General features: G+C 45.3%; 58 protein-coding genes and 1 other annotated feature (2 of these 59 running past the window's edge). Of the genes, 33 read left to right on the top strand and 25 right to left on the bottom strand.

From position 1 onward, the window contains the following. Nucleotides 1-730 carry the 3' portion of an ABC transporter permease gene (locus tag KXZ66_RS20380; RefSeq protein WP_021480961.1) on the top strand. Its footprint begins 47 nt before the window's first position, so 730 of the gene's 777 nt are visible here — the last part of the coding sequence; its start codon lies beyond the left edge, outside the window; it ends in the stop codon at nt 728-730. Here KXZ66_RS20380 and KXZ66_RS20375 read toward each other — a convergent pair. Further along, complete coding sequence (locus tag KXZ66_RS20375; protein ID WP_038829105.1) at nt 727-1,929, bottom strand: MFS transporter; 1,203 nt, start codon at nt 1,927-1,929, stop codon at nt 727-729. The two genes, KXZ66_RS20380 and KXZ66_RS20375, sit on opposite strands and share 4 nt — an antisense overlap. Nucleotides 1,930-2,033: 104 nt before the next feature. Continuing rightward, on the bottom strand, nt 2,034-3,677 hold the full coding sequence (katX, locus tag KXZ66_RS20370) for a catalase KatX (protein WP_014478383.1): 1,644 nt from the start codon (nt 3,675-3,677) through the stop codon (nt 2,034-2,036). A 128-nt stretch (nt 3,678-3,805) separates the two neighbouring features. On the opposite strand from katX, the gene KXZ66_RS20365 reads away from it, so the two are divergent. The 7 genes from KXZ66_RS20365 to licH all read left to right on the top strand — a co-directional run bounded on the left by KXZ66_RS20365 (nt 3,806) and on the right by licH (nt 10,158). Then, nucleotides 3,806-4,396: a DNA-3-methyladenine glycosylase gene (locus KXZ66_RS20365; RefSeq protein ID WP_003227303.1), complete on the top strand. Its 591-nt coding sequence runs from the start codon at nt 3,806-3,808 to the stop codon at nt 4,394-4,396. 28 nt (nt 4,397-4,424) lie between these two features. Continuing rightward, nucleotides 4,425-4,583, top strand: coding sequence for a hypothetical protein (locus KXZ66_RS20360; protein WP_009968374.1), 159 nt, complete (start codon nt 4,425-4,427; stop codon nt 4,581-4,583). 162 nt (nt 4,584-4,745) lie between these two features. Continuing rightward, nucleotides 4,746-6,671, top strand: a complete 1,926-nt coding sequence (licR, locus tag KXZ66_RS20355; RefSeq protein ID WP_049140907.1) for a transcriptional regulator LicR — start codon at nt 4,746-4,748, stop codon at nt 6,669-6,671. Nucleotides 6,672-6,799: 128 nt separating this feature from the next. Next, a complete protein-coding gene (gene licB / locus KXZ66_RS20350; RefSeq protein WP_003218755.1) occupies nt 6,800-7,108 on the top strand; it encodes a PTS lichenan transporter subunit IIB in 309 nt (102 codons plus the stop codon). Nucleotides 7,109-7,123: 15 nt separating this feature from the next. Next, nucleotides 7,124-8,482 (top strand): PTS lichenan transporter subunit IIC, encoded by a 1,359-nt coding sequence (gene licC / locus KXZ66_RS20345; protein WP_003227311.1) that lies wholly within the window; start codon nt 7,124-7,126, stop codon nt 8,480-8,482. An 18-nt stretch (nt 8,483-8,500) separates the two neighbouring features. After that, nucleotides 8,501-8,833, top strand: a complete 333-nt coding sequence (gene licA / locus KXZ66_RS20340; RefSeq protein WP_003227313.1) for a PTS lichenan transporter subunit IIA — start codon at nt 8,501-8,503, stop codon at nt 8,831-8,833. Then, entirely contained in the window at nt 8,830-10,158 is a 1,329-nt protein-coding gene (gene licH, locus KXZ66_RS20335; RefSeq protein ID WP_032725115.1) for a 6-phospho-beta-glucosidase LicH, read from the top strand. The genes licA and licH overlap by 4 nt, the downstream gene beginning before the upstream one ends. A gap of 33 nt (nt 10,159-10,191) precedes the next feature. On the opposite strand, the gene KXZ66_RS20330 is transcribed toward licH, so the two are convergent. The 7 genes from KXZ66_RS20330 to KXZ66_RS20300 form a co-directional block, all read right to left on the bottom strand. Continuing rightward, entirely contained in the window at nt 10,192-11,283 is a 1,092-nt protein-coding gene (locus KXZ66_RS20330; protein WP_003244231.1) for a branched-chain amino acid aminotransferase, read from the bottom strand. Between the two features lie 141 nt (nt 11,284-11,424). Continuing rightward, nucleotides 11,425-12,183, bottom strand: a complete 759-nt coding sequence (locus tag KXZ66_RS20325) for an SDR family oxidoreductase (RefSeq protein ID WP_049140908.1) — start codon at nt 12,181-12,183, stop codon at nt 11,425-11,427. A gap of 90 nt (nt 12,184-12,273) precedes the next feature. After that, nucleotides 12,274-13,452, bottom strand: a complete 1,179-nt coding sequence (gene dltD, locus KXZ66_RS20320; protein ID WP_003227323.1) for a D-alanyl-lipoteichoic acid biosynthesis protein DltD — start codon at nt 13,450-13,452, stop codon at nt 12,274-12,276. Then, nucleotides 13,452-13,688 (bottom strand): D-alanine--poly(phosphoribitol) ligase subunit 2, encoded by a 237-nt coding sequence (gene dltC, locus KXZ66_RS20315; protein ID WP_003227325.1) that lies wholly within the window; start codon nt 13,686-13,688, stop codon nt 13,452-13,454. The genes dltD and dltC overlap by 1 nt, the downstream gene beginning before the upstream one ends. Nucleotides 13,689-13,704: 16 nt before the next feature. Continuing rightward, nucleotides 13,705-14,892 carry a D-alanyl-lipoteichoic acid biosynthesis protein DltB gene (dltB, locus tag KXZ66_RS20310; protein ID WP_049140909.1) on the bottom strand — a complete coding sequence of 396 codons (1,188 nt, stop codon included), beginning with the start codon at nt 14,890-14,892 and terminating at the stop codon, nt 13,705-13,707. Beyond that, nucleotides 14,889-16,400, bottom strand: a complete 1,512-nt coding sequence (gene dltA / locus KXZ66_RS20305) for a D-alanine--poly(phosphoribitol) ligase subunit DltA (RefSeq protein ID WP_072175345.1) — start codon at nt 16,398-16,400, stop codon at nt 14,889-14,891. The genes dltB and dltA overlap by 4 nt, the downstream gene beginning before the upstream one ends. A gap of 17 nt (nt 16,401-16,417) precedes the next feature. Then, the gene (locus tag KXZ66_RS20300) at nt 16,418-16,567 is read right to left on the bottom strand and encodes a teichoic acid D-Ala incorporation-associated protein DltX (RefSeq protein ID WP_003227330.1); all 150 of its coding nucleotides are present in this window, start codon (nt 16,565-16,567) and stop codon (nt 16,418-16,420) included. 149 nt (nt 16,568-16,716) lie between these two features. On the opposite strand from KXZ66_RS20300, the gene KXZ66_RS20295 reads away from it, so the two are divergent. The 3 genes from KXZ66_RS20295 (at nt 16,717) to ywaC (ending at nt 18,723) form a co-directional block, all read left to right on the top strand. Beyond that, a complete protein-coding gene (locus tag KXZ66_RS20295) occupies nt 16,717-16,851 on the top strand; it encodes a hypothetical protein (protein WP_021480955.1) in 135 nt (44 codons plus the stop codon). 162 nt (nt 16,852-17,013) lie between these two features. Beyond that, entirely contained in the window at nt 17,014-17,949 is a 936-nt protein-coding gene (locus KXZ66_RS20290) for a 1,4-dihydroxy-2-naphthoate polyprenyltransferase (protein ID WP_009968370.1), read from the top strand. Nucleotides 17,950-18,090: 141 nt separating this feature from the next. Beyond that, nucleotides 18,091-18,723, top strand: a complete 633-nt coding sequence (ywaC, locus tag KXZ66_RS20285; RefSeq protein ID WP_003244564.1) for a GTP pyrophosphokinase YwaC — start codon at nt 18,091-18,093, stop codon at nt 18,721-18,723. Nucleotides 18,724-18,752: 29 nt separating this feature from the next. On the opposite strand, the gene ywaD is transcribed toward ywaC, so the two are convergent. The 3 genes from ywaD to ywaE form a co-directional block, all read right to left on the bottom strand. Further along, nucleotides 18,753-20,120: an aminopeptidase YwaD gene (ywaD, locus tag KXZ66_RS20280; protein ID WP_172850196.1), complete on the bottom strand. Its 1,368-nt coding sequence runs from the start codon at nt 20,118-20,120 to the stop codon at nt 18,753-18,755. 155 nt (nt 20,121-20,275) lie between these two features. Next, the gene (gene tyrS / locus KXZ66_RS20275; protein ID WP_219144709.1) at nt 20,276-21,517 is read right to left on the bottom strand and encodes a tyrosine--tRNA ligase; all 1,242 of its coding nucleotides are present in this window, start codon (nt 21,515-21,517) and stop codon (nt 20,276-20,278) included. Between the two features lie 41 nt (nt 21,518-21,558). Continuing rightward, nucleotides 21,559-21,773: a binding site (T-box leader), on the bottom strand. Beyond that, complete coding sequence (ywaE, locus tag KXZ66_RS20270) at nt 21,768-22,283, bottom strand: tyrZ transcriptional regulator YwaE (protein ID WP_064671790.1); 516 nt, start codon at nt 22,281-22,283, stop codon at nt 21,768-21,770. It overlaps the preceding feature by 6 nt. 149 nt (nt 22,284-22,432) lie before the next feature. Between ywaE and KXZ66_RS20265 the strand changes: the two genes are divergently transcribed. Both KXZ66_RS20265 and KXZ66_RS20260 read left to right on the top strand, forming a co-directional pair. Further along, the gene (locus KXZ66_RS20265) at nt 22,433-23,146 is read left to right on the top strand and encodes a YwaF family protein (RefSeq protein WP_064671791.1); all 714 of its coding nucleotides are present in this window, start codon (nt 22,433-22,435) and stop codon (nt 23,144-23,146) included. A gap of 109 nt (nt 23,147-23,255) precedes the next feature. Next, nucleotides 23,256-24,116, top strand: coding sequence for a glycosyltransferase family 8 protein (locus KXZ66_RS20260; protein WP_103803644.1), 861 nt, complete (start codon nt 23,256-23,258; stop codon nt 24,114-24,116). Between the two features lie 48 nt (nt 24,117-24,164). Here KXZ66_RS20260 and sacY read toward each other — a convergent pair whose 3' ends face one another. The 3 genes from sacY to epr all read right to left on the bottom strand — a co-directional run bounded on the left by sacY (nt 24,165) and on the right by epr (nt 28,804). Next, entirely contained in the window at nt 24,165-25,007 is an 843-nt protein-coding gene (gene sacY / locus KXZ66_RS20255) for a transcription antiterminator SacY (RefSeq protein ID WP_003227349.1), read from the bottom strand. 53 nt (nt 25,008-25,060) lie between these two features. After that, on the bottom strand, nt 25,061-26,440 hold the full coding sequence (gene sacX / locus KXZ66_RS20250) for a SacY negative regulator SacX (RefSeq protein ID WP_046381426.1): 1,380 nt from the start codon (nt 26,438-26,440) through the stop codon (nt 25,061-25,063). A 426-nt stretch (nt 26,441-26,866) separates the two neighbouring features. After that, a complete protein-coding gene (gene epr, locus KXZ66_RS20245; protein ID WP_219144708.1) occupies nt 26,867-28,804 on the bottom strand; it encodes a minor protease Epr in 1,938 nt (645 codons plus the stop codon). A gap of 227 nt (nt 28,805-29,031) precedes the next feature. On the opposite strand from epr, the gene celB reads away from it, so the two are divergent. Both celB and KXZ66_RS20235 read left to right on the top strand, forming a co-directional pair. Beyond that, nucleotides 29,032-30,366, top strand: coding sequence for a PTS cellobiose transporter subunit IIC (celB, locus tag KXZ66_RS20240; protein ID WP_219144707.1), 1,335 nt, complete (start codon nt 29,032-29,034; stop codon nt 30,364-30,366). Between the two features lie 77 nt (nt 30,367-30,443). Continuing rightward, nucleotides 30,444-31,121 carry a DUF2711 domain-containing protein gene (locus KXZ66_RS20235; RefSeq protein WP_219144706.1) on the top strand — a complete coding sequence of 226 codons (678 nt, stop codon included), beginning with the start codon at nt 30,444-30,446 and terminating at the stop codon, nt 31,119-31,121. 37 nt (nt 31,122-31,158) lie between these two features. On the opposite strand, the gene glxA is transcribed toward KXZ66_RS20235, so the two are convergent. Then, complete coding sequence (gene glxA, locus KXZ66_RS20230; protein WP_003243380.1) at nt 31,159-31,539, bottom strand: glyoxalase GlxA; 381 nt, start codon at nt 31,537-31,539, stop codon at nt 31,159-31,161. A 120-nt stretch (nt 31,540-31,659) separates the two neighbouring features. On the opposite strand from glxA, the gene KXZ66_RS20225 reads away from it, so the two are divergent. After that, the gene (locus tag KXZ66_RS20225; RefSeq protein ID WP_046160987.1) at nt 31,660-32,850 is read left to right on the top strand and encodes a class I SAM-dependent rRNA methyltransferase; all 1,191 of its coding nucleotides are present in this window, start codon (nt 31,660-31,662) and stop codon (nt 32,848-32,850) included. A 34-nt stretch (nt 32,851-32,884) separates the two neighbouring features. On the opposite strand, the gene KXZ66_RS20220 is transcribed toward KXZ66_RS20225, so the two are convergent. From KXZ66_RS20220 to KXZ66_RS20205, 4 genes are all read right to left on the bottom strand, one after another. Continuing rightward, entirely contained in the window at nt 32,885-33,082 is a 198-nt protein-coding gene (locus KXZ66_RS20220) for a YwbE family protein (RefSeq protein ID WP_032725123.1), read from the bottom strand. 33 nt (nt 33,083-33,115) lie between these two features. Further along, nucleotides 33,116-34,315: an MFS transporter gene (locus tag KXZ66_RS20215; protein ID WP_077670929.1), complete on the bottom strand. Its 1,200-nt coding sequence runs from the start codon at nt 34,313-34,315 to the stop codon at nt 33,116-33,118. A gap of 103 nt (nt 34,316-34,418) precedes the next feature. Continuing rightward, complete coding sequence (locus tag KXZ66_RS20210) at nt 34,419-35,096, bottom strand: CidB/LrgB family autolysis modulator (RefSeq protein WP_003227371.1); 678 nt, start codon at nt 35,094-35,096, stop codon at nt 34,419-34,421. Then, on the bottom strand, nt 35,078-35,464 hold the full coding sequence (locus KXZ66_RS20205) for a CidA/LrgA family holin-like protein (RefSeq protein WP_003227375.1): 387 nt from the start codon (nt 35,462-35,464) through the stop codon (nt 35,078-35,080). The genes KXZ66_RS20210 and KXZ66_RS20205 overlap by 19 nt, the downstream gene beginning before the upstream one ends. 105 nt (nt 35,465-35,569) lie before the next feature. On the opposite strand from KXZ66_RS20205, the gene KXZ66_RS20200 reads away from it, so the two are divergent. The 7 genes from KXZ66_RS20200 to KXZ66_RS20170 all read left to right on the top strand — a co-directional run bounded on the left by KXZ66_RS20200 (nt 35,570) and on the right by KXZ66_RS20170 (nt 42,895). After that, nucleotides 35,570-36,475: a cidABC operon transcriptional activator CidR gene (locus KXZ66_RS20200; protein ID WP_003227377.1), complete on the top strand. Its 906-nt coding sequence runs from the start codon at nt 35,570-35,572 to the stop codon at nt 36,473-36,475. Between the two features lie 7 nt (nt 36,476-36,482). Then, nucleotides 36,483-37,301, top strand: coding sequence for a hydroxyethylthiazole kinase (thiM, locus tag KXZ66_RS20195; RefSeq protein WP_003244274.1), 819 nt, complete (start codon nt 36,483-36,485; stop codon nt 37,299-37,301). Beyond that, a complete protein-coding gene (thiE, locus tag KXZ66_RS20190) occupies nt 37,298-37,966 on the top strand; it encodes a thiamine phosphate synthase (protein ID WP_003244128.1) in 669 nt (222 codons plus the stop codon). Before thiM ends, thiE begins: the two co-directional genes overlap by 4 nt. Nucleotides 37,967-38,122: 156 nt before the next feature. Next, the gene (efeU, locus tag KXZ66_RS20185) at nt 38,123-39,568 is read left to right on the top strand and encodes a ferrous ion permease EfeU (RefSeq protein WP_003243918.1); all 1,446 of its coding nucleotides are present in this window, start codon (nt 38,123-38,125) and stop codon (nt 39,566-39,568) included. After that, entirely contained in the window at nt 39,565-40,722 is a 1,158-nt protein-coding gene (gene efeM / locus KXZ66_RS20180; protein ID WP_003243208.1) for an iron uptake system protein EfeO, read from the top strand. Before efeU ends, efeM begins: the two co-directional genes overlap by 4 nt. Before the next feature lie 18 nt (nt 40,723-40,740). After that, nucleotides 40,741-41,991: an iron uptake transporter deferrochelatase/peroxidase subunit gene (efeB, locus tag KXZ66_RS20175; RefSeq protein WP_151869980.1), complete on the top strand. Its 1,251-nt coding sequence runs from the start codon at nt 40,741-40,743 to the stop codon at nt 41,989-41,991. Between the two features lie 283 nt (nt 41,992-42,274). Beyond that, nucleotides 42,275-42,895 (top strand): DsbA family oxidoreductase, encoded by a 621-nt coding sequence (locus tag KXZ66_RS20170; protein WP_151869981.1) that lies wholly within the window; start codon nt 42,275-42,277, stop codon nt 42,893-42,895. A gap of 12 nt (nt 42,896-42,907) precedes the next feature. Here KXZ66_RS20170 and KXZ66_RS20165 read toward each other — a convergent pair whose 3' ends face one another. From KXZ66_RS20165 to slrA, 3 genes are all read right to left on the bottom strand, one after another. After that, entirely contained in the window at nt 42,908-44,449 is a 1,542-nt protein-coding gene (locus tag KXZ66_RS20165) for a solute symporter family protein (RefSeq protein WP_003227390.1), read from the bottom strand. After that, nucleotides 44,446-44,754, bottom strand: a complete 309-nt coding sequence (locus tag KXZ66_RS20160; protein ID WP_003222190.1) for a DUF485 domain-containing protein — start codon at nt 44,752-44,754, stop codon at nt 44,446-44,448. The genes KXZ66_RS20165 and KXZ66_RS20160 overlap by 4 nt, the downstream gene beginning before the upstream one ends. 442 nt (nt 44,755-45,196) lie before the next feature. Next, nucleotides 45,197-45,355, bottom strand: a complete 159-nt coding sequence (gene slrA, locus KXZ66_RS20155; RefSeq protein ID WP_003243648.1) for a transcriptional regulator SlrA — start codon at nt 45,353-45,355, stop codon at nt 45,197-45,199. Between the two features lie 354 nt (nt 45,356-45,709). On the opposite strand from slrA, the gene slrC reads away from it, so the two are divergent. The 4 genes from slrC (at nt 45,710) to galT (ending at nt 49,580) form a co-directional block, all read left to right on the top strand. After that, nucleotides 45,710-46,381: a transcriptional regulator SlrC gene (gene slrC, locus KXZ66_RS20150; protein ID WP_151869982.1), complete on the top strand. Its 672-nt coding sequence runs from the start codon at nt 45,710-45,712 to the stop codon at nt 46,379-46,381. Nucleotides 46,382-46,398: 17 nt separating this feature from the next. After that, the gene (locus KXZ66_RS20145; protein WP_003227398.1) at nt 46,399-46,782 is read left to right on the top strand and encodes a GtrA family protein; all 384 of its coding nucleotides are present in this window, start codon (nt 46,399-46,401) and stop codon (nt 46,780-46,782) included. 80 nt (nt 46,783-46,862) lie between these two features. Continuing rightward, nucleotides 46,863-48,035 (top strand): galactokinase, encoded by a 1,173-nt coding sequence (locus tag KXZ66_RS20140; protein ID WP_003227400.1) that lies wholly within the window; start codon nt 46,863-46,865, stop codon nt 48,033-48,035. Between the two features lie 3 nt (nt 48,036-48,038). After that, nucleotides 48,039-49,580 (top strand): UDP-glucose--hexose-1-phosphate uridylyltransferase, encoded by a 1,542-nt coding sequence (gene galT, locus KXZ66_RS20135; protein ID WP_070548047.1) that lies wholly within the window; start codon nt 48,039-48,041, stop codon nt 49,578-49,580. A 70-nt stretch (nt 49,581-49,650) separates the two neighbouring features. Here galT and KXZ66_RS20130 read toward each other — a convergent pair whose 3' ends face one another. Next, nucleotides 49,651-49,896: a GlsB/YeaQ/YmgE family stress response membrane protein gene (locus KXZ66_RS20130; protein ID WP_009968363.1), complete on the bottom strand. Its 246-nt coding sequence runs from the start codon at nt 49,894-49,896 to the stop codon at nt 49,651-49,653. A gap of 515 nt (nt 49,897-50,411) precedes the next feature. Here KXZ66_RS20130 and qoxA point away from each other — a divergent pair. Genes qoxA through qoxD form a run of 4 tightly spaced genes read left to right on the top strand, consistent with a single transcriptional unit; the run spans nt 50,412 to nt 54,358 of the window. Continuing rightward, nucleotides 50,412-51,377 (top strand): cytochrome aa3 quinol oxidase subunit II, encoded by a 966-nt coding sequence (gene qoxA / locus KXZ66_RS20125; protein ID WP_010886637.1) that lies wholly within the window; start codon nt 50,412-50,414, stop codon nt 51,375-51,377. Nucleotides 51,378-51,404: 27 nt separating this feature from the next. After that, a complete protein-coding gene (qoxB, locus tag KXZ66_RS20120) occupies nt 51,405-53,354 on the top strand; it encodes a cytochrome aa3 quinol oxidase subunit I (protein ID WP_003227407.1) in 1,950 nt (649 codons plus the stop codon). Between the two features lie 13 nt (nt 53,355-53,367). After that, nucleotides 53,368-53,982: a cytochrome aa3 quinol oxidase subunit III gene (qoxC, locus tag KXZ66_RS20115; protein WP_003227409.1), complete on the top strand. Its 615-nt coding sequence runs from the start codon at nt 53,368-53,370 to the stop codon at nt 53,980-53,982. Between the two features lies 1 nt (nt 53,983). Beyond that, nucleotides 53,984-54,358 carry a cytochrome aa3 quinol oxidase subunit IV gene (gene qoxD / locus KXZ66_RS20110; RefSeq protein ID WP_003227410.1) on the top strand — a complete coding sequence of 125 codons (375 nt, stop codon included), beginning with the start codon at nt 53,984-53,986 and terminating at the stop codon, nt 54,356-54,358. Between the two features lie 41 nt (nt 54,359-54,399). On the opposite strand, the gene ywcE is transcribed toward qoxD, so the two are convergent. Further along, a complete protein-coding gene (gene ywcE / locus KXZ66_RS20105) occupies nt 54,400-54,663 on the bottom strand; it encodes a spore morphogenesis/germination protein YwcE (RefSeq protein WP_003227411.1) in 264 nt (87 codons plus the stop codon). Nucleotides 54,664-55,158: 495 nt separating this feature from the next. Here ywcE and rodA point away from each other — a divergent pair, with 495 nt between their 5' ends. Next, nucleotides 55,159-56,340, top strand: a complete 1,182-nt coding sequence (gene rodA, locus KXZ66_RS20100) for a cell shape-determining peptidoglycan glycosyltransferase RodA (protein ID WP_003227413.1) — start codon at nt 55,159-55,161, stop codon at nt 56,338-56,340. 105 nt (nt 56,341-56,445) lie between these two features. Then, nucleotides 56,446-56,731, top strand: the start of a protein-coding gene (gene nfsA, locus KXZ66_RS20095) for an oxygen-insensitive NADPH nitroreductase (protein ID WP_014478349.1). Its footprint extends 464 nt past the window's final position; 286 of the gene's 750 nt are visible here — the first part of the coding sequence; the start codon lies at nt 56,446-56,448; its stop codon lies beyond the right edge, outside the window.

Genomic DNA, 56,731 nt, shown 5'->3' with positions numbered 1-56,731 from the left:
GAAAAGCGGCAAGCTGATTTGGCTGCCGATTGCGATGATGATCGTCGGGCTGACACAGCCGCTGACCATTTATTATATGCCGGAAATCATCGCACATGGAGGGAACCTTCCTGACGGCATGAAAATTAGTTTTACGACGCCCTCCGGGTCTGAAGTGATGGTCAGCACGCTTTCTCAATTCAACACGCTTGGCATGGCTCTGGTCATCTTTAGCGTGATGGGCAGTGTAGCCAATGAAAGAAATCAAGGGGTAACAGCGCTGATTATGTCGCGGCCTGTGACGGCAGCCCATTATATCGTGAGTAAATGGCTCATCCAAAGCGTGATCGGCATTATGTCGTTTGCAGCTGGATACGGGCTTGCTTATTATTACGTTCGGCTACTGTTTGAGGACGCATCATTCAGCCGCTTTGCTGCAAGCCTTGGCCTTTACGCGCTTTGGGTGATATTTATTGTGACCGCCGGCCTTGCCGGAAGTACGATATTCCGGTCTGTCGGAGCAGCTGCGGCTTGCGGGATCGGGCTCACAGCAGCCGTTTCCTTTGCTGTTTCACTATTTCCAGATGGTGCGAAGTGGCTTCCGGCTGAGATTTGCAAGCAGGCGGAGCATATCCTTCTTCATGGAGAGCGGGCAGATTTTTTCGGATGGTCACTCACTTTCTCCATTCTGTGCATCATGCTTCTGGCCGTGTTTTCTGTGTGGCGCTTCCGGCGGTATGAAAGCTATTAATTGATCATGTTACGTTTTTGCGCGAGCATCACAAAAAAGGCGGCAAATGCCAGAGACCCGGCTCCATAAAAAACTCCCGCAAGCCCGATAAGCTGTGCGATTTTTCCGGCAAGAAGGGGCCCGAGGAAGATGCCTAGCGCATAAAATGATTGATAAAACCCCATCACTGACATTTTTAAACGGGCAGAACTGATTTCGACGACATGGCTTAGCAGCAGAGGAAAAACGAAGCCGAGCGCCAGTCCGATACAGGCGTGTGTGATGCAAACCGTGAACAATGCAGCTGAAAAAGGAACGTATAGCAGACAGACCCCGGTGACTGCGAAACTAATGAGCATCACGGAGTAAGCGATACGGCTTGTAAATCGCAGAAACACAAAGCTTAATGTGGCGGCTGCGTGTGGGAGGAAAAAGGCGCTCATCACCCAAAGCAGCTCCGCGTCGCCCATTCCGAGCTGATTCATGTAAAGCGGCGTAAAACCAAACACTGTGATAAATAATACGGCATGGGCCGTCATAGACAGGATGGTGAAAAGCTTCAGCTTTGGCAGCCGCAATGTATCTTTGATGTACTGATTGACACGAATGGTGTCACGGTTTGCGGGAGGAGCAGACGGATCCTTAATAAAGCAGCAGATCACCAGACCTGCGGCAGAGGCTGCCAGCGCCATCCAAAACGGGACCTGCCTGCCTAAATGGGCTGCCGCAAGCCCGCAGAACACAATGCTGGCAAACTGAGGCATGACGGTAAAAAACTGCATGATGCCCATTGCTTTTGATGCATTGCCATTGTTGAAATAATGTGCGTATAAAATGGTCGCCATCACCCACATAGAAGCAGTGATTCCCGCGAAAAGCCGGGCGGCCAGCACGAAGAAGAAAGAATCAAACATCAGAAAAAGCAGGCTGCTGAGGACGGAAAAGCCGAACCCGGCAATTAACAATTGCTTGCGCAAGGAAAACAGGATGTCTGACACAAGGCCGAGCGGGAATCGCAGAAGGATTTGCGTGACCCCGTAGCTGCCGAGAATGATGCCGATTGCGCCATATGAAAAGTGCAGATCCTCCAAATACAGACTGAATACAGGAACGTAAATATAGCCTGAAAACCAGAAACAAAATACCATGCATAAAAAAACGGCGTGATCTAAAGCGCCGATTGTTTTTTTCTGAGGAATCAAGTCCTGCTGTAATTCCATCGTATCTCTCCACCCCTTTCCTTCCAAGTACAACACAATTATTGAAAGCGTTTCAATAGAAAAATAAAAAAACAGGGCTTCTAAAAAAGCCCTGTTCGCTGTTGTTAATACGGATCAGACGGATGACTCTCCTGTTCAGCCTGCTTTGCAGCCTGTTCCGTTTCAGTTGTGCCGATCGGCCCGTTGCTGTTGTTTTCGGAAACCTTTTTTAGCCCTTCTGCTACGCGTTTTCCGTAGTCAGGATCAGCTTTTGTGAAATTCTCAATCATTTGATCCTGAATTTCTTTTCGGCACGTAGAAAGCGTATTCACCAAATTCGTAATCAATTCGTTCCGCTCAAATTCAGTAAATCTCCGGTACGTTTCTCCAGCCTGTCCGAAGTTGTTTGTTCTGTCAATCGCTTCACGCTTTACATCACCTTCGATATGCGGCGTATGGTCTTTTCCGTCCTGCTTCGCTTCCTTCAGCCCGCCCATAATGGATGGCTCATAGTTGACGTGCGGATTTTGTCCTTCTGCTCTATCGACCCGATATTGCATTTGCCCGCCTTCCTGGTTGGTGGCGACATGCTTTTTCGGCGAGTTGATCGGAAGCTGCAGGTAATTTGCGCCTACACGGTAGCGCTGCGTATCAGAGTAGGCAAACGTACGCCCCTGGAGCAATTTGTCGTCTGAAAAATCAAGCCCGTCGACAAGCACTCCCGTTCCAAATGAAGCTTGCTCCACTTCCGCATGGTAGTTTTCCGGATTTTTGTTCAGCACCAATTTGCCGATCGGTTTCCATGGGAAATCGTCTTTATACCACAGTTTTGTTGGATCAAGAGGATCAAAGTCCAGTTCAGGATGCTCATCATCGCTCATAATTTGTGCATACACTTCCCACTCTGGATAATCGCCATTTTCAATCGCGTCATATAAATCCTGTGTGGCATGGTTAAAGTTTTTCCCTTGAATCTCTTCTGCTTCCTTCTGTGTCAGGTTGCGGATGCCCTGCTTCGGTTCAAAATGGTATTTCACGAGAACGGCCTTGCCCTCCTCATTCACCCATTTATAGGCATGTACGCCTGAACCCTGCATTTGCCGGTAGTTGGCCGGAATGCCCCAAGGCGAAAACAAGAAGGTGATCATGTGTGTCGCTTCAGGAGATTGAGAAATGAAATCGAAAATACGTTCACCATCCTGGATGTTGGTCACTGGATCAGGCTGAAATGCATGTACAAGATCCGGAAATTTCAGCGGGTCGCGGATAAAAAAGATTTTTAGGTTGTTCCCGACCAAATCCCAGTTTCCGTCTTCTGTATATAGCTTTACAGCAAAACCGCGCGGGTCTCTCAATGTTTCAGGCGAGTGTTTTCCATGATTCACAGTTGAAAAACGGACAAATGCCGGTGTTTTCTTGCCTTTTTCCTGAAAGAGCTTGGCCCGTGTGTATGTTGAAATCGGTTCGTCTCCGAAGCTTCCGTATGCTTCAAAATACCCGTGTGCACCTGCTCCCCTGGCATGAACAACCCGCTCTGGGATGCGTTCCCGGTCGAAGTGGCTGATCTTTTCGAGAAAATCATAGTTCTCAAGTGTTGTAGGCCCTCTATTCCCGACGGTTCTCACATTCTGGTTGTCAGTAACAGGATGCCCCTGCCTATTCGTTAAGGTATCCTCTGACTCGTTTTTCCCGGATGTCTTGTGGGAAAGCGCTTCCTCGCTCCCTTGGGCATTTGATTGGTGCTGCTTGTTTTGATGATCATCTTTCAATGGTTGGCCCTCCTTTTTTGAACGGTAACAATATTCCCTGAATGGAAAGATTTTAAAACAGCCGTTTTTTTTGATCTGCTTCGGGAATGGTACAATGTACAAAAATCGGTAAAAGGAGAGGTCGATTCGTGACGAGAGAAAAAAATCCGCTGCCCATCACGTTTTATCAAAAAACCGCTCTTGAGCTTGCCCCATCGCTTCTGGGCTGCCTTCTTGTAAAAGAAACAGACGAAGGCACAGCGTCAGGCTATATTGTGGAAACAGAGGCCTATATGGGTGCTGGAGACAGAGCGGCACACAGCTTTAACAACCGCCGGACGAAGCGGACTGAGATCATGTTTGCAGAAGCTGGGCGGGTATATACATACGTGATGCACACCCATACATTGCTGAATGTCGTTGCCGCGGAAGAGGATGTCCCGCAAGCGGTATTAATCAGGGCGATTGAGCCGCATGAAGGCCAGCTGTTAATGGAGGAGAGAAGGCCGGGCAGGAGTCCGAGGGAATGGACAAACGGACCAGGAAAGCTGACGAAAGCGCTTGGCGTCACGATGAATGACTACGGACGCTGGATCACGGAACAGCCGCTTTACATCGAAAGCGGGTACACACCGGAAGCAATTTCAACCGGCCCGCGCATCGGCATTGACAACAGCGGGGAGGCACGCGATTATCCATGGCGTTTCTGGGTGACGGGAAACAGGTACGTGTCGCGTTAGCATGTTTAAGGAAGAGGCAATCAGGGGAATGGTTGAGAAAAAAGAAGGGAGAATCGGAGCTTTGAAAAAGATGATCAAAACCGTTATCAAATGGGCGCCGGTCATTTACCCGATTGTTCGAAAAATCATGAAGGACCGCAAGGCGTCTAAACAAAAGAATATGTCCGCATCTAGAACAGCCGGCTGACCCCGGCTGTTTTTTTATAGGTCAGTTTTCCCTCTAGTCCTCCGGATGCTCATTGACTTGCCATTCTCTCCATTATAGAATTTATATACATTTCGCATCCCTTCATCATCCTTTCTGCCTATTCACTGAATCCCTGCATCTACTAGATAGGAGGTTTTTCTCATGCTTCATGGGCGACTTCGTGATATTCTGCGCTTGCTGATGGCGGCTGAAGCCCCGGTGACAAGTTCGTTTTTTGCCGCGCAATTAAACGTAACGACGCGGACAGTCCGCAATGATATAAAGGAACTGCAAGGTGTGCTAAGCGGTCACGGTGCCTTTGTACAATCTGTAAGAGGCTCCGGCTACAAGCTCCGCATTGATGACGAGCAAGTATTCAAAACACTGCTGCAAGATGTATTTCAGCAAAAAAAGGGCCTGCCGGTATTGCCGGAGGAGAGAATGGCCTATCTTATGAAACGTCTGCTGCTGGCGGACCATTATCTCAAGCTCGATGAACTTGCTGAAGAACTATTTATCTCAAAATCTACACTCCAAACGGATTTAAAGGAAGTAAAGAAACGTCTGCTGCCTTACCGCATTGTCATGGAAACACGTCCGAATTACGGCTTCAAGCTGCGCGGAGACGAGGTGCAGATGAGGTACTGCATGGCGGAGTACATTGTCGATGAAAGAGAAACGGAGATAGATGTTTTAAATGAAAAGGCTGATATTTTGCCAAAAGAAGAAATTGAGATCATCCGTTCCGCCATCTTGAAAAAAATGAAAAACGACCGCATCCCTCTGTCCAACATGGGACTGAATAACCTCATTATCCATATCGCTATCGCCTGTAAACGGATCAGAACGGAAAACTATGTATCTCTTTTCCCGAAAGATATGGATCATATCCTGCATCAAAAGGAGTACCAGGCTGCAGAAGCCATCGTAAAAGAGCTGGAATCAGCGCTTGCCGTTACGTTTCCGAAAGACGAGACGGCCTACATCACCATGCATCTCCTTGGCACAAAACGAATGACACAATCACAATGCGGAGAGGACACATTTTCAATAGAAGAGGAAACCGATCAGCTGACACTTGCCATGATCAAAGCTGTTGATCGTGAACTGAAGCTTGGCATCCTGCATGACAAAGAGCTGAAAATCGGATTGGCACTGCATATGAAGCCGGCGATCAGCCGCAACCGATACGGCATGAATCTTCGAAATCCGATGCTGGCAGCGATCAAGGAACATTATCCACTCGCTTTTGAAGCCGGGATCATTGCCGGAATCGTGATAAAGGAACAAACGGGTATTGAGATTCATGAAAACGAAGTTGGATATTTGGCTCTCCACTTTGGCGCCGCGATTGAACGAAAAAAAACAGAAAGCCCGCCGAAACGCTGTATCATTGTATGCGCATCGGGTGCCGGAAGCGCCCAGCTTCTGCGCGAAAAACTGCGTTCCCATTTCGGCAAGCGGCTCGATATTCTTGGAACGGCTGAGTATTATAGTCTTGAACAAATGTCCTACGAATCAATTGATTTTGTCATCAGCACCATTCCGATTAAAAAAGAGCTCCCTGTACCAGTACTGAAGGTTAACACCATCTTAGGCGGAACTGACTTTACAAAAATAGAATCTATTCTGAGTGATGAAAAGGAAAAAGCCAATCGCTACCTAAAAAAAGAACTCGTTTTTTTTCAGGAGGATCTGCGCTCAAAAGAAGAAGTGATTCAATTTTTAGGGCAGAAAGCGGTCGAATGCGGCTTTGCCGATGAAGAAATCATAGATTCCATTTTTGAAAGAGAAGACATGTCGCCAACGTGTTTTGGCAATCTTGTTGCCATCCCGCACCCGCTTGTTCCGCAGACGAAAACAACGTTTTGGGCCGTTTGTACGCTCAAAAAACCGATCGATTGGGAGAGTCAGCGAGTTCAATTTGTCTGTCTGCTTTGTGTCGAAAAGGAGAACAAAGCGGATTTGCAAAGCATGTATAAACTGCTTGGCAGCATTTTGGATGACCCGGCGGCGGTGAACCAGCTGATCAAATGTCGTTCATATCAAGAGCTTTCGGATGTGTTTGACCAAAAAATGCTGAGCTGACAGCCTGTATATACCTTTTTTCCGTTGCATGCGGAAAAACCCTGAGTGTTTATGAAAGCGATTTCATAATATGATGATAGCAACAGCAGGACATTACAAAATTGATCAAACTCTAGGGGGTCTTTTACATGAATATATTACTCGTTTGTGCAGCAGGCATGTCTACTAGCTTACTGGTGAGCAAGATGGAAAAAAGTGCGCAGGAACAGGGAAAAGACTATACCATTTGGGCAGTTTCAGGCGATTCTGTACAAAATCATATCGATAAAGCGGATGTATTGCTTCTCGGTCCGCAAGTCCGTTACATGCTTCCGCAGCTCAAAAAATTAGGAGAGTCAAAGGGGGTTCCGGTAGACGTCATTAATACCGTCCATTATGGCACGTGCAACGGGGCGGAAGTGCTGAAATCAGCTGAACAGCTTGGACATGTGTCATAGAGAGGGGCGGGCTATGTGAATAAAGTCAATCAGATCTTAGAAGAAAAGGTCATGCCTATAGCGGGAAGAATTGCGGGACAGCGTCATTTGCAGGCGCTGCGTGATGGTATCATCCTCACGATGCCCCTGATTATCATCGGTTCCTTTTTCCTCATCATTGGCAACCTCCCGATCCCGGGATACGCTGAGTTTATGGCAAAAACGTTTGGCAGCTCCTGGTCTGAAAAACTGGCCTACCCAGTCGACGCGACCTTTGAAATTATGGGTCTTGTCGCCGCGTTCGGCATCGCCTACCGGCTCGCCGAGAAATACGGTGTTGATGCCTTGTCGGCCGGAGCCATTTCCCTTGCGGCATTTTTATTAGCAACACCTTATCAAGTGCCGTTTATGCCGGATGGCGCGACGAAAGAAATCATGGTTGGCGGCGGGATTCCGCTTTCGCTCATGGGAAGCAAAGGCTTATTTGTCGCCATGATTATCGCAATGGTGTCCACAGAGATTTACCGCCTTATTATCCAGCGCAATTTAGTCTTCAAAATGCCGGACGGTGTCCCGCCGGCGGTAAGCAAGTCATTTGTCGCGTTAATCCCCGGCTTTGCCGTCATCTTCCTGATTTGGGCAGCCCGGCTGATTGTTGAAGCGACACCGTTTGAAAGCCTTCATAATATTGTAAGCGTTTTATTAGGGACTCCGCTTTCCATTCTGGGAGGAAGCCTTGGAGGAAGCCTTGTCGCCGAAGCCGTCAAAATGCTTTTATGGGCCTGCGGCCTTCACGGTGCAAACATTGTCGGAGGCGTCATGGCACCAATTTGGTACGGCGCAATGGATGCCAACCGGATCGCATTCCAAGCCGGTGAGGAGCTTCCTAAGATTTTCACCCAGCAATTTTTCGATATCTGGGTCAATATCGGCGGAAGCGGCGCCACATTGGCACTGGTTGTCACGATGTTTCTGCGCGCCCGAAGCAAACAAATGAAGCAGCTCGGGAAGCTTGCGGTCGGCCCGGCCATCTTCAATATTAACGAACCGATTATATTCGGAATGCCGATCGTCATGAACCCAATGCTCTTACTTCCGTTTATCATCACACCGCTTGTCACAGTGACACTTACGTACATCGGAATGAGCACCGGCCTTGTCGCAAAACCGGCGGGTATCGCAGTGCCGTGGACCATGCCGCCGATCTTTTCAGGCTACTTGGCGACAGGAGGAAAAGTCTCAGGCGCGGTCATGCAAGCCATTAATATTGTCGTATCCTTTGTTGTCTACTACCCGTTCTTCAGAATGTGGGATAAGCAGAAGCTGAAAGAAGAAAACGATCTGGAGCTGGTTCAAACGCCTGCAGCATCAGATGACAAAGAAGCGGCTCTGTAGAGAAAGGAAGTGAATCGCGTGAATGAGGAAATGGAACAAATCATTTTTCAAATCATCCTTCACGGAGGAAACGGTAGGAGCTCCGCAATGGAGGCCATTGCCGCTGCGAAAAGCGGTGACGCAGAAGAAGCGCGGAAAAAGCTTCAAGACGCTGCTGAAGAATTGTCAAAAGCCCATCATTATCAGACAGAGCTGATCCAAAATGAAGCGGGCGGAGAAAAGACGGAAATGACGCTTCTGATGGTTCATGCACAGGATCATTTAATGAATGCAATGACAGTGAAGGATATGGCTGCAGAGATCATTGAGTTATATGAAAAAATCACCGAGCAAAGGGGAGCAAGCATATGACAAAAGGATTGAAGATTGTAACGATTGGCGGAGGTTCAAGCTATACGCCCGAGCTAGTGGAAGGGTTTATTAAACGGTATGATGAGCTGCCTGTGCGCGAATTATGGCTCGTCGATATCCCTGAGGGCGAAGAAAAGCTGAATATTGTCGGCACACTCGCCAAACGGATGGTTGAAAAAGCTGGCGTCCCGATTGACATTCATCTTACGCTCGACCGGAGAAAAGCGCTGAAAGACGCAGACTTTGTCACGACTCAATTCCGCGTCGGACTTTTGCAGGCAAGAGCAAAGGATGAGCGAATTCCGCTAAAATACGGTGTAATAGGCCAGGAAACAAACGGCCCGGGAGGCCTGTTTAAAGGATTGCGCACAATTCCGGTCATCCTTGAGATCGCAAAGGACATAGAAGAGCTTTGCCCGAACGCTTGGCTTGTTAACTTCACAAACCCTGCCGGCATGGTAACAGAAGCCTTGCTTCGCTACTCCAACCTGAAGAAAGTCGTCGGTCTCTGTAATGTTCCAATCGGCATCAAAATGGGCGTAGCCAAAGCGCTTGATGTAGATGTGGACCGCATAGAAGTCCAATTCGCCGGACTGAACCATATGGTATTTGGGCTGGATGTTTTCTTGGACGGCGTAAGTGTGAAGGAGCAAGTCATCGAGGCGATGGGCGACCCGAAAAACGCGATGACAATGAAAAATATCTCAGGCGCCGAATGGGAACCGGATTTCTTAAAAGCGCTCAATGTAATCCCTTGCGGCTATCACCGTTACTATTTCAAAACAAAAGAGATGCTGGAGCACGAACTGGAAGCATCACAAACGGAGGGCACCCGCGCTGAAGTCGTGCAGAAGGTCGAAAAAGAGCTGTTCGAACTTTATAAAGATCCAAACCTTGCGATTAAACCGCCGCAGCTGGAAAAACGGGGCGGAGCTTACTACAGTGATGCAGCATGTAACTTAATCAGCTCCATTTATAATGATAAACATGACATTCAGCCGGTGAACACAATCAATAATGGTGCAATAGCGAGCATTCCAGACGATTCCGCAGTTGAAGTGAACTGTGTGATGACGAAAACCGGCCCTAAGCCAATTGCTGTCGGCGACTTGCCGGTGTCTGTCCGCGGCCTCGTCCAGCAAATCAAATCCTTTGAACGTGTCGCGGCAGAAGCGGCAGTTACAGGTGACTACCAAACTGCACTCCTTGCCATGACGATTAACCCGCTTGTCCCGTCCGATACTGTGGCCAAACAGATTTTAGACGAAATGCTGGAGGCGCACAAAGCGTATCTGCCGCAGTTTTTCAACAAAATTGAAGCGTAAAAAAAGCCGGCCTGTACTGGGCCGGCTTTTTTCTTACTTGCTTTCAGTCAGCGCTGCGACTTCGGTCGTCCATCCGAATTCGTCTGCGACAGCGCCTTTTTGAATGCCTGTAATCGTGTCATATAGTTTTTTTGCGATTTCTCCTGTTTCACCGTTGTTGATCGAAAGTGTTTCATCCTGCCAGATCAGCTCGCCGACTGGGGAAATAACAGCTGCTGTACCAGTTCCGAAGGCTTCTTCCAGGATGCCGTCTTTATGGGCTTGGATGACCTCATCGATCGCAATTTTCCGTTCTGAAACTTGAAGGCCCCAATGCTTAAGCAAGGCGATGACTGAATTGCGCGTAATACCTTCCAGGATGCTCCCGTTCAGCATCGGCGTTACGATTTCACCGTTGATTTTGAAGAAGATGTTCATGCTTCCAACTTCTTCGATGTATTTCTTCTCAATGCCGTCCAGCCAAAGCACTTGGGAAAATCCTTTCTCTTCGGCGACCTGCTGCGCTTTTAAGCTTGAAGCATAGTTTCCTGCGGTTTTGGCATTTCCTGTTCCGCCTTTTACCGCACGGACAAATTCACTTTCAACAGCGATTTTGACCGGCTTAATGCCTTCTTTGTAATAAGAGCCGACCGGAGAAAGAATGATCAAGAGCTTATACGTATGAGATGCCGCAACACCAAGGAAAGGCTCGGTTGCGATGATGAACGGACGGATGTATAGGGACGTGCCCTCCGCATTTGGAATCCAGTCTTTATCAATTGCGACAAGCTGCTTTAAGCCTTCAAGAACCTGTTCTTCATCAATTTGCGGGATGCAGAGGCGGTCGTTTGATTGATTCAGGCGTTCCATATTTTTTTCCGGTCTGAAAAGCAGAACATGGTCATCCTCTGACACGTAAGCCTTTAACCCTTCAAACACGGTTTGGCCGTAGTGATAGACCATTGCGGCCGGATCCATTGATAAGGGCTGATAAGGAATGATTCTTGGATCGTACCAACCTTTATCTGCGGCATAGTCCATTACAAACATGTGGTCTGTAAACACTCTTCCGAACGAAAGCTGATTTGGGTCTGGTTTCGGTTTTTTTGTTGATGTCAATTCAACGCGAATTGTTTGTTTAGTCATGGTCAATCTCCCTGCTGTTAAATTGTTTATATTATCAAACTTATTTGAAAATAATTTATATTCTATTGTATACCTTCAACAAATAATCGCAATAGGTTTGCTCAAATTTGTAAGAAATTCATATGAAAAAAGCAGGAGAAATTAATTCTCCTGCGTGTTCATTTGCTCGAATAACCTGTCATAATCGGCGCGAGTGGCATCCCGAAGACCTTCAACACGTTCATTTGTAATCTCCTGTTTGCCTTCCTTCAAGCCGTCCAAGAAATATTGAACATATTCTTCAGATGAAATGCCCCGGTACGTCAGGCCTTGTTTATCGCGTGATTTTTGGTTTAAGCCCGTGTCCACCATAGGCGGTGCCATTTCAATCACTTCCACGCTCGTGTCGCGGAGCTGGTGTCTGAGCGTAAGCGAGAACGAGTGAAGTGCCGCTTTTGTTGCGCAGTACACCGGATAAACAGCTAACGGGTTAAACGCAAGCCCGGATGTGACCTGGACGATTGCCGCCTCGGGCTGCTTCATCAAATGAGGTGTGAAAAGGGCGGATAAATGGACAGGCGCTTGGAAATTAAGTTCAATTTCATCACCGTCCACAAAAAGCTCCTCTGTCCCTTTTTTCAAGTCAATTTCCTTTTGAATGCCGGCGTTGTTGACGAGAACATTCAAGTTCGGATATTCCTTTAAAGCCCATTCATACAATGCTTCCCGCTGCGAACGGTCTGCAACATCACATTGCTTTGTATGGATGTTTGGGAGCTGCTGCTTCGCTTCTGCAAGACGTGCTTCGCTGCGTCCGCAAATGATAACTTCATTGCCGAGTTCCAGCAGGCGCTTGGCCAGTTCAAGCCCGATGCCAGCAGAACCCCCTGTGATTAAAACCGTATTATTTGTCATCTTCATTGGATGTAACACCTCTTAATTAAGTTGGCTGTGATTTCTTTACTATTTCAAATCTTAGCAGGAAATATGCAGCCGCGTCCTATGAGATGCTCAGGATGAAGTGACTTTTCCGGTTTTATAAAATTCGTCAATTGCTTTATCGACATACACCCAGCCTTTCCAGCCGATGTGAATGGTGTCTTTCATGAAATACGGGTCATATTCATGCCCTGAGAAATCAGCAACCTGGAAGCCCTTCGCTCTGATTTGTTTATTTACCTTTTTGTAATAGTCAGTGCGTCCTTTTTTCGGGAAGCCCGTGTAATCGTACCATTTCCCGTTAACAGGAATGGTGACAAACATAGGCTCTGCGCCCGCATCCTTCAGGATATCGAGCATCATTTCAAAGTCGCCATATTCCGGTGACACCGCATACGATCTTCCTTTGTTTTTCCCTTTCAGCTTAGGCACTTTCGGCTTCAGCTTTTTATAGACAGGGTTGTCGATGTGAAAATCGTTAGAACCGGAGTGGCGTTTGCCTGATTGATCCGCTAGTTTATTCAATTCAGACCATGACTTATCCTTTACTGACTGCGAGATATAGCGCTTTGGCCCGGATGATTCTGTCGTTGAATAATACAGATCTTTCTTTTCCAGCATGCTGTAATACACTTTGGCCGCCGGCTTCAGCGCGTTCACTTTCCACGTCTGGCCGTTTACCATTGCTTTGTACAGCTCAGAAAGAATGGCATCGTTTTGCACAGCCTTAAAGCGCAGCATGCGTTTCATCATTTTCTTTTTAATTTCAGGATCGATCTGATCGTTAAATGCCAAATCAAGCCCTTGCAGCGCAGAATAGTTCGGCGCGAAATGCTGTTCATCAGACCCGCGCTTAATAAACCATTGCGGAGACACGATGAATACGATTTTTTTGCCCTTCAGCTGATCCATATGGGCAGCGAAGTTTAAAGAATGAATCAATGACTGGGATCCGCCTTTGCCGACAAGGTATGGCGTGAATCCCTCATTGTTTACCTGAAAATAATTAGATGGGTGGAACTCGTCCAGCCGAGAAAGCTCAGAAGACCCGTAAATCGGAAGATATGTCGGATCTTTGAGCATCTGATCTTGTAAATATAGCCCTTGAAACATACTCGGATTCAAGGCTGTTGCTGACTCTTTCACACGCTTATCGGTGATGAAGCCTGTCAGCCATGAAGATGGAATTGCGATGGCGCCTGCGAATAGAATAAACGCCAAAATAATTGGACCGAAAAAACGCTTTTTCATTATTTCAACTCAGACAGCTGATTTACAATGTTGTTAGGTGTATTCCAAACGTCCCGGTCAAATTCAGTGATCGGCACTAAAATATCAAAACGGTTTTCAATCGCAAGCAGCAATTCTACTGTTCCAAAAGAATCAAGCAAACCTTCTTCAAAAATTTCAATATCAGGATTTTCCTTTACGATGTCATCCTGGCAAACCTCTGCTAAAACGTCTAATACCTCTTGTTTAAAATCCATAGCTTTCTAATCTCCTTTAATGGTGGTGATGAAATGGTTTTCCTGAGAAAATATAAAACCCGAAGCAAACGAAATGGAATGTGATCACAATCGCGAGAATGGTTGTCCAGCGGTTGGACGGCAGCCATTTATATTTCTTATTCCACTTCTCGAAAAAGTTGTAACACGTCATCAGAACGGCGTGATAGAGGCCGTAAATGATATATTGCGGCGCGAGCCCGTGCCAAACCCCCATCAGCATAAACAGCAGGAAATATCCGATGTTTGAGACGGCCATACGGTTTTTGATCCACTTTTTCTTAGTCATCCAAAATACGAATCTCATAAACACATAATCTCTGAACCAAAATGACAGAGACATATGCCAGCGATTCCAGAAATCTTTAATATTTTTACTGATAAACGGTTTATTAAAGTTTTCTGGTGATTTAATGCCCATAATGTAGCTGACCCCGACGGCAAACATCGTGTAGCCGGCGAAATCAAAGAATAAATACATGCTGTAGCCGTACATGTACAGCAGGTTCCCAAGAATCTTATTGTGCGTGATTGCGGGAAGATTCATGATGAAGTACGTATTGATCGCGTAGCCGATAATAAATTTATACAGGAAACCGATGAAGATTTTATGGATTCCCGTATACAGCAGGTCGGCGTATTCTTCTTTCGTCCAAGCCTTCTGTTCATCCTTGACGAACCGGCGGTATCTGTCGATCGGGCCGGAGGAAATCGTCGGGAAAAACAGGATGAAATACAGCAGGCGGTGCAATGGCAGCTGTTCTTTCAGCAGTCCGTCTCTTGCTTCCATAATCAGCTGAACGCCTTTAAAGGTTAAATATGAAATCCCTAAAAAGCTGATCAGGTTATGCGGCGCATGATGCGGCTGCGGGTGCGACAGAAACGGCCATATTTTTGACAGAAATAAAGGCAGAATCGACGCGATAACAGCCCCGCAAAAGACAAAGCCGCTGTTCGCTTTCTGCCGGTATGCCAGATAGCCGCTGATCAGGAGCACCTGCCATATTGTAAACAGGCACAGCGCGATGACCCCGTGTAAGTCGTGCGAAAAAATTAAAGCCAATATAATGATAGATATGAACATGTTGTATGCTTGAAATCTTTTTCCGTTTAAGCCGAGAATGATCGTCGGCAGAAGAAGAATGCCAAGCAGTATAAAGAATAAAAACGAGCTGTAAGGCGTCATACAAGAACCTCTTCGCCAATGCGTTTTCGGTCAATTTTGCCGTTAGCCGTCATTTGAATGTGATCCTGATAGATAAATTTTCTCGGGATCATATATGCCGGAAGGGAAGCGGCAAGCTCTTTTTTAATAGCGCTTGTCAGCTGGAATTCCTTCTCGAACTCATGCTCCTCAGGCACAATAGCAGCGATCAAGTACTCAACTGTTCCGTTTGGCTGATAAGGAATCACGACAGCAGAGCGAACGTACTGTGACTGTCTGACATGGAACTCGATTTCCTCCAGCTCCATTCGATAGCCGTGAAGTTTAATCTGAAAATCCAAACGTCCTTGGCAGAAAATCTGACCGTCTTGAATAAAGCCGGCATCGCCAGTTCGGTATGCCCACTGGCCTTCATGAGAGAAAAACGCTTTTTCCGTCAGCTCTGGCTCACCAAGGTAGCCTCGGCTTACACTCGGCCCTGCAATGACGATTTCTCCTTTTTCTCCATCAGGAAGCGGTTGTCCCTCTTCATCCATAATGAAAATGTTCATATCTGGTTTGGCGAAGCCCACTGGAAGCGATTCGCTGCGGCTGATGACGTCAGCCGTAATTTCAACCGATGTGACAGCCACTGTCGCTTCAGTCGGGCCGTACGTATTAAAAATCTTTGCTTTCGGAAAACGCTCAAGCAGCGCTTTTGCCACAGAAACCGGAAGAACCTCTCCGCAAAACATAAATGTGTCCGCATGAGGCAGCAGATCCTGTGAAAAACCCGGATCCATCAGGCACATTTGCACAAAGGAAGGTGTTGATGTCCACACATTCAGTCCGGACTTCTTCAGCTCTTCAAATAAGACTTTCGGCTTGTTCACAGCATCCTTTGTCACGCAATGTAAAGTCCCGCCTGATTGAAGGCACGGATATAGGTCCATGACAGACAAATCAAATGAGAACGGCGCTTGGTTTAAAAATATTTTTCCTCCGCTGACTGGAAAGTCTGCACAAATCCAGTCTGTGAAGCTTTGAAGATTCGCAGCGGAAATCTGCACGCCTTTCGGATTTCCTGTGCTTCCGGAAGTGTAAATGATATAAAACGTTTCGTGTTCTTTGACCCATTGATCTTGGCTGACAGAGCCGCCTTCGTTTTCCAGCAGTTCTTCCGCAGAAACTGTCTGAATCTGCTGGCCGACTGCATCAATTGAGAGTCCTGCTGCATGGATCAGCAATTCTGCTCCAGAGCTTTCGATAATTTTCGCAATCCGTTCGGACGGAATAGAAAGGTCAACCGGAATATAAGGATGTCCCGCTTTGACACTTCCCAAGAAGGAAACGATCATGTGCGGCTCCATGTGGCCGTACACAAGGATAGGAGATTTCTTTTCCCCAGAAATGCGTTTTTGGATCGCGGCAGCCGCGCGGTCAGACTGCTCCCATAATTCCTGATACGTGAGCGACTGGCCTTGAGAGCGGAAGGCATCGGTTTGCGGATAAGTTTCCGCATGTGTTTGAATAGCATGTAAAAGTTTCATAGTTATTCTCTCTCCAATTAGAAATCGTTATAAATATATGAACCGGTATTCGCGGTGTGAAAACCATACATAAAAAACAAAACAAGCAGTATCATCAAATAAAAGCCTGTATGACATGTCCACTTGACAGCGGGTTTTTCATACAGCTGTTTCATTAATTGCAGCATATCAAAAATTCCCTTCCCGTTTTTTCGACAATCACATGATTATTTGACGATCAGATGCTCAAAAAGTTTCATTTTTTCCCTAATCTCCCTCAAATTAATATATCGGCGTATGTTTTTGAAAATGAATCTTTATACCTGCAAGGGCAAGAATGGAATGTTTCGAGCTGATTCATAATAAAGGAAAAGATAGCTGGAGTCAAAAGATCTTTTTAACTTTTAAAAAGTGTAATGTACTTAAAAAAATTTTTCTGTACCTGTTCGTTCAAGTGAAAGCAGAAACCTAATGAAATCAGGGCGAGAAGCGTATAATAAGAAAGAAAACGCCTTCTTGCGGTATCTTGTGAAATAAGGGAGAAGTCATTATGATAGATAAGGAAGCAAAAGGAGTTTTTTATTAAGCTGCCGGCTGAAAAAAAGTAAGCCTTTTAATAGAAAGGAAGAGGAAGATGAACCAAACAAATAAGGGTGAGGGTCAGACAGCGCCGCAAAAAGAAAGCATGGGGCAGATCCTTTGGCAGTTAACCCGTCCTCATACGTTAACCGCATCGTTTGTGCCTGTGCTGCTCGGAACCGTTTTGGCGATGTTTTATGTGAAGGTTGATCTGCTGCTGTTTTTGGCTATGCTGTTTTCTTGCCTATGGATCCAGATCGCGACGAACTTATTTAATGAATACTATGATTTTAAACGCGGATTAGATACAGCAGAATCAGTCGGAATCGGAGGGGCAATTGTACGCCACGGAATGAAGCCTAAAACGATTTTGCAATTAGCTCTGGCCTCATACGGGATTGCCATTTTGCTCGGTGTCTATATTTGTGCGAGCAGCAGCTGGTGGCTTGCGCTGATCGGCCTTGTCGGCATGGCGATCGGCTACCTGTATACAGGCGGGCCGCTCCCGATTGCGTACACGCCGTTCGGTGAATTATTCTCAGGCATTTGCATGGGTTCGGTGTTTGTGCTGATTTCGTTTTTCATTCAGACAGATAAGATCAATATGCAGAGCATTTTGATTTCCATCCCGATTGCGATTCTTGTCGGCGCGATTAACCTGTCGAACAACATTCGTGATATTGAAGAGGACAAAAAAGGCGGACGCAAAACATTGGCGATTTTGATGGGGCATAAGGGAGCTGTTACTCTGTTAGCTGCGTCGTTTGCCGTCGCTTATATCTGGGTTGTCGGCTTGGTTATTACCGGTGCCGCAAGCCCATGGCTGTTTGTCGTCTTTTTGAGCGTGCCTAAGCCGGTTCAGGCAGTGAAGGGCTTCGTCCAGAACGAAATGCCGATGAATATGATTGTCGCAATGAAATCAACAGCCCAAACAAATACATTTTTCGGATTCCTGCTCTCGATCGGATTATTGATCAGCTATTTCCGATAATAAAAAAGACCGCTCGTTTCATGCGGTCTTTTTTTGTTACAATCGACCGCATTTTGTAAAAAAATTCATAGAACCTTGCAGCAGACAGGGACGTCTAGTACATGGACAGCGGATAAAGTTCCGTTAAAGGAGATGACGAACATGGATTTATCTGTAACACATATGGACGATTTAAAAACAGTAATGGAAGATTGGAAAAATGAGTTATTAGTTTATAAATTTGCGCTAGATGCGCTCGATACAAAGTTCTCAATTATCAGCCAGGAATATAACCTCATTCACGGACACAACCCGATTGAACATACAAAATCCCGTGTAAAAAGCTTTGAAAGCATCGTGAATAAGTTAATGAGAAAGGGCTGTGAGATTACGACGAAGGAAATGAAGGAGCATATTCACGACATTGCCGGCGTGCGCATCATCTGTTCCTTTATTTCTGACATTTATAATGTCGTGAATGTGTTGAAGCAGCATGAAGATTTGAGAATCGTAAAGGTAAAAGATTATATCCAGACACCCAAACCGAATGGCTATCGAAGCCTGCATTTAATCATTGAGATGCCTGTGAATTTAACGAACCGTGTGGAATACGTCAAAGCAGAAATTCAAATCCGGACAATCGCGATGGATTTCTGGGCGAGCCTTGAACATAAAATTTACTATAAATTGAACAATGACGTTCCTAAGCAATTAACAGATGAGCTGAAGGAAGCCGCGGAGATTGCCCATTACCTAGATGAGAAAATGCTGGGGATTAAGAAAGAAGTGGATTAAAAAAGACGGCACCCAAGTGCCGTCTTTTTTTATTTGATATCTTCAAAAATGTCAGATGCTTTGGCCTTCATTTGTTTCTTAATGGTTTTCGGTTTCTTCTCTTTTTTCACAGCCTCATAGACTGCGGCTGTCACAAGATCGCCTGCTTGCTGGAGGCGTTCTTTGCTGATATGATCGATCGAGTCTTCAGGGGTATGATACCACGGCTCAACTTCTTCTGTTTCCGGGTCTCCCCAAATAAAGTTGGCGGAATCAATGCCGGCTTCGTGGAATGGCACATGATCAGATGATCCTCCCTGTGTCAGAGACAGGCTGTCAAACCCAATTTTTTCAGCAGCCGTATGGCTGGATTCCCAAACATAGTTAGATTGGCCGTCCAATGTGTTGACATACAACTCAGACGCTTTTTCCCAGCTTGTGCCTACCATATCTAAGTTGAAGTTCACTTCGCTTCGTTTCAGCTCTTTTTCCGATAGATGATCTACATAGTGAGAGGAGCCGAGCAGGCCGAGCTCTTCGGCGCCGAAAGCGATAAAGCGGATTTCTTTATCAGATGGAACGCTTTTTAAGACACGCGCCATCTCCAGCATAACAGAGGTTCCTGAGCCGTTGTCATTTGCTCCGGGCGAAAAAGGAACACTGTCGTAATGGGCCGTCACGTACACAATGTCTGGATGTTTGATGTTCTTTGGTTTTTTAATTCCGATGATGTTCTGAGAGGTTTGGTTTGTGAATGCTTTTAGTTTTAAGGTGGCTTCTTTTTGCTGGGTAAGTGCTTCGCCGTCTTCTTTCTTAATGCCGACGACCGGAATGCCGACTTTATTTCCCGACAGGTTTGGCGTCATAGGCACGAGGCTTTCTTTGTTGTTATAAATGATGACAGCTTTCGCTCCGGCGGCTTCGGCATTTTTGGCTTTCTCGTAATAAGTCAGGTCTCCTCTGGAAATTAAGGCGATTTTGCCCTTGGCGTCAGCGGTAAAGTCCTTTTGATAGCCCAATCCCGCATTGTAAAGCGGGGCCGTCAGCCCTTGTTCCTCAGTCGAAGCTGAGCCCGACGCCGCTTGGAGAAGAATATCGCGTCCTGCTGAAGACAGTGTACCCTCAAGCCGGTCAGGAATGTTGAATCGTTGAACCTTCACATCAAGCTTTAATTTTCTCAAGGATGAGGCGATCAATAGGGCACTCTTTTTTTCAGCTGCAGTTCCGGCTATTCTGGGGCCGATTGCTTCACTTAGCTGAGAAATGGTAGAGTACGCATGCTTTGCTTTGAATGGAAGCTCGCGCTCGCTATTTGATATTTGTAAAGCGTGCGCGGCAGGGGTGACACTCTGTGCCGGCAAGAGCAGTGTGCCGGCAGTTAAAACAGCCATCGTCATGACAGTCAAAAGCTTTTTCATCAAAAATAAACCTCCCCTAAATGTATGGTTGGGGAATATTTCGGGATGCTAAAGGAGTTTCCTGCAAGATGGAGAGCGTTTTTGAAAAGACAGTGCTTTATACCTGCAAAAAAACGCTTATGAATGAAGGGTCATAAGCGTTTCGGAATATCAAACTATTGGAGCTTTAAAAACTTGCGTTTGCCGACTTGGATGATCATATTCTCTCTTATCTCTGCTTTGGCGTGAATATCTGTTATTTTCTCTCCGTCGATGCGTACACCGCCGTTTTGAATCATGCGGCGCGCCTCGCTCTTCGAAGAGAGGAGTTTTAGCTTGACGAGCAGATCAATCATCGCTATCGTTTTTTCGCCTTTCCAGTTTACGGCTGGTATATCTTCCGGCAGGCTGTTTTCCTGAAAGACTGTTTTAAACGAGTGTTCGGCAGCTTCTGCTGCTTTCTCTCCGTGATACATTCGGACGATTGTTCTGGCTAAAAGCATTTTGGCATCACGCGGATGAACGGCGCCGGTTTCTAAGTCTTTTACGAGCTGTTTTTTCTCTTCAAGCTCTAAGTCTGTCGCCAAGTGGATGTACTTTTTCATCAGGCTGTCGGGCAGTGACATCGTTTTTCTGTACATGTCGTTTGGATGTTCGTTAATGCCAATGTAGTTGTGTTTCGACTTCGACATTTTCTCGACGCCATCCAAGCCTTCCAAGAGCGGCATAAGGATGACGACTTGTTTTTCTTTGTTGTATCGTTCTTGGAAATGCCGTCCCATGAGGACATTGAAATGCTGATCCGTTCCGCCTAATTCAATATCACTTTCGAGAACGACAGAATCATAGCCCTGCATCAATGGGTAAAAGAATTCATGCAGTGAGATTGGTTTTTGCATGGCGATGCGTTCTTCAAAGTCGTCGCGCTCCATCAGGCGGGCTACCGTTATTTTCCCTGCTAATTCAATGACATCTTCTAGATTCAATGTTTTCAGCCATTTTGAGTTATAGTGAAGCTCGACTTTTTCTGGATCAAGCACTTTTCCGAATTGCTCAAAGTAGGTTTTGGCATTGTGCTGAACTTCTTCATCAGTCAGTTGCTTTCTGGCTGCCGATTTTCCGGTCGGATCACCAATTTTTCCTGTGAAATCCCCAATTAACAGCTGGACAATGTGGCCGTTTTCTTGAAATTGGCGAAGCTTATTTAACACAACCGTATGGCCCAAATGTACATCCGGTGCAGACGGATCTAATCCGAGCTTAATTTTAAGCGGCGTGCCCGTGGAAATTGATTTCACGAGCTTTGCCTTTAATTCCTCCGGCGGTATGACTTCGTGGGCGCCTGTCATGTATAGCTGAAGCTGTCTTTCTACCTCTTTTTGCTGTGACGCTGTGAGCTGCTCAAATGTTCTCATCATTTTTCCTCCTTTTTTACAAACACAAAAAAGAGCCCATCCCAATAAGGGACGTGGCTCAATGCACGCGGTACCACCCTGGTTGAAGACATTGTCTTCCGCTCATTCGAATAACGGTTTCCCGTTCTTTGCTACTTTTAAGGTTCACAAAGAAAGCTCGGGGAGGTAATTCACGTTTGCTGTGTGCCGGCTCGCACCTTCCGCCGGCTCTCTGAAACAGGGAGACAAACCGCTACTGGATTCCCGTCAAAGCTTATGTTGTATGAAGATTGTCAGCTACCTTTCTAAGCAGCCCTGTCAATATTTTCTGTTCGTCCTTCGTCATTCCCGCAATGAGCTCTGTTTCCCCTTTGTGAAACTCCGGGTAGAGTTCTTCGATCGCTTGTTTGCCGGAATCGGTGATTGAGACAAACACGAGTCGCCGATCTCTTGTGTCGATGCTTTTACTGCAAAAACTCTTTTTTTCGAGCGTTTTGATCACGTTGCTTGCTGTAGCTGTAGATATCCCTGACAGCTCAGCGATTTTTCTCGTTTCGAGCGCTCCCCATACCCATAGATCATAAAGAATGGAGAAAGCGGTCCAAGAAAGGTTATAGGAAGAAAGAACCTCAGTCTCCATTTTGACACGGAGCCTTTGTGCAGACCGATACAGATTCGTAGCGATCGAAATGGCTTCTAGGTTGAGTGACTCGACGGGCATTTGTTTGAGCTTAGAAAGTGTATCGTGTTCTTCCTTCCGAAGCTGCTGATGTTGATGTGAACGTTCCATTTTTTAGGCCTGCCTTAAATTATCAGAATCATTAGCTATGAAACGAATTGTAACAGACTCTGATGTGAACTTCAAGCCCATATATCGGTGAATAAAAAAAGCCCAAACAACGCCAAAATAAACAAAAACCCGCAAACGGGGGTGCAGTTTTGCAAAAATATGTTCAATCCGTCTATAAGCATGATCCGTTTCATCTGTTTTCGACAGAGCATGTAGTGACGTTAGCGATTATCGCCCTTTTGGCCATTCTGTTGTTTTTGTTCCAAGAGGGGGTCAAGCAGCCGAGGGCCAGCCGGTTTTTACGTTCTCTGTTTGTGTTTCTTTTGCTTGGTTCGCAAATCGGCTATCAAATATGGATGATCGCCACGGGCAGGTGGTCGGTGCGCACTTCATTGCCTCTCCAGCTTAGTGACCTGTCGGTGTATTTGTCAGCTATTATGTTAGTGACAAAAAGCAGAAAGCTGTTTGTGTTTTTGTTTTTTGTCGGCATCGGCAGTTCGATTCAGGCTCTTGCCACTCCTGACCTCGGAATGTTTTCATTTCCGCATATCCGATATATCCTCTTTTTTATTTCTCACGGGTCTGTGTTTTTATCCTGTCTGCTGATGGCTGTGATTGGCACCTACAGAATGGGCCAGCGCTCGTTATGGGTGACAGTCCTGCTTGTTAATGTGTACGGCGTCTGTATTTTTCTGATTGATCGCTGGCTTGGCGCGAATTATATGTATTTGACGAAAAAACCGGGCGGTTCCTCTCTCTTAGATGTTCTCGGGCCATGGCCTTGGTATATCGTCTCGGCTGAAGCCATCACGATCGCCAGCTTTTTCATTCTTTATTTGCTTTATCGCATCTTCAAAAAATGACACCTTTTTTGTTGTATCACACATTCTGTTTAAAAAAATGTCGGAGAACGTGTTTATTTTTTTGAAAAAGGGTATGTAACTTGTACAACAAAAAGGGAGATGAATACCATTGAGGAAAGATGAAATCATGCATATCGTATCATGCGCAGATGATAATTATGCTCGTCATTTAGGTGGGATGTTCGTTTCTTTATTGACTAACATGGATCAGGAGAGAGAGGTAAAATTATACGTCATTGATGGCGGAATTAAGCCTGATAACAAAAAAAGACTGGAAGAAACCACTTTGAAATTCGGAGTGCCGATTGAGTTTTTAGAAGTGGATACCAACATGTATGAACATGCGGTAGAGAGCAGCCATATTACAAAAGCCGCGTATTACCGCATTTCGATTCCCGACTTAATTAAGGATGAAAGCATCAAACGAATGATTTACATCGATTGCGATGCGCTTGTCCTAGAGGATATTTCTAAGCTATGGGACTTAGACATTGCGCCATACACCGTAGCCGCTGTTGAGGATGCGGGGCAGCATGAACGCCTGAAAGAAATGAACGTCACTGATACAGGGAAGTATTTTAACTCAGGTATCATGATTATTGATTTTGAGTCTTGGAGAAAGCAAAACATCACAGAAAAAGTCATCAACTTTATCAATGAACACCCAGACGAAGACTTTCTTGTGCTGCATGACCAAGATGCACTGAATGCGATCTTGTATGATCAGTGGTATGAACTTCATCCGCGCTGGAACGCTCAAACCTATATCATGTTAAAGCTGAAAACCCCACCGACTCTGTTAGGGCGGAAGCAATATAATGAAACGAGAGAAAACCCGGCAATCGTGCACTTCTGCGGCGGAGAAAAGCCTTGGAACTCCAACACAAAACATCCGTATCGCGATGAGTATTTCCATTACATGTCCTATACGAAGTGGAATACGATTGGGAATCCGGCGATCAACCAATAAATCAGATAAAAAAACGCTTTTGAGATGATCAAAAGCGTTTTTTTTGTCTCAGCGTGCGACTGACCGTTGGTAGAACCGCTGAATATGCATGGCGATGTAGCATAATTCTTTTTCAGGAAACTCAAAGCCGTACTCCTTCTTCACAAAGGTGCCGATGCTTAGGGCACACAGGAAGGCATCCTTAAACTTCTCTTTAATGATGTCGATCATTTCTGCGTCCAGCTCGTAAATGGATTCGCCTGCTTTGATATGCTGAATGGCAAAGCGGAGATGGGTCACAAGCCGTTCATAAGAGATGGTATCTTCAACGATATTAATAGACAATTGAATTTCGATAATCTCGATAATATCACGGATCATTGTTGTAATATCAAGCGTTTGTGTCATATCGCCGGCATTGTTTCTTGCTGTGTGGATATGCATGGCGATATTGCCGATTTCATCATCAGGAATGTGAATCCCCAGTTTATCTTTAATCAGTGTTCTGGCCCATAAGCCGATCTGGAACTCCTTTGGATAAAGGACTTTGATTTCATTCAGCAGCGGATTTTTGATAACCATCCCATTGCTCAGGCGTTCAATCGCAAAGGAAAGATGGTCTGAAAAAGCGACATGAATGCGCTCGTTGATTTTGATATTCAGCTCTTTTTCGGCATGAGAGATAATTTGCTCAGAAATCTGAATGTGGTCTTCAGGCAATGTTTCTAAAATCTCTTCGAACTGCTTATAGTCAGGTGTATCTTTTCTGATAAAGGTTTTTTCTATTTTTGACGGATCGACAATATCATTCTTCTTTTTGTTAAACGCAATTCCTGCACCTAAGAGAATCTTCTCTTCATTTTGATCCTTTACGACGATAGCATTATGATTTAAGATTCTTTTAATTTTCATAGCTTTTTTGTCCTTTCATCCCCCGTTTTATGAATGAAAACGAATAAATCCAGTTATTCTGTCTCTTCTTTAAACCCGAGAAACAATGTAGCTATAAAAGCAGAGACGGCTGCGATCAAGAAACCGATCATATAATGAACAAAATTAGCGGCGCCAAACGGCAGCACGATTGAAATCATCGGAATGCCTGTCAGTCCGTATGAATTTGCCACAACTTGTACCGCAACCACGTATGCTCCGCCAATAGCACCGCCGATGGCTGCTCCGATAAAGGGACGGATCAATTTGAGATTTACCCCGAATACAATCGGCTCAACAATGCCTAAAAACGCGGTCAGAGAAGCGGGGAGCGCAATTTTCTTCAGGCTTGATTGTTTCGTTTTGAGGAATACCGCAAGCCCCGCTCCGCCTTGGGCCACATTCGCCATCGACCATATCGGCACTAAAAAGTTGACACCGACATGCGGATTAGCAAGCAGCGTTGCCTCAATTGCATAAAAGCTATGATGCAATCCAGATAGGACGATGGTGGAGTAGATGCCGCCGAAAAGAGCTCCGGCGGCAATGCCGGCGTGATCATAAATATAGACGATCGATTGTGTCATGATCTGGCCGATGATGGACGCGGCGGGATTCATCACAATCAGCGCGAGGCATCCTGTCACCATGACCGTAATAAAGGGAATGATCACGACATCAAGCGACTTCGGCACAATCGATTTTAATAGCTTCTCAATTTTGCTCATGACAAAAACGGAAAGAAGAATCGGTATCATGGAACCCTGATAGCCCATCATTGGGATATGAAGCCCCCATATGTCTAAGGAAGACGGGGTTTTGCTGCCGAGCATTGACGGGTCCAGCAGATCAGGATGCGTCAAAAGCCCTGCAATCACTGCCCCTAGGTATGGGTTGCTGCCAAATTGCCGTGCAGCACTGAAGCCAACTAAAATCGGCAGTAAAATAAAGGCTGTGCTGGACACGAGGTCGAGCATTTTAATCCATGGGCTGCCGGCAGCGAACCAGTGAAACACTTTTATCATGCCGATCAGCCCCATGAGCAGGCCGCTTGCTGTTATTGCCGGAATAATCGGCACAAAAATATCAGATAGTGTTTTCGCAAAAGCTGCGGCAGGGTTCAGCTTCCGGCTGGCTTTTTTCTGGTGGACAGGCTCTTCAGAAGGCGCGGTCTCCCATTCATGAACGACTTCTTTATATATTTTGTTGACGACGCCTGCTCCGAAGATAATCTGGAAAAGCCCATAGCGGAAAAAGGTGCCCTGCACACCTTGCAGGTTCTCAATGGCATGTATATCAATTTTCGTCTCGTCCTTTACATCAAAACGAAGACGGGTCGTACAATGGCTGATGCTAATAATATTGTTTTTTCCTCCTGCGAGCAGCAATAATTCTTTTGCAATCTCTTTCTGCAAGCAATCAAAACCTCCTTTGCTGAAGAAAAGTCGGCTTGTTCATCGTATCAAATGAAAAGTTGACAATCAAAATGAAAAAAGTGAGAAATACCGGCTGAAAATGACAAAAATGCCCGCGTCGACGACGGAGCATGAGAATAGGGGTTGTCCAAGGCGCCGTTATGAGCCCAACACGAAAAGAAGAGTTAAAATGCCCTGCTTTTTAGGCACTAATACTCCCTTTGCATCATTGGGTCTTGCCTGCCTGCCCAGTCACAATCCCGCCATATGTGGTGATAACTGTAATAACGTTCATTTTATGCTGTTCATGGCTGTATAGCAATAGTATGAAAAGCCTGTACAATGGATGGGAAAAAGGTTGTGTGTGATGTTCTTAGAATGTAAAAAACCTTTAAGACCTGGAATGCAAGTCTTAAAGGTTTTTGGTTACTTTTTCGGTTTGACGGCGTTCAGCCGTTTTTGCAGCTTTGTTTTTTCATGGGATGCTTTTAATTGATTCACTGCAGACTGAGCGGATGTCTTTGATTTCTTTGTTTTGTCTTTTTCCGCTTTCTTCACTTTTGCCTTGGCAGTTTCCACTTTTTTTGCTTCAGCCGCCGCCACCTTTTTCTTCACCTTGTCTAACCGTTTTTGCAATGCCGTTTTGTCCTTGCCTGCTTGAAGCTGATTGACGGCTGATTGTGCTTTTGCCGCATTTGCATCAGTTGATTTCTTTTCAGCCGCAGATACGGATTGCTGTGCCGTCTTCAAATTGGTGCTCTTCACTTTGTTAAGGCGTTTTTGCAGGGACGTTTTTTCTGAACTTGCAGGCAGCTTGCCAATTGCTGATTGTGCGCTGTCCACATCTGTTTTCTTTTTGCTTTTTTCCGCTTTCGCAACTTTGTCTTTCGCTTGCTTTGACGCGATGTAGCGTTTTACTTGGTCTAAGCGTTTTTGAAGGTTCTTTTTGTCTGTTCCGTTTGGCAGCTTGTTGATGGCAGTTTGTGCTGTATCAACGGTTTGCTGTGTTTTATATTTTTCTGCCTTTGCGACTTTGTCTTTCGCATCTTTTACATTTCTGTATGACTGTACTTTATCCAGTCTTTTTTGCAGGGCAGTTTTGGCGTCGGAGCCCGGCAGCTGGCTGACGAGTTCTCGCGCTTTGTTGATATCGGTTTGTGCTTTTGTTTGTTCCGCTTTTTTCACCGCTTGCTCTGCTGCCGCGTACGCTGAATTTGTTGCCTGTGCTTTATACTGGATTAAGCCGTAGCCAAATTGCTGATCGCGGCCTGCGGTACCAAGATCAACGATGTTTTTCCGCATTTCCTCGCGAAGCTGGACGTTTGTCTCGGCAGGATCACGCTGTTTTAACAAAGCAAACATGGCAGCTGCGTGCGGTGTCGCTTGGGATGTTCCGCTTCCCGTTGCATAATACTGGTTTAAGTAAGTGCTTGTGATGTTTGCCCCCGGTGCTGAAAATTCAACTTCATCTCCAGTTGTTGAAAAGGAGGCAAGCTGATTCTTTTCGTTTGTTGCTGAAACCGCAACGACACTGCTGTATGCCGCCGGATAATTCACTGGCTTGCCGTTTCCGTCGTTACCGCTTGCGGCAACAAGCAGAACGCCTTGTTCATATGCTTTGTTCACGGCGTCATGAAGGATTTTGCTGTCTGACGTCGTGCCAAGGCTCATATTGACGATGTCCATCCCGTTTGCGATCGACCAGTCAATTCCTTGGAGAAGGCTTTGAAGATCCCCCGAGCCGTTCTGATCAAGCGCTTTAACCGCGTATATTTGTGCTTCCGGTGCGATGCCGTCAATTCCGTAGCCGTTATGCTTGGCTCCGATAATCCCTGCGACATGTGTTCCGTGGCCGTTATCATCTTTGTAAGAAGAGGTATAACTGACAGCTGAATACCCGCCGGCAATCGACAGGTCATCGTGGGGGGAGATCCCGCTGTCAATGACGGCAATTTTGATATTTTTTCCTGTCAGTCCTGCCTTCCAAGCCTGTTTCACCTGAATGGGCTCAAGGTTCCATTGCTCAAAGTTGTCAGAGGTGTCAGTGCCGTCTGACAGCACTTTGAAATCCGTGCTGTCTGCTGCGGTAAATGATACGTTGTTTTCTACATACAAAATATCAGGATCCTGCTTTAATTCTTTTACTGTCTCCTGGTCTGCTGTGACCGCTACCGCGGGAAGATGCTTATACTGCTGTTCAACATCAGCATCACTGTCCAGGATGGTTTCCTTTCCGGCCTTGTTTTTATAAACCACAATAACCTCTTTCTCGCTGCTGTTTTGCGCATGAGCGAGAGGGCCTATGGTGAGAAAACTGAAAAACAGAGTGACTGATACAACAAGTTTGCAAGACATGTTTTTCATGATTCATCTCCTTTTTCTATGATGTTTGATATATATATCGGAGAAAAAAAGAGAGATTAATAGTAAGAAGGAAAAAATTTTTCATGGGCAGGGTTGTTTAGCAAAATGCAGATTTTTTCCGCATGAAGAGGAAATTTTCCAAATGAATTTGTAAGCGTTTTCAAAATAAGATAAAGAAAACATTGCGGAGGTTGTTCACAAAGCAATGAGAAAAGGGGGTTTTTAAGATGAGCACATTCACTCGGGTGATGGAGGAAAAAATAATGCCTGTCGCCGGGAAAATTGCCGGGCAGCGGCATCTCAGCGCTTTGCGTGACGGAATTATCCTGACCATGCCGCTGATTATTATCGGGTCTGTCTTCTTGATTTTAACGAGCTTGCCGATTCCGTGGTATGCTGATTTCATGGCGAGTGTGTTTGGGAACGAGTGGGCCGATAAGCTCGGATATCCTGTTAACGCTTCGTTTGATATTATGGCGATGATTGCCGCTTTTGGGATCGCCTATCGGCTGGCAGAAAGCTATGGTGTCGATGCCCTTTCTGCCGGAGCGATTTCAATTGCCGCATTTCTGCTGGCAACACCGTTTGAGGTGCCGTTTACACCGCATGGCTCAACGGAGTCCATCATGGTAGGGGGCGGAATCCCGATCACGCTGCTCGGCAGCAAGGGCTTATTTGTCGCCATGCTGATCGCCTTGTTTTCAACCGAAATCTATCGGTACATTATTCAAAAAAATATCGTCTTCAAAATGCCAGACGGTGTGCCGCCTGCGGTAAGCAAATCGTTTGTCGCGCTGATTCCCGGCTTTATCATTGTGTTTCTCGTGTGGCTGGCGCGCCTTCTGATTGAAATGACACCTTTTCAGAGTCTGCACAATGTCGTAGGAGACCTGCTTGGCACACCGCTTTCCATCCTTGGCGGCAGTCTCGGCGGAAGCCTGATCGCTGAATTTGTGCAGATGCTGCTTTGGTCGTGCGGGATTCACGGGGCTTCCATCATTGGCGGAATCATGGCGCCGATTTGGTACGGCGCGATGGATGCCAACCGTCTCGCCTTCCAAGCAGGCGAGGCGCTGCCGAGTATTTTTACGACTCAGTTTTTTCAAATTTGGATCAATGTCGGCGGAAGCGGGGCGACGCTGGCGCTTGTCCTGGCGATGCTTGTGCGCTCCCGGAGCAAACAAATGAAGCAGCTTGGCCGATTAGGGATTGGGCCCGCGCTTTTTAATATCAACGAGCCGATCATTTTCGGCATGCCGATTGTCATGAATCCGCTCCTTATTGTCCCATTTATCATTGCACCGCTCCTCACGATTACCGCGACTTATATCGGCATGAGCACCGGGCTGGTGGCAAGACCGGCCGGAATCGCGGTGCCATGGACGATGCCGCCGCTCATATCAGGTTACCTGGCGACAGGCGGAAAGGTGTCGGGCGCCGTTATGCAGCTGGTGAATCTGCTGATTACCTGTGCCATCTACTATCCGTTTTTCAGAATATGGGATCATCAAAAATGGCGGGAAGAGAGTGCGGTTGAATCTGGGGATAAAAATGTGATGTGATAGATGATCAGCCTGTCATAGGCTGATCATCTTCTTTCAAATGAAAGGGAATGTTAGAATATGTAAAGGAGGTGCGCATGCTAGAGTATATATGGTTCGATGACGAATCACCGATCTTACAACAAATACCTGTTGAATACTCATCTGCTGCTCTTATTTTTTCTCCTTTTATCCAAATGCCTGAAGGATGGGAGAAAGCAAAGAGAAAACATGATTACGAGCATATTTATCCAAACGATGATGAAATCAGAGAAAAAGGCAGGGCTGTTTCCTGGAAGAAGGTTATGTCTTCTTGCGGCTTTCAAACACATGCTGAGCTGGCGCTGGCTTTAATGACGTCGATAGGCGCTTTAAGGGACGAGTTCGCGAGAGAGGATTTGGCTGAGGTGTTACATGAAAACATAAATGGAGACCTCTATTATCCCAGTGAGGATCATATTTCAAATTTTCATATTCCGAGTTTGGTAAAGGTGTTAGGTGCGAACGGACCCAATCGGTTTTATTACGCAGAACCGATTGTGGAAAACCGTGGCGTTTTGGACATAACTGAGGCCAACTTGCGGACGGTTCTTGATGAAGCCGCAGCAGAGCTCGTTTTGACTGATGAGAAAATGGACTTTGTGTTTATGAGTGTATATGACTCATTCATTAATGTCTTCTTAGCAAAAGATAAAAACATCAATGACCTGGTTCAGCGTATGGGCTGGGAAGCTATGATTTGCGATGAGTCAACGTATATCAGTTGGTATAGATAAAAAAAGAACGTACATCACAAAATGTACGTTCTTTTTTTTATCGCTGAAAGAACTCAATCCACTCACCGTCAGGGCCTTCGATATAGAAATAACGGTATCCGTTTGGAAGTGTTGTGATCTCCTCGTCGATAAATTTTGCGTTCATTTTTTCCGCTTTTGTATATTCAGCCGCGATGTCATCAGTCAGCAGGGCAATGTGGTGCACTTTTCCTTCAGCGGGAAGCTCGCTACTGTAGCCTTGAATCAGTTCAATTTCTGTTTCCGGGCCGTCTTCAAAGCCAAGAAATGCAAGCTCGATTACACCGTTCGTGTGTGTGATGCGATCCTTCAATTTCATGCCGAGTACCTCTTCATAAAATGTGATGGACGCGTTAATATCTCTTACCATGATGCCTGTATGGTCAATTCGTTTTGCCATGCTGCTCCTCCTCGTAACTCTTTTTGTCTATCGTAGAAAAACCTTTCCTTTCTGTCAATGCAGACATCTTGGCGTTTTGTGGTACCATAAGAGAAAGCAAACGGAAAGAGGACGACATATATGAAGCTACTCACCCTAAAAAAAGCACACGCTGCCAAAATAAAAAAAGGCTATCCCCTTATTGAAAAAGAAGCTCTCGCAGGGAGTGCGGGGCACATGAAAGAAGGAGACCTCGTTGATATCGTGTCTGAGAGCGGCGGCGAGTTTCTCGCGCGGGGCTATTATGGCCTGCAAAACAAAGGGGTCGGCTGGACGCTTACCCGAAATAAACATGAACAGGTTGACCAGGCATTTTTTCTCACCAAATTAACAAAAGCGGCCCAAGCGCGCGCCAAACTATTTGAGGCTCAAGATACAACAGCTTTCCGCCTGTTCAACGGTGAGGGTGACGGTGTCGGCGGCGTCACCATCGACTATTATGACGGCTACCTGCTGATTCAATGGTACAGCAAGGGAATTTACACCTTTAAAGACATGCTGATTTCCGCATTGGATGAGATGGATCTTGATTATAAAGCGATTTACGAGAAGAAACGCTTCGACACGGCTGGACAATACGTTGAAGATGATGACTTCGTGAAAGGGAGAAGGGGCGAGTTCCCGATCATCATCCAAGAGAATGGCATTCAATACGCGGTGGATCTGAATGAAGGCGCCATGACGGGCATCTTTTTGGATCAGAGACATGTGCGCAAGGCGATCAGAGACCGCTATGCAAAAGGGAAAACCGTTTTAAATACGTTTTCTTATACGGGTGCATTCTCCGTGGCGGCGGCGCTTGGCGGAGCGGAGAAAACAACAAGCGTCGACGTGGCAAATCGAAGTCTGGCCAAAACGATCGAGCAATTCAGCGTGAACAAGCTGGATTACGAAGCGCACGACATTAAAGTGATGGACGTTTTTAACTATTTTTCATATGCTGCAAAAAAGGATTTGCGCTTTGATCTGATTATTCTCGATCCGCCTTCCTTTGCGCGCACAAAAAAACGCACCTTCAGCGCGGCCAAGGATTATAAAAACCTGCTAAAGGAAACGATCGCTATCACTGCTGACAAGGGTGTCATTGTTGCCTCTACAAACAGCAGCGCCTTTGGCATGAAGAAATTCAAAGGCTTTATCGATGCCGCATTTAAAGAGACAAACGAACGCTACACCATCATTGAGGAATTTACGCTGCCGGAGGATTTCAAAACGATTTCGGCATTTCCGGAAGGCAACTACCTGAAAGTGGTCCTTCTGCAGAAAAAATAATGAAAAAGCTGCCCTGTTCAGGGGCAGCTTTTTTTTATGTAGAAACGATCTGCTGGACGCGGCCGATGCGGCCATCTTCAAGACGGACTTTAATGCCATGCGGATGAAAGTTTGATTTCGTCAAAATATCCTTCACTGTCCCTCTCGTCAGTTTTCCTGTTTTTTGATCTGCTTTCAATACAATATCAACCTGCAACCCTTTCGAAATGCTGTTTCGCTCTTGCCCGTTCATAACGCACATCCTTTCTTTTGTTCATTATAGTCATTATGGTTTAAAAGTAACAGCCGGCTGATGAAGTGTATGTTTGTTTTTTTCAGCCTTCATTAAATATAATGTCAGGCCAAAGCCTGCTATGCTCAGAATGCCAAAAAGCAAGTAGACTGCGAAGATCGACACGTAGTCAAAAATGTACCCGCCTGCAAATGTGCAGAACCAGTTGCCGAACCCGTTGCCAATGGCGGCGTACATGGTCAGCGCCGTCGCTTCAACGTGTCTTGGGGTAATCTTTTTCACATATTGAAGCGCCGCCGGGATAAATAAACCGATGGCCACTCCCTGAAGAAAGACCGTCGCATAAATGATCCATAGTGAAGGCGCCGTGAAATAGAGCGCCCACCTGAATAATGAGACTCCGCCTGACAGCATAATGACGTTGAGCAGCCCCATTTTATCTATAAATGTTTGGGCGAATCTCATAAATGGAATTTCTGAAATGACACCGATGAAAAATAAAATGCCGATAGCGGAAAGTGACGCGCCGCTTTTGTCCAGAAAAAGACTGAAATACGTATTGTTCGCTAAGTTTGGAGCAAATGTCGTAAAGGTGATGATCATAAAGATGAGGAAAGTTTTGTTGCTGATAAGCTCCCGGAATCCTTTGCGGATATTGACCTTTGTTGTTTTCTGCTGGCCGGGCATTTGTGAAGCCAATATGGCAGCAATGCACAGAAAGGCACAGCCAAAGATAAAGATCACGTGAATGGGGTACAGCTGGTTCGTCACCTGTCCCATGGCAAACACCGCGACACCGAAGCCGAGAGAACCAAACAGGCGGATTCCGCCGTAGTTGCCGTTTGTTTCTTGTGTGTACCTTAGTGAAATGCTGTCCGAAAGTGGAATAATCGTGCTTTGAAAGGCTGCAAAACAGGCCGCAATCAAAATAAACAGAGGGAAACTGTCAAATGCAATATAGGCTAATCCAATGATGCCTGTGATTGATGTGCAAACCGCCAGCAGGCCTTTCGTTTTTTGCGTATAGTCGCTCAGCATGCCCCAAAACGGCTGAAAGAAAATCATCACAATCGGGCCCAGTGACATGATCAAGCCGACCTGTGATCCGCTTAAATGCTGTTCCTTCGTTAAATACATACTGAGTAAGGGAATTATGCTGCCCGTACCGAGAAAAGCAAACAAATAAAATCCTTTTAACGCGGCATAATGCCGCCTCACCTGCAAGTTGTGCATCAGGGTGCCTCCTTTGGTATCCACAAATACATTATATTGGAATTCGCCAGCTTTTCAATAAGGGGAAGCACATAAAAAAAACTGCCCTCGAGAGGACAGTTTTTTACATAAATGAAAGCAAAAACGGCGCCGCGCAAAGCGTCATAATCGCAGCTAAGATCATCGACACGCTGGAAATCGTGCCGGACACAGAGCTGAGCTCAAATGCCTTTGACGTTCCCGCTCCGTGCGCGCTTGTGCCAAGCAGCACGCCCCGCGCAATTTCGTTATCAATGCGGAAATAACGGATGACCATCGGGCCGATCACTGTGCCGAGCAAAGCGGTTAAAATCACAAACACGGCTGTGACGGCAGGCATACCGCCGATCATTTCAGATACGTTCATCGCGATCGGCGTTGTCACTGATCTTGGGACGAGGCTGTCAATTAAGCCGGTGCCGAGGTGAAGCCATTTCGCAATAAGAGCGGTAGAAATAATCGCGATGCATGAACCGACGGCCACATTCAAAATAATTTCCACTGCGTATTTCTTTAAAACAGGGAAATATTTATATAACGGGATCGCGAATGCCACGGTGGCCGGCTGTAGCATATCGGTCAGCAATCCGCCGCCGAGATTATAGGACTCGTACGGGACATTCACCAGCAGCAGCAGACCGACTAATACAGCGGGCGTCACCAATAGCGGCGAAGTATAAACACGCGGAAAGCGTTGATATACCTTTTTTGCTCCTAAATACACCAAAACCGTTAAAAACAAACTTACAATTCCGATGAACACGTATGCTTTTTCTCCTTTCTCTTTGCGATGAGTTGTGTAAGCGTTCCTGTAGACACCATCACGACAAACGTGCTGATGATGACAACAAGCAGAATGCTGACACCAAATTTCGACATAATGTCTCCGTATTCAATCACTCCGACGGCAGACGGGATAAAAAATAAAAGCAGCTCCCCGAGAAGCCACGCTGCACCAAGCTCGATCCATTCAAGCTTGATAATGTTAAAGTGCAATAATGTGAAAAGAATCACAATCCCTATTATACTGCCGGGAATATTTATATGAAGAAGGGCTGTCACCCAATTAATCAGCCGAGCAAATATAAATAACAGAGCGATTTGAATAACGGTTAGCAACAGTTTTTTCATATTGATGCCTCCCTTATATACTTATTGTACATAAGGTCTCTCTATAGGTAAAATATATATTAAGAATAAGAAGTATTCCTTTTGTCTATAGAAAGGGTGAAGCGCATGGATATCCGCCATTTAACATATTTCTTGGAAGTCGCCCGTTTAAAAAGTTTTACGAAGGCTTCCCAATCCCTTTATGTTTCTCAGCCGACGATATCAAAAATGATCAAAAATTTAGAAGAAGAGCTCGGAATTGAACTGTTTTACCGAAACGGCAGGCAGGTGGAACTGACTGATGCCGGTCATAGCATGTATGTGCAGGCGCAGGAAATCATTAAATCATTTCAAAACCTGACGTCAGAATTAAATGATATTATGGAAGTCAAGAAAGGGCACGTACGGATTGGACTGCCGCCGATGATCGGATCGGGGTTTTTCCCCAGAGTGCTCGGCGATTTCCGTGAAAACTATCCGAATGTCACCTTTCAGCTAGTCGAAGACGGTTCTATAAAAGTCCAAGAAGGTGTCGGGGACGGCTCTCTTGATATCGGCGTTGTGGTCCTTCCCGCAAACGAAGATATCTTTCATTCGTTTACAATCGTAAAAGAAACCTTAATGCTTGTCGTTCACCCTTCCCACCGGCTGGCTGATGAGAAAGAATGTCAGCTGCGTGAGTTGAAGGACGAGCCTTTTATTTTCTTCAGAGAGGATTTTGTCCTGCACAACCGAATTATGACGGAATGTATCAAGGCTGGGTTCCGGCCCCATATCATTTATGAAACATCACAATGGGATTTTATTAGTGAGATGGTATCCGCCAACCTTGGGATCGGGCTTTTGCCGGAACGGATCTGCCGCGGCCTTGACCCGGAAAAAGTGAAAGTCATTCCGCTTGTCGATCCGGTCATCCCTTGGCACCTCGCCATTATTTGGAGAAAGGACAGGTACTTGTCGTTTGCCGCCAGAGCTTGGCTCGAACATACGAAATCGTATTTATGGGACCCGAAAAAAGATAGTAAAGGATGATGCAAATATGGATGCACAATCAGCAGCAAAATGTCTTACGGCTGTCCGCCGGCATAGCCCACTGGTGCATAGCATAACCAACAATGTCGTAACGAATTTCACAGCAAACGGCCTGCTCGCGCTCGGCGCATCGCCCGTTATGGCGTACGCAAAAGAAGAGGTCGCCGATATGGCGAAAATTGCGGGTGCACTCGTTTTAAATATCGGAACACTGAGCAAGGAGTCAGTCGAAGCGATGATCATCGCGGGAAAATCAGCTAATGAACATGGCGTTCCCGTCATTCTTGATCCTGTCGGTGCCGGAGCAACACCGTTCCGCACTGAATCGGCACGTGACATCATTCGTGAGGTGCGCCTTGCTGCAATCAGAGGAAATGCGGCGGAAATTGCCCATACCGTCGGCGTGACCGATTGGCTGATCAAAGGTGTTGATGCGGGTGAAGGTGGAGGCGACATCATCCGGCTGGCTCAGCAGGCGGCACAAAAGCTAAACACGGTCATTGCGATAACTGGTGAAGTTGATGTCATAGCCGACACGTCACATGTATACACCCTTCATAACGGCCACAAGCTGCTGACAAAAGTGACAGGCGCCGGTTGCCTGCTGACTTCCGTCGTCGGTGCGTTTTGCGCTGTGGAAGAAAATCCATTGTTTGCTGCTATTGCGGCCATTTCTTCGTATGGGGTCGCCGCTCAGCTTGCCGCACAGCAGACGGCTGACAAAGGCCCTGGAAGCTTTCAGATTGAATTGCTGAACAAGCTTTCAACTGTTACTGAACAAGACGTCCAAGAATGGGCGACTATAGAAAGGGTGACTGTCTCATGACTCGTATTTCTCGGGAAATGATGAAAGAGTTATTATCTGTATACTTCATTATGGGGTCAAACAATACGAAAGCCGATCCTGTTACAGTTGTACAAAAAGCGTTAAAAGGCGGTGCCACCCTGTACCAGTTCCGTGAAAAAGGCGGGGATGCGCTGACAGGAGAGGCTCGGATTAAATTTGCTGAAAAAGCGCAGGCAGCTTGCCGTGAAGCTGGTGTTCCGTTCATTGTCAATGATGATGTGGAATTGGCTCTGAATCTGAAAGCTGATGGTATCCACATCGGCCAGGAAGACGCAAATGCGAAAGAGGTAAGAGCTGCCATAGGTGATATGATTCTCGGCGTTTCTGCCCATACGATGTCTGAGGTGAAGCAAGCCGAAGAAGACGGAGCGGATTATGTCGGGCTTGGGCCGATCTATCCGACTGAAACGAAAAAAGATACGAGAGCGGTACAGGGTGTATCTCTTATCGAAGCAGTGCGCCGCCAAGGCATCAGCATTCCAATTGTCGGCATCGGCGGAATCACAATAGATAATGCCGCACCTGTTATCCAAGCGGGGGCCGATGGCGTCAGTATGATCAGCGCCATCAGTCAGGCGGAGGATCCTGAGAGTGCTGCACGCAAGTTTCGTGAGGAAATTCAAACGTATAAAACAGGAAGATAATCGTTCATTTTCCTTCAAAGGGCTGTTCTGTAAAAGGACAGCTTTTTTGCTGTCCATCAAGGTTTTCAGACCTTCAAATTTTAATTGACAAAGGACAGGAACTGGCTATGATTATGTTATACAATGATAATCATTTTCAATTATAGGAGGAACATGATGGCTCGGGGGCTGGCACTTATTCTATTCAGCTTGTTGATGGTTTTCGGTTCTGCGGCACATGCGGAAGATGATCCGATCGCCGCATTAATTCAATTAAACAAGCAAATGATCAAATCCGTAAAAGACGGGGATATGGATTCGGCACAACAAACGTTTGACACCTTCAAGGCGAAGTGGAAAAAAGAAGAACCTTCTATTAAGAAAGAAAACCTTTCTTCTCACAGTGAAATGGACGCGAATATCGCGATGATTTCTCTTTCTTTTATCAATCAAGACGCACGTAAGCTCAAAACACAGCTTGAAGAGCTTGCGTCTCATTTAGAAACCTATCAGCAGGCTGTCGTGCTGAAAAAGACATCCTCAGGTCAATCAAGGGCGTCCTTAACAGCCTATATACAAAGCTTGAAAGACACAAAACAGTTCATAGAAAAAAAACAATTGGATGAAGCGTCATCCGCAATCGACAATTTAGTTACATCCTGGCTCGCTGTTGAGGGAGATGTCGTGTCCCAATCGAAAGAAGCCTATACGACATCGGAGGAAAATCTGGCGCTGATGAAGGCGGAGATCGGCAGCCATCCTGAAAAGGTATCAAAGCAAATTGACGAAATGATTCAATTGCTCGAGCCGATCGCTTCAAGCAGCTACAGCTGGTGGGATGCGGCGCTGATCCCGGTTCGTGAAGGAATGGAGGCCCTCCTTGTCATCGGAGCGCTATTAACCATGACAAAAAAAGCGCGGGTTACGCGTTCCTCGACATGGATCTGGGGCGGGGCGTCCGCCGGCATGGCTGTTTCCTTAGCAGCCGGCATCGGTGTCACGGTTCTGTTCTCCTCCAGTGTATTCGGAGAAAACAATTTCTTGCTTGGCGGCGTTACCGGCGTACTGTCCGCTGTCATGCTTTTGTATGTCGGGGTGTGGCTGCACAGAAACGCCTCAATGGATAAATGGAGAGAAAAAATCAATATCCAGAAGTCACAGGCACTAAAAAAACGAAGCCTGCTTTCCTTTGCGCTCATTGCATTTCTGGCAGTTGTAAGAGAAGGTCTCGAAACGGTCATCTTTTTCATCGGGCTTGTCGGGAAGCTCCCGCTCACTGAACTGATCGGCGGAACTGCCGCAGGGCTTATCGTTCTCGTCATCGTCGGTGTTCTGATGATCAAGCTCGGAATGCGCATTCCATTGAAGCCGTTTTTTCTTCTATCAATGGCGGTTGTCCTGTATATGTGCGTGAAATTTCTCGGAACCGGCGTTCACAGCCTTCAACTGGCGGGCATTCTTCCGTCTGATGCAGAAAGCTGGCTGCCGTCTGTATCGGTGCTAGGAATTTATCCGTCTGTGTACAGCACGATTCCGCAAATGTTGATTTTACTCTTTTTACTGATTGCGCTTGTTTCAGAAGCGGCAAAACATTTTACAAACGGAAAGGAACTGACAAAATGAATTTCACAAAAATCGCTGTATCAGCCGGATGCATCCTTGCGCTGTGCGCAGGCTGCGGAGCCAATGACACATCTTCAACCAAAGAAAAAGCTTCATCTGAAAAAAGCGGGGTCACTAAAGAAATCACCGCATCCGTAAATAAAATGGAAACCATCATTTCTAAGCTGAATGACTCAGTGGAAAAAGGAGACCAAAAAGAGATTGAAAAGAAGGGGAAAGAGTTAAACAGCTACTGGCTTTCCTTTGAAAACGATATTCGCAGCGACTATCCATTCGAATATACAGAAATCGAAAAGCATCTTCAGCCAATCTACACAGAAGCGCAAAAAGACAAACCGGATGCAGGAAAAATCAAGACAGAATCCGAGTCATTGAAAGCATCCTTAGAAGACCTGACAGAAGCGAAGAAGAGCGGCAAAAAGGCTAGCGATCAGCTGGCAAAAGCAGCGGATGAGTATAAAGGCTATGTCAAAGAGCAGAGTGACCAGCTTGTCAAAGCGACTGAAGCATTTACGGGTGCTGTGAAATCCGGCGATATCGAAAAGTCCAAAACGTTATATGCGAAAGCGCGTGTTTATTACGAGCGAATCGAACCGATCGCTGAAAGCCTCGGAGATCTTGATCCGAAAATTGACGCACGAGAAAACGATGTTGAAGAAGGAGACAAATGGACAGGCTTCCATAAGCTTGAGAAGGCCATTTGGAAGGATCAAGATATTTCCGGGGAAAAGGCAACAGCTGACCAGCTTCTCAAGGATGTAAAAGAGCTTGACGGTTCAATTCAATCACTGAAATTAACACCTGAACAAATTGTTGCAGGCGCGATGGAGCTTCTGAACGAAGCCGGAATTTCGAAAATCACGGGAGAAGAAGAGCGCTACTCACGAATTGATTTAGTTGACCTTATGGCAAATGTGGAAGGCTCCGAAGCCGTTTATCAAACAGTGAAAAGCGCGCTTGTAAAAGATCACTCCGACTTGACGGAAAAACTGGATACGGAGTTCAGCGAATTTGAAGTTTTAATGGCAAAATACAAAACAAATGATCAGTCCTATACGTCTTATGATAAATTAAGTGAAAAGCAAATCAGAGAGCTGAGCACTAAGCTGACGACTCTTTCTGAAACCATGTCGAAGATTGCGAATGTGCTATAAAAGGAGTTTTGTAACATCATGAGCGATGAACAGAAAAAGCCAGAACAAATTCACAGACGGGACATTTTAAAATGGGGAGCGATGGCGGGGGCAGCCGTTGCGATCGGTGCCAGCGGTCTCGGCGGTCTCGCTCCGCTTGTTCAGACTGCGGCTAAGCCATCAAAAAAGGATGAAAAAGAGGAGGAGCAGATTGTTCCGTTTTACGGAAAGCATCAGGCCGGAATCACAACTGCCCATCAGACGTATGTCTATTTTGCTGCACTGGATGTAACAGCAAAAGACAAAAGCGACATCATTATGTTATTTAGAAACTGGACAAGTCTCACACAGATGCTGACGTCTGGCAAGAAAATGTCAGCGGAGCAGAGAAATCAGTATCTGCCGCCGCAGGATACAGGTGAGTCTGCTGATTTATCCCCTTCCAACTTAACGGTCACATTCGGATTCGGGCCTGGCTTTTTTGAAAAAGACGGAAAGGACCGCTTCGGACTGAAAAGCAAAAAACCGAAGCACCTAGCCGCTCTTCCAGCGATGCCCAATGACAACCTGGATGAAAAGCAGGGAGGCGGGGACATCTGCATTCAAGTGTGTGCAGACGACGAGCAAGTGGCGTTTCACGCGCTGCGTAACCTGCTAAATCAAGCGGTCGGCACTTGTGAGGTCCGTTTTGTGAACAAAGGCTTTTTAAGCGGTGGAAAAAATGGTGAAACACCGCGCAACCTCTTCGGGTTTAAAGATGGAACAGGCAACCAGAGCACGAAGGATGACACGTTGATGAACTCGATCGTGTGGATTCAGTCTGGTGAGCCTGACTGGATGACGGGCGGCACCTATATGGCTTTTCGGAAAATCAAAATGTTCCTTGAGATATGGGACCGCTCTTCCCTCAAGGACCAAGAGGATACCTTCGGCCGCAGAAAAAGCTCGGGGGCGCCTTTTGGGCAGAAAAAGGAAACAGATCCCGTGAAGCTGAATCAAATTCCGTCTAATTCACACGTCAGTCTAGCGAAATCTACGGGAAAACAAATTTTGAGAAGAGCTTTCTCTTACACAGAAGGACTTGATCCGAAAACCGGCTATATGGATGCAGGTCTCCTGTTTATCAGTTTTCAAAAAAATCCCGACAATCAGTTTATCCCGATGCTGAAGGCTCTTTCAGCAAAGGATGCGTTAAACGAATATACACAAACAATCGGTTCTGCTTTATATGCATGCCCAGGCGGCTGCAAAAAAGGAGAATATATTGCCCAGCGTTTGCTGGAATCATAAAAGAAGCCTTTACAGGCTTCTTTCAGCGTGTCGACAAACCCTCGCATTCGTTGTCAAGCCTGTGCGTTGGTGCTCACGAATTAGAGCATTCGCTCCGCTCCAATGCTCGGCTTTCCTAGACTTCAAGGGTTTTCAATCACGCTGAAAGGATGACAAAATCCTAAAACTTTTTAGGATTTTGTCATCAATCTGAAAGAAGCCTAAATCGGCTTCTTTATTTAAAAAACAGTTGTAACTTTAATTGTTACAGTTTAAAATCAATTTAGTATGAAAGGAGATTATCATGACAGTACACATTAAAGTTTATTCAGATTACGTCTGTCCATTTTGTTTTGTTGGAAAAGCCGCTTTTGAAGAAGCGATAAAAGGAAAGGATGTTGAAGTCGAGTGGATGCCGTTTGAACTGCGCCCAAGTCCATCTCCTCAGCTTGATCCGGTCAATGATCTTTCCAAACAGTACATGTGGCAGACATCAATTCAGCCAATGGCGGAGAAATTAGGAGTCGAGATCAATTTTCCAAACGTCTCGCCTCATCCGTATACAGACCTCGCGTTTGAAGGCTTCCATTTTGCGAAGGAATACAATAAAGGACATGAATACAACACCCGTGTCTTTCAGGCGTTTTTCCAGGAGGGCCAAAATATTGGCGATATTGACATCTTGACGAAGCTCGCCGAGGAAGTGGGATTAGACGGTGCATCATTCAAATCAGCACTGGAAACAAGAACATATCAGGACGTGCAGCGCCAAGCCTTGAAGCACGCTTATGAAGAGGCTGACATCACAGCCGTTCCAACCTTTATTATTGGCGACACTGTAATTCCAGGTGCTGCCGGCAAGGATGTATTTGAAAAAGCGATTTCTGACGAACAAAAGAAAAGACAAGGAAGAAGCTCTCTATAAAGAGAGCTTTTTTTACTCCTGTTCCATATGGACGCCAGTATGCGCCTTCACCTGAATTTCTGCAAACGTATCTTCATCAATTGTTTTATCAGATGACAGCACCGTTCCGAGCCACGCGCCGAGAAAGCCGAGCGGGATGGAAATAATTCCTGGATTAGACAGCGGAATGAGCGGATCACCGGTAAAAATAGCACCTCCGGCCGGGTCCCACACACTAGGGCTCATCGATACCAGCACAAGCGCGCTGATCAGGCCTGTCAGGCTGCCCCATAAAGCGCCTGAGGCATTGAATCGTTTCCAGAAGACTGTAAACACAATCAGCGGAAGGTTTGCGCTGGCGGCTACCGCAAACGCGAGTGCAACAAGGAACGCCACATTTAAGGATTGTGCAAAAATCGCAAGGAGAATCGAGAGTACTGACACGGCGACAGAAGCCCATCTGGCCGCTTTCATTTGTTCTTTTTCAGTTGCTTCTCCCTTTCTGATAATCTGGCTGTAAATATCATGGGCAAATGCTGAGGCGGCAGACAGCACCAACCCTGTCACGACAGCCAAAATGGTGGCAAAGGCGATGGCTGATACAAACGCGAACAGAAAGTCTCCTCCGAGCGCTTTTGCTAAAAGCGGAGCCGCCATATTTCCCGCTTGATCAGCCGCCGTAATCGCGTCAAAACCGACAAATGCCGCGGCACCAAAGCCGAGAAACACCGTCATAATGTAAAACACACCGATAATCCATGTCGCTGACACAACGGATGTACGGGCCGTCTTGGCATCCTTAACGGTATAAAACCGGATCAATATATGCGGAAGCCCGGCGGTTCCCAGCACGAGTGCCAAGTTTAACGACAAGGTCTCAAGCGGCACCTTGTATTTATTTCCGGGATTCAAAAAATCAGCGCCAAGCGGAGTAGCCGTTTTCATCTGTTCAAACATGGTATTAAGGCTAAAGCCGAATTTCGAAAACACGATAATCGAAATCACGAGTGTACCGGCCATCAGCAAAACGGCTTTAATAATTTGAACCCAGCTTGTCGCGATCATGCCGCCAAACACGACATAAATGGTCATCAGCACTCCGACGATGAGGACAGCCGCGGTATAATCCAGCCCTAGAAGCAGTTTGATCAGCGCTCCCGCCCCCACGAGCTGGGCGATCATATAAAAAGTAGAGATGGCAATGGTATTGAGAGCCGCGACACCGCGGATTTTCTTTTCTTTAAAGCGAGCGGCAATCATGTCTGCCATCGTGTACTTTCCAAGATTCCGAAGCGGCTCCGCCACGATGTACAAGACAACGAGATAAGCCACCAGAAAACCGATGCTGTAAAAGAAGCCATCAAATCCATATAACGCAATCATTCCGGCAATCCCGAGAAACGAGGCGGCAGACATGTAGTCACCGGCAATTGCCAGTCCATTCTGAACGCCGGTGAGCCCGCCGCCCGCCGTATAAAACTCACTCGTCGTTTTCGTCCGCTTCGCGGCAAAATACGTGATAATAAGCGTCAGGCCAACAATCGCCAAAAACAATAAAAAAGCAGTCATATTCATGTCTGTTCACCCTTCAGATCCTCTTTTAAAGCGCTTACATACCGATCGAAATGAGCGGCTCTCCGGGAATACACAGTACTCAGTATCCAGGTCATAGCGAATTGGGCGATGGCGAACAGCCAAGCCCATGAAACAGCTCCAATGGCCGGTGCATTCAAAAAGGTGAAATAAGATGTCAAAACAGGGAGTGAAAAATAAAAGACAAAAAAGAAAATCGCAGAAGGAACAATAAAAGCGCGTTTCTGCTTTAAAAAAGCTTGAAAAGACGGCGTTGCAGCAATCTGTTTATAATCAGCTTTGTACATGGCTTTCCTCCTTTTATTCGCTAAACGTAAGCAAAAAGGTACACCAATAGGTATGTACTGAAAGTCCGATTTATGCGTTGAACAATATCTGGAGGATGAAAAAAGAAGGAGGTCGTGAAGAGGTGAACACAGTGGTCTAAAGACAGGCGAAGGTTTTCAAGCTCGGCCGTGTATAAACGAGTTTGCTTTCAAAACCTCACCGAATGCAGCTTGTTCTCAGCAAAGCTGCTGTTTACCAGAGCACGGTTATCATGTTCGCATCACCTCTTTATGACAATGCATGTGCCAAGAGGTGATCGCATCACCGGCTGTCTGTCGTAGTTAGCTGACACACCGTTTGTCCTCAAGCTCAGCGCAGCGATTTGCTTTTGAATAGAGGATATGGTGAAAACTCAGATCAGGTGATAGAAAAGCCAGAGGTAAATAGATCCGCCTGTTCGGACTAGTCTTGCCGGACGGTTTTTTTGTGGTTTTTCTTTCTCGATGCTGTCTCAGATTCTAAAAACTGCCTCACATCATGAATGCCTAATCCAATGGATCTAGCTTCTTGAATTAACATATGCCAACCTTTGTCCAAATCTTTTTTAACATGAGTTTTCATAGTAACCTCCAATTGTATAAAATGTTTTCCTGCAACATGCGGGCAATAAAAGACAAGCCAGCGCGATGATGAGGCGAGTACAACAAATTTCACACATAGTTGCTCGGTGTTCACAAACTGAAGGAAAAACCACCTACCTATTCCCTAAAAAAATGACTAATATAACCAATGGACCTTATTTATAATAATAAACAATTAAATACTGACTGGATAGTATGTAAATGAAAATAAATCATTTAGCCTATTAAAAATGACCCCTGGGAAACCGAATAGCATAACCGTTCAAAGAAATAAATACCGCTAAAGATTGATCCGGTGTAAGATAAGGGTAATCATTACCGCCAGGAGAAAAATATGAAAAAAAACAAATTTCAAATTAAAAGAGAAGCAACATTTGAAAGTTTTATAGACGCTGGCGTGAATTTGTTGATTGACCGAGCGTATGATCCGGTTTCTGTAGAAGATATCAGCAGAGCCGCCGGGTACAGCAAAGGAGCATTTTATGTTCATTTTGTCAGCAAGGACGATTTTCTGCTGTACCTTCTCGAAAAACGTCAGATGAAAAAAAAGATCATTATAGGGTATCTTGATCAAATGGAGCGGGAGTCAGTGAAATCGCTGACATTGGACGAGGCTGCAAAACACGCTGCAGAACTGCTTTATTCCTATTACATAAATAAGCCGTCGTGGGACATCACCTCGTTTGCCATGAACATGCCGACATATAAAGTCTTAAAGAATTGCAAGGCCTATGTCCGGCTGTACGAATTGTGGGTGGAAGAAAATGTGTTATATATTAAGTGGCTGAAGGAGAGAAAGCTGATTGACGCCTGTATTGATCCTGAATATACGGCTAAAATAATATGTGCAGTCCTCGACGGAATCATCAAACAATCATATGTATTGGGCCAGCCAGCCACCTTCCGCAGCTTTTTAGACGCACTCTCAGTATTTTTTACTTTAGACAGAGAGCACGAGACGCCAAGAATTTTGAAAAGTTTTTCAGAAAGCGAGGAACATCAGTGAAGTATAGAGAAATAATTATGTATATCATTATGGGGGTTTTCACAACCATTGTGAATATCGCCAGCTTTTATATATTGGTAGAGATCATGAATGTGGATTACAAAGCCGCCACTGTTGCCGCTTGGATTTTGTCCGTGCTGTTTGCTTACATAACAAATAAATTATATGTGTTTCAGCAAAAAACACATGATCTGCAGAGCCTGCTGAAAGAGCTCACTGCTTTTTTCAGCGTTCGGGTCCTGTCTCTCGGCATAGATTTAGGCATGATGATCATTCTTGTCGGCCAGTTTAATACAAATGAAACCTTGGCCAAAATACTCGACAACGCGGTCATTGTTGTCGTCAACTATGTTGCGAGCAAATGGCTCGTCTTTAAAAAAACAAAAGAAGAAGGGGTATGAGAGGACTGCAGCATATGATCTGCCGTTTTCTATGAAGAAATAAGGGGAATAAAAAATAAAAACCAGAAAGGTGATTGCACATGCGGGAAGAGCTAAAGGGGATATTTGCAAGTGTATTCGGAGAAAAAGAGGGGTTACGGTTTTTTTTCGCACCTGGAAGAGTGAATCTGATTGGAGAACATACAGACTATAACGGCGGGCATGTCTTTCCGTGCGCGCTGACAATGGGTACATATGCTGCTGTTGCAGAAAGAAACGACGGGCTTGTCCGGATGTATTCAGATAACTTTAGAAACGCAGGCATCAAGGAATGCAGCCTTGACGACATTCGCTATCAAAAAGAAGACGACTGGGCGAACTACCCAAAAGGCGTGATTTATGAATTTCAACAGAGGGGATATGCAGTTCCCCATGGCTTTGACATTGTATTTTCAGGGAATATTCCAAACGGGGCGGGGCTGTCGTCTTCCGCTTCTATTGAATTGCTGATGGGGGTCGTGCTCCAAAGCTATTTTCATCCTGAAGTAGATGCGCTTGAGCTTGTGAAAATGGCGCAGCATGCGGAAAACCATTTTATCGGCGTCAATTGCGGAATTATGGACCAATTTGCAATTGGAATGGGGAAAAAACATCATGCGATGCTGCTGAACTGCGACACGCTTGACTATGAATATAGCAAACTCAATGTCTCAGGCCTCGCGCTGGTCATCGCGAACACGAACAAAAAAAGGACATTGGCTGACTCCAGCTATAATACGAGACGCCAAGAATGCAATGATGCATTGCTTGATTTGAAAAAAGGCCTCGATATTGCCGCACTGGGCGACATCAAGCCTTCTGATTTCGATGCGCATTCCAGCCTGATCCAAAATGAAACGAACAGACGCCGGGCAAAGCACGCTGTATACGAAAATCATCGTGCTATTAAGACGGCCCATATGTTCAAAGAGAACAATATAGATGAAATCGGGCAGTTAATGAAGGAATCCCACCTTTCATTGAAGGATGACTATGAAGTAACATGCCCTGAACTTGATGAGCTTGTGTTTGCGGCATGGGATCACGAAGGTGTAATTGGATCAAGAATGACGGGAGCAGGCTTTGGCGGCTGCACCATCAGCATTGTAAAAGATGAGTTCGTTGATGATTTTATTCAGAAGGTTGGAGACAGATATCAAGAAAAAACAGGGCTCCGAGCGGACTTTTATGTCGCGGATATCGGAGAGGGAGCGAGAGAACTAAAGGGGGAGTGACATATGAGTATTATTGAACATCTGGAACAGCTGCTTGAGTATGGCCTGGAACGAAAATTGATTTCGATCTGGGATCGGGAATATACGAGAAACCGTCTTTATGAAGCGCTGGGCATCACACATCCCGAGCCGATCTCCAGCACCAACATCAAGCAGTCACAAAGCCTGCCGGACTTGCTCGCTCCCATCTATAAATGGGCTGCGGAAACCGGCCGAATGGAAGCGGATACAGATACGTACCGTGACCTGCTCAGCGCAAAGCTGATGGGCTGTTTTGTGCCTGCCCCGTCCGAGGTCATTCGCAAATTTGAAGAGACAAAAGCATTATACGGCCCAAAACAGGCGACAAAGGAATTCTATCAATATTCAGAGGATGTCTATTATATACGGACTGACAGAATTGCCAAAAATGTTCATTGGACGGTGCCGACCGAATATGGCGAGCTGGAAATGACCATTAACCTATCAAAGCCTGAAAAGGACCCGAAAGCGATTGCGGCTGCAAAAGAGCAGGAACAGACAAATTATCCGATGTGTTTGCTGTGTAAAGAAAATGTCGGCTTCGAGGGAAGCGTGAATCATCCAGCCCGGCAAAATCACAGAATCATTCCGGTCATCCTTGAGGACGAACAATGGTTCCTGCAATTCTCGCCATATGTCTATTATCCGGAGCACTGCATTGTCTTAAAAGGTGAACATGAACCGATGGAGATCAGCAAAAAAACATTTGGAAGGCTGCTGGCATTTCTTGGCCAATATCCGCATTATTTTATCGGTTCAAACGCGGATCTGCCGATTGTCGGCGGCAGCATCCTAAGCCATGATCATTTCCAAGGCGGCGCGCATGATTTTCCAATGGCACGTGCAGAAGCGGAAGACGTTTATGAATTAAATGATTATCCCGGCGTGTCGCTGGGCTTAGTGAAGTGGCCGATGTCTGTGCTCAGGCTCCAAGGAGACGAACCGGGTCATGTCGCCGAAGCTGCTGACCATATCTTCCGCACGTGGCAGACGTATTCCGATGAAAAAGCCGGCATTGCCGCCTATACAGGCGATACGCCCCATAATACGGTCACACCGATTGCGCGGCGCAGGGGAGACTTGTACGAACTCGATATCGTACTGAGGAACAACCGGACGGATGAGGAGCATCCATTAGGAATATTTCATCCTCATCAAGAAGTCCACCATATTAAAAAAGAAAATATCGGCCTGATTGAGGTCATGGGATTGGCGATATTGCCTGGCCGCTTACAGGAGGAAATGAAAGAAACGGCAGCGGCGCTATGCTCTGCTGATCCAAAAACAGCCTTAGAACAAAATCCGCTCACGGCAAAGCATAGTGAATGGGCTCTTCGGATGATGGAAAAAAGAACCATAACAAAAGAGAATGCAGATCTAGTCATAAAAGAAGAGCTGGGACATGTATTCGCTCGCATTCTTGAACACGCCGGTGTATTTAAGCAGACAGCAGTGGGAAAACAGGCCTTCAGAAGGTTCATCGATCAGTTGGGCGCCAAACCAGTCAAAAGCCTCAACCGCTAGGGTTGAGGCTTTTTCGATTTTTATGGCAAAACAAACACCCAAAGCGCTGACGCTTCGGGTGCTGCTGCTTTTATCCTCTTTTTCTGGTTAACAGGCTTACTAGAAAGACAACAATGGCTGCGCCGATTACCGCTGGAATAATGGCAAATCCGGCTAGGTGCGGCCCCCATGTTCCAAGCAGCCCGTGTCCGATCCAGGCGCCTATAAGACCTGCGATCATAGACCCGATAATTCCTCCGGGCATATCTCCTTTTACAAACAGGCTTCCAAGCCATCCGATAATAATAGCGACGATAAGTGAAATAAGAAAACTCATCATGCAACACATCCTATTTTTTATTTATTTGCTTATATCATTCCTCTTTTTTGTATAAGATAAACAACTGGATGCTCTCATAAAAAAATACGGACAATTCAGAGCATATTGGCTCTTCATTGCGCCTTTTCTTTCAATATTTGATGCGTTAAAATGGTAACCGTGTGAAAAGATGCTAGACGAGGAAAAAATAATTCCTATCTAGAAAGTTTAACAAAATGAAATTTTTGATTGACCTAAGTTTTTTATTGTGGTAAACCTTAATTTGTCAGAATTAGTTCTTCATCATCTTTCTTTACTTTATATGCGGAAATAACTAGAAACTTTTCATCTTAAGCGATAGATGTGAATAAAGTTGGAGCAATTTTTGTCGATTTTATGACATTTAAGCGAAAATGGGATGAAGTTTATAAAAAAATAAAGCTAATAAGTGAAGTTTTTGATAGCATAACAAAGTAGAGAAAAGATTTTGAGGAAGTATGCACTTCAGATTTATTACATCAATAGGAAGGATGGTGATCTTCTTGTTCAGAGCATTAAAACCGTTGCTTGTATTAGCGCTGTTAACTGTGGTTTTCGTCCTTGGGGGATGCAGCAATGCTTCAGTACTAGATCCGAAAGGACCTGTAGCTGAACAGCAAAGTGATTTAATCCTGTTATCTATCGGATTTATGCTGTTTATCGTCGGGGTCGTCTTTGTTCTATTTACCATTATTTTAGTAAAATACCGCGACCGTAAAGGCAAAGATAATGGATCTTATAACCCAGAAATTCACGGTAACACGTTTTTAGAAGTAGTCTGGACAGTGATCCCAATTTTAATCGTCATTGCACTTTCTGTGCCAACAGTACAGACGATATATTCGTTAGAAAAAGCTCCTGAAGCAACAAAAGACAAAGAGCCTCTTGTTGTTTATGCTACTTCGGTAGACTGGAAATGGGTATTTAGCTACCCTGAACAGGATATTGAAACGGTCAACTACTTAAACATTCCTGTCGACCGCCCGATCTTGTTCAAAATCTCATCTGCAGATTCAATGGCTTCGCTATGGATTCCTCAGCTTGGAGGGCAAAAATATGCGATGGCAGGAATGCTGATGGATCAATACTTACAGGCTGACAAAGTGGGTACTTACGAAGGCCGCAACGCGAACTTCACAGGTGAACATTTTGCAGACCAAGAGTTTGATGTGAATGCAGTCACAGAAAAAGACTTTAACAGCTGGGTGAAAAAGACTCAGAACGAGGCTCCTAAGCTGACAAAAGAGAAGTATGATGAATTGATGCTTCCTGAAAATGTGGACGAATTAACGTTCTCTTCTACTCACTTGAAATACGTTGATCACGGACAAGACGCTGAGTACGCGATGGAGGCGCGCAAACGCCTTGGCTATCAAGCCGTTTCACCGCACTCTAAAACAGATCCGTTTGAAAACGTAAAGAAAAACGAATTTAAGAAGTCTGATGATACAGAAGAATGATATTGATCAGGAAAGGAGGAAGCCTGCATGAAATTCAAATGGGACGAATTTTTCGTAACTGGTGACCCATTAATTCTGGGCGCACAAGTTTCCATTGCGCTTTCAACCATTGCCATTATTTTTGTTCTGACTTACTTCAAAAAGTGGAAATGGCTGTGGTCTGAATGGATAACTACTGTTGACCATAAAAAACTCGGAATCATGTATATTATATCTGCTGTAATTATGTTATTCCGCGGCGGTGTCGACGGTCTGATGATGCGTGCCCAGCTAGCGCTTCCGAATAACAGTTTTTTAGACTCAAACCACTATAATGAAATTTTTACAACTCACGGTACAATCATGATCATCTTCATGGCGATGCCGTTCTTAATCGGTCTTATCAACGTTGTTGTGCCTCTTCAAATCGGTGCCCGCGACGTTGCGTTCCCTTACTTGAACAACCTGAGCTTCTGGACGTTCTTTGTAGGGGCGATGCTTTTCAATATTTCTTTCGTTATCGGAGGTTCTCCGAACGCAGGCTGGACGAGTTATATGCCGCTTGCAAGTAACGACATGAGCCCTGGGCCGGGTGAGAACTACTACCTCCTCGGACTTCAGATTGCCGGTATCGGTACCCTGATGACAGGGATCAACTTTATGGTAACAATCTTAAAAATGAGAACAAAAGGCATGACATTAATGCGTATGCCGATGTTCACATGGACAACACTGATCACAATGGTTATTATCGTGTTTGCGTTCCCTGTACTTACAGTAGCATTAGCACTTTTATCATTTGATCGTTTGTTCGGCGCTCACTTTTTCACATTGGAAGCAGGCGGTATGCCGATGCTTTGGGCTAACTTGTTCTGGATTTGGGGACATCCTGAAGTATATATCGTTATTCTTCCGGCGTTTGGTATTTTCTCAGAAATCATCTCAAGCTTTGCAAGAAAACAATTGTTTGGTTACAAAGCGATGGTTGGTTCTATTATCGCCATCTCTGTATTGAGTTTCTTAGTTTGGACTCACCACTTCTTCACAATGGGGAACAGTGCGTCCGTTAACTCATTCTTCTCAATTACGACAATGGCAATCTCAATCCCAACCGGGGTTAAAATCTTTAACTGGCTCTTTACAATGTATAAAGGCCGAATCAGCTTTACAACACCTATGCTGTGGGCGCTTGCGTTCATTCCTAACTTCGTTATCGGCGGGGTTACAGGGGTTATGCTTGCGATGGCAGCAGCGGATTATCAATACCATAATACGTACTTCCTTGTATCTCACTTCCACTATGTGCTGATTGCGGGTACTGTATTTGCTTGTTTCGCCGGATTTATTTTCTGGTATCCAAAAATGTTCGGCCACAAGCTGAACGAAAGAATTGGAAAATGGTTCTTCTGGATCTTTATGATCGGGTTCAATATTTGTTTCTTCCCGCAATATTTCTTGGGGCTTCAAGGCATGCCTCGCCGTATTTACACATACGGACCGAATGACGGCTGGACAACATTGAACTTTATCTCAACAGTCGGAGCTTTCATGATGGGTGTAGGATTCTTAATCCTTTGCTATAACATCTACTACAGCTTCCGTTACTCTACTCGTGAAATCAGCGGAGATTCATGGGGTGTGGGACGTACGCTTGATTGGGCGACTTCTTCTGCGATTCCGCCGCATTACAACTTTGCGGTGCTTCCTGAAGTCAAATCTCAAGATGCATTCCTGCATATGAAAGAAGAAAAAACTGAATTATACCCTGAAAGCAAATTCAAGAAAATCCATATGCCAAGCAACTCAGGCAGACCGTTCTTTATGTCTGTTGCCTTCGGTCTTGCAGGCTTTGGACTTGTCTTTGAATGGTACTGGATGGGCGTAGTCGGATTGATCGGAGTCCTGCTCTGCATGGTTCTGCGTTCATTCGAATACGACAACGGCTACTACATTAGTGTTGATGAAATAAAAGAGACGGAAAGAAAGATTTCCGAATAAGGAGGCGTGAGTTATGGAACATGCAGAACACGGCAATTCTAACGCGCCTATGGAATATCAATCTGAAACCGGCAGACTTAATATTCTCGGGTTTTGGATCTTTTTAGGGGCAGAAATTGTGTTGTTCTCAACACTATTTGCAACCTTCTTCGTTCTTAAAAACAGAACAGCTGGAGGTGTCTTGCCAGACGAACTATTTGAAGTCAATCTGGTAATGATTATGACGTTCTTGCTGCTGATCAGCAGCTTTACCTGCGGGATCGCTGTTCATGAAATGCGCCGCGGAAGTTTAAAAGGCGTAGTCATTTGGACAATTATCACTCTTCTTCTCGGTGCCGGCTTCGTCGGATGCGAGATCAACGAGTTTGTTCACTATGTACATGAAGGAGCGGCTCTCAGTACAAGTGCGTTCTGGTCTGGATTCTTTGTTTTACTTGGAACTCACGGAACTCACGTAACAATCGGGATTTTCTGGATCACAGGAATTCTGATTCAGTTGAAGAAACGCGGCTTAACTCCGCAAACTTCATCTAAAATCTTTATCTCAAGCTTGTACTGGCACTTCTTAGATGTTGTATGGATTTTCATCTTTACAGGTGTCTATCTCATGGGATTGGGGGGTCTGTAAAATGGCAAACAAATCTGCTGAACACAGTCACTTTCCATGGAAACACATTGTAGGTTTTATCCTGTCTATCGTTTTGACCCTGCTGGCTCTATGGGTTGCAGTGTATACTGACCTGAGCTCATCAGCAAAACTTTGGATTATCTTCGGCTTCGCCTTCATTCAGGCGGCGCTGCAGCTTCTCATGTTCATGCATATGACAGAGAGCGAAAACGGCACGATCCAAGTCGGAAACACGCTGTTCGGATTCTTTGGCGCGATCGTTATCGTACTTGGATCCATCTGGATTTTCGCGGCTCACTATCACCATGGTGACCATATGGACGGAAATCCTCCTGGAGGCGCTGAACACTCAGAGCATTCAGGCCATAACGAATAATACAAAAACCCTCTTCATTGGAAGAGGGTTTTTTGCTGTCTTCAGCTGCTTCGCTTTCTGCGAAGATACGGAAGGCCGTAAATGATAAATGCGGCGATATGAGCGACAATGACGTTAACGGCAAACAAGATAATCATGAGAGTGTGTCCAAGTGGAGAAAGGCTTTCTGTTGCGTAAAAGAAGAAGAATACCCACATTAAAATGATTGGCGGAATAGCTGAGAGTGCGACTTTTTTGTTATCAAGCCAAATAAAGAGAGGCGTTGCGCTGGCAACCAGTAAGTAAGCAAAAAACATGTCCATCATACCCGTCTCCTTTCACTTTGTGATAACGTTTACAAAAATGAAATAGAGGAACTGAGTTGTGTCTGTTTTGTGATTGTTTTTTGAACATTCTGTTACAATTATTATACCATGTTTTCCAGAAATTGATACGTGTTTTTGCAGAAATGGACTGGATCTATCGTCTTATTTTTTTTGTTTAATGTGCTAGGAGAATGTATGGGCATGGGGCTCTGAATTTTTAGCTATTTCTATATGAGGTATCACATTATTTGGGAACATAACACATTATCGCATTCGTTTTTTAACAAATTCTATTGGTATGGCGTTTTTTCATTTGAAAAGTTTTGTGTCAATCGAAACATTTCGGTTTATGATACGTCATATTTCGTGTAGCTGAAAAAGCGCCGCAAATGCTGAAAAAACATAAAAGGAAGCGAGCTTCACGTGTCATCTTGAACGTGGTTCATGTATAATAAACATTAGTGATTTTCCGATGAAAATGTAAGGCGGGATAGAATGAGTCGATATAAGAAACAGCAAAGCCCCTTTTACCAGGGGGATTTGATTTTTATATTTGGTGTGTTTTTTATTATAAGCGTAGTATCAATTTATGCTGCCGGTCAGTTTGGGCAGTATGGGAACACGGATTGGATTCAGCAAATTGTGTTTTATCTTTTGGGGGCTGTTGCCATTACAGTTCTTTTGTACTTTGATTTAGAACAGCTTGAAAAGTTAAGTTTATATATTTTTATCATTGGTATTTTATCTTTGATTATTCTTAAAATCAGTCCCGAGTCTATTGCACCTGTTATTAAAGGGGCAAAAAGTTGGTTTAGGATCGGTAGAATAACAATACAGCCGTCAGAGTTTATGAAGGTTGGTTTGATTATGATGCTTGCTTCAGTTATTGGAAAAGCAAATCCTAAAGGAGTTCGGACGCTTAGGGATGATATCCACTTGTTATTAAAGATTGCGGGTGTCGCAGTTATTCCTGTAGGTCTTATCCTGATGCAGGATGCTGGGACTGCGGGAATATGTATGTTTATCGTTCTTGTAATGGTTTTTATGTCAGGGATAAATTGGAAATTGATTGCGATCATAGCTGGTTCAGGTATCTTACTCATTTCATTAATTTTATTAGTAATGATAAACTTTCCTGACGTTGCTAAATCAGTTGGAATACAGGATTATCAAATTAAGCGGGTCACTTCTTGGGTGTCTGCTTCAAATGAGACACAGGAAGATTCAAATGACAGCTGGCAAGTTGACCAGGCCATCATGGCAATAGGATCTGGTGGTATTTTAGGTAATGGTATTTCTAATTTGAAGGTTTATGTTCCAGAGAGTACGACTGACTTTATCTTTTCTATAATAGGTGAGTCATTTGGCTTTATAGGCTGTGCAATTGTTGTCATCATGTTCTTCTTTTTAATCTACAGGCTTGTTGTTCTGATAGACAAAATACATCCGTTTAACCGTTTCGCTTCTTTCTTTTGCGTTGGCTATACGGCGTTAATTGTGATCCACACATTCCAGAATATCGGAATGAACATTGGCATTATGCCTGTTACCGGGATTCCGCTGCTGTTTGTCAGCTATGGGGGAAGCTCGACACTTTCCACGTTAATCGGATTTGGGATTGTATATAATGCAAGTGTGCAGCTGACGAAATACAGAAGTTATCTTTTTAATTCTTGATATGCAGACAGCCTTTACAGAGGCTGTCTTTTTTTGTGCAGAGCATTTCACTTTTGAGATCACTTTTTTTCGGATATGATAAAAAGTGATAAGGAGGTTTTTGTGATGAATAACACAATCGAAACCATTTTGAATCATCGGTCAATCCGGTCTTTTACTGATCAGCTTTTGACAGCTGAAGAAATTGATACATTAGTGAAAAGTGCGCAGGCTGCGTCTACATCCAGCTATGTGCAGGCATATTCGATTATCGGGGTTTCTGATCCTGAGAAAAAACGTGAGCTGTCCGTGCTTGCTGGGAATCAGCCTTACGTTGAGAAGAACGGACACTTTTTTGTATTTTGTGCGGATTTGTACCGCCATCAACAACTGGCTGAGGAAAAAGGTGAAC

Origin of the sequence: Bacillus sp. LJBS17 (assembly GCF_019334685.1) — a bacterium.
GTDB lineage: Bacteria > Bacillota > Bacilli > Bacillales > Bacillaceae > Bacillus > Bacillus subtilis.
This window is presented reverse-complemented; position numbering and strand designations above follow the sequence as displayed.

Excerpts from the sequence above, each read along its gene's own strand:
- KXZ66_RS20375 (WP_038829105.1), bottom strand. The coding sequence starts at position 1,929 with ATGGAATTACAGCAGGACTTGATTCCTCAGAAAAAAACAATCGGCGCT.
- KXZ66_RS20360 (WP_009968374.1), top strand. The coding sequence starts at position 4,425 with ATGGTTGAGAAAAAAGAAGGGAGAATCGGAGCTTTGAAAAAGATGATC.
- licR (WP_049140907.1), top strand. The coding sequence starts at position 4,746 with ATGCTTCATGGGCGACTTCGTGATATTCTGCGCTTGCTGATGGCGGCT.
- licB (WP_003218755.1), top strand. The coding sequence starts at position 6,800 with ATGAATATATTACTCGTTTGTGCAGCAGGCATGTCTACTAGCTTACTG.
- licH (WP_032725115.1), top strand. The coding sequence starts at position 8,830 with ATGACAAAAGGATTGAAGATTGTAACGATTGGCGGAGGTTCAAGCTAT.
- KXZ66_RS20330 (WP_003244231.1), bottom strand. The coding sequence starts at position 11,283 with ATGACTAAACAAACAATTCGCGTTGAATTGACATCAACAAAAAAACCG.
- KXZ66_RS20325 (WP_049140908.1), bottom strand. The coding sequence starts at position 12,183 with ATGAAGATGACAAATAATACGGTTTTAATCACAGGGGGTTCTGCTGGC.
- dltD (WP_003227323.1), bottom strand. The coding sequence starts at position 13,452 with ATGAAAAAGCGTTTTTTCGGTCCAATTATTTTGGCGTTTATTCTATTC.
- dltC (WP_003227325.1), bottom strand. The coding sequence starts at position 13,688 with ATGGATTTTAAACAAGAGGTATTAGACGTTTTAGCAGAGGTTTGCCAG.
- dltB (WP_049140909.1), bottom strand. The coding sequence starts at position 14,892 with ATGACGCCTTACAGCTCGTTTTTATTCTTTATACTGCTTGGCATTCTT.
- dltA (WP_072175345.1), bottom strand. The coding sequence starts at position 16,400 with ATGAAACTTTTACATGCTATTCAAACACATGCGGAAACTTATCCGCAA.
- KXZ66_RS20300 (WP_003227330.1), bottom strand. The coding sequence starts at position 16,567 with ATGCTGCAATTAATGAAACAGCTGTATGAAAAACCCGCTGTCAAGTGG.
- KXZ66_RS20295 (WP_021480955.1), top strand. The coding sequence starts at position 16,717 with ATGGAATGTTTCGAGCTGATTCATAATAAAGGAAAAGATAGCTGGAGT.
- KXZ66_RS20290 (WP_009968370.1), top strand. The coding sequence starts at position 17,014 with ATGAACCAAACAAATAAGGGTGAGGGTCAGACAGCGCCGCAAAAAGAA.
- ywaC (WP_003244564.1), top strand. The coding sequence starts at position 18,091 with ATGGATTTATCTGTAACACATATGGACGATTTAAAAACAGTAATGGAA.
- ywaD (WP_172850196.1), bottom strand. The coding sequence starts at position 20,120 with ATGAAAAAGCTTTTGACTGTCATGACGATGGCTGTTTTAACTGCCGGC.
- tyrS (WP_219144709.1), bottom strand. The coding sequence starts at position 21,517 with ATGATGAGAACATTTGAGCAGCTCACAGCGTCACAGCAAAAAGAGGTA.
- ywaE (WP_064671790.1), bottom strand. The coding sequence starts at position 22,283 with ATGGAACGTTCACATCAACATCAGCAGCTTCGGAAGGAAGAACACGAT.
- sacY (WP_003227349.1), bottom strand. The coding sequence starts at position 25,007 with ATGAAAATTAAAAGAATCTTAAATCATAATGCTATCGTCGTAAAGGAT.
- epr (WP_219144708.1), bottom strand. The coding sequence starts at position 28,804 with ATGAAAAACATGTCTTGCAAACTTGTTGTATCAGTCACTCTGTTTTTC.
- celB (WP_219144707.1), top strand. The coding sequence starts at position 29,032 with ATGAGCACATTCACTCGGGTGATGGAGGAAAAAATAATGCCTGTCGCC.
- KXZ66_RS20235 (WP_219144706.1), top strand. The coding sequence starts at position 30,444 with ATGCTAGAGTATATATGGTTCGATGACGAATCACCGATCTTACAACAA.
- glxA (WP_003243380.1), bottom strand. The coding sequence starts at position 31,539 with ATGGCAAAACGAATTGACCATACAGGCATCATGGTAAGAGATATTAAC.
- KXZ66_RS20225 (WP_046160987.1), top strand. The coding sequence starts at position 31,660 with ATGAAGCTACTCACCCTAAAAAAAGCACACGCTGCCAAAATAAAAAAA.
- KXZ66_RS20220 (WP_032725123.1), bottom strand. The coding sequence starts at position 33,082 with ATGAACGGGCAAGAGCGAAACAGCATTTCGAAAGGGTTGCAGGTTGAT.
- KXZ66_RS20215 (WP_077670929.1), bottom strand. The coding sequence starts at position 34,315 with ATGCACAACTTGCAGGTGAGGCGGCATTATGCCGCGTTAAAAGGATTT.
- KXZ66_RS20205 (WP_003227375.1), bottom strand. The coding sequence starts at position 35,464 with ATGAAAAAACTGTTGCTAACCGTTATTCAAATCGCTCTGTTATTTATA.
- KXZ66_RS20200 (WP_003227377.1), top strand. The coding sequence starts at position 35,570 with ATGGATATCCGCCATTTAACATATTTCTTGGAAGTCGCCCGTTTAAAA.
- thiM (WP_003244274.1), top strand. The coding sequence starts at position 36,483 with ATGGATGCACAATCAGCAGCAAAATGTCTTACGGCTGTCCGCCGGCAT.
- thiE (WP_003244128.1), top strand. The coding sequence starts at position 37,298 with ATGACTCGTATTTCTCGGGAAATGATGAAAGAGTTATTATCTGTATAC.
- efeU (WP_003243918.1), top strand. The coding sequence starts at position 38,123 with ATGGCTCGGGGGCTGGCACTTATTCTATTCAGCTTGTTGATGGTTTTC.
- efeM (WP_003243208.1), top strand. The coding sequence starts at position 39,565 with ATGAATTTCACAAAAATCGCTGTATCAGCCGGATGCATCCTTGCGCTG.
- efeB (WP_151869980.1), top strand. The coding sequence starts at position 40,741 with ATGAGCGATGAACAGAAAAAGCCAGAACAAATTCACAGACGGGACATT.
- KXZ66_RS20170 (WP_151869981.1), top strand. The coding sequence starts at position 42,275 with ATGACAGTACACATTAAAGTTTATTCAGATTACGTCTGTCCATTTTGT.
- KXZ66_RS20165 (WP_003227390.1), bottom strand. The coding sequence starts at position 44,449 with ATGAATATGACTGCTTTTTTATTGTTTTTGGCGATTGTTGGCCTGACG.
- KXZ66_RS20160 (WP_003222190.1), bottom strand. The coding sequence starts at position 44,754 with ATGTACAAAGCTGATTATAAACAGATTGCTGCAACGCCGTCTTTTCAA.
- slrA (WP_003243648.1), bottom strand. The coding sequence starts at position 45,355 with ATGAAAACTCATGTTAAAAAAGATTTGGACAAAGGTTGGCATATGTTA.
- slrC (WP_151869982.1), top strand. The coding sequence starts at position 45,710 with ATGAAAAAAAACAAATTTCAAATTAAAAGAGAAGCAACATTTGAAAGT.
- KXZ66_RS20145 (WP_003227398.1), top strand. The coding sequence starts at position 46,399 with ATGTATATCATTATGGGGGTTTTCACAACCATTGTGAATATCGCCAGC.
- KXZ66_RS20140 (WP_003227400.1), top strand. The coding sequence starts at position 46,863 with ATGCGGGAAGAGCTAAAGGGGATATTTGCAAGTGTATTCGGAGAAAAA.
- galT (WP_070548047.1), top strand. The coding sequence starts at position 48,039 with ATGAGTATTATTGAACATCTGGAACAGCTGCTTGAGTATGGCCTGGAA.
- KXZ66_RS20130 (WP_009968363.1), bottom strand. The coding sequence starts at position 49,896 with ATGAGTTTTCTTATTTCACTTATCGTCGCTATTATTATCGGATGGCTT.
- qoxB (WP_003227407.1), top strand. The coding sequence starts at position 51,405 with ATGAAATTCAAATGGGACGAATTTTTCGTAACTGGTGACCCATTAATT.
- qoxC (WP_003227409.1), top strand. The coding sequence starts at position 53,368 with ATGGAACATGCAGAACACGGCAATTCTAACGCGCCTATGGAATATCAA.
- qoxD (WP_003227410.1), top strand. The coding sequence starts at position 53,984 with ATGGCAAACAAATCTGCTGAACACAGTCACTTTCCATGGAAACACATT.
- ywcE (WP_003227411.1), bottom strand. The coding sequence starts at position 54,663 with ATGATGGACATGTTTTTTGCTTACTTACTGGTTGCCAGCGCAACGCCT.
- rodA (WP_003227413.1), top strand. The coding sequence starts at position 55,159 with ATGAGTCGATATAAGAAACAGCAAAGCCCCTTTTACCAGGGGGATTTG.